The sequence below is a fragment of the Amycolatopsis sp. NPDC059657 genome (assembly GCF_042734395.1).
In the GTDB taxonomy this organism is placed as follows: Bacteria; Actinomycetota; Actinomycetes; order Mycobacteriales; family Pseudonocardiaceae; genus Amycolatopsis.
This window is the reverse complement of record NZ_JBHWEB010000006.1, coordinates 113,365-164,726: the sequence shown is the minus strand read 5'-3', so window position 1 is coordinate 164,726 and position 51,362 is coordinate 113,365. Positions and strand designations below refer to the sequence as shown.

The 51,362-nt window shown below is 69.0% G+C and carries 38 protein-coding genes (1 of these 38 running past the window's edge); 16 read left to right on the top strand and 22 right to left on the bottom strand.

Translation table 11 applies throughout. The annotated features are described in order from the left end of the window. Nucleotides 1-64 precede the first annotated feature (64 nt). From ACFV15_RS05665 to ACFV15_RS05655, 3 genes are all read right to left on the bottom strand, one after another. Nucleotides 65-3,565 (bottom strand): M12 family metallo-peptidase, encoded by a 3,501-nt coding sequence (locus ACFV15_RS05665; RefSeq protein WP_378348955.1) that lies wholly within the window; start codon nt 3,563-3,565, stop codon nt 65-67. Nucleotides 3,566-3,806: 241 nt separating this feature from the next. Beyond that, complete coding sequence (locus tag ACFV15_RS05660) at nt 3,807-5,084, bottom strand: RNA polymerase sigma factor (protein WP_378348954.1); 1,278 nt, start codon at nt 5,082-5,084, stop codon at nt 3,807-3,809. A 15-nt stretch (nt 5,085-5,099) separates the two neighbouring features. Then, nucleotides 5,100-5,519, bottom strand: coding sequence for a YciI family protein (locus ACFV15_RS05655; RefSeq protein ID WP_378348953.1), 420 nt, complete (start codon nt 5,517-5,519; stop codon nt 5,100-5,102). 140 nt (nt 5,520-5,659) lie between these two features. Here ACFV15_RS05655 and ACFV15_RS05650 point away from each other — a divergent pair, with 140 nt between their 5' ends. The 4 genes from ACFV15_RS05650 to rimO are packed head-to-tail and all read left to right on the top strand — an operon-like array spanning nt 5,660 to nt 9,748. Further along, entirely contained in the window at nt 5,660-6,817 is a 1,158-nt protein-coding gene (locus tag ACFV15_RS05650) for an MFS transporter (RefSeq protein ID WP_378348952.1), read from the top strand. 10 nt (nt 6,818-6,827) lie between these two features. Continuing rightward, the gene (locus ACFV15_RS05645; RefSeq protein WP_378348951.1) at nt 6,828-8,009 is read left to right on the top strand and encodes an ATP-grasp domain-containing protein; all 1,182 of its coding nucleotides are present in this window, start codon (nt 6,828-6,830) and stop codon (nt 8,007-8,009) included. A gap of 60 nt (nt 8,010-8,069) precedes the next feature. Continuing rightward, nucleotides 8,070-8,360, top strand: coding sequence for a hypothetical protein (locus ACFV15_RS05640; protein WP_378348950.1), 291 nt, complete (start codon nt 8,070-8,072; stop codon nt 8,358-8,360). A gap of 8 nt (nt 8,361-8,368) precedes the next feature. Next, the gene (rimO, locus tag ACFV15_RS05635) at nt 8,369-9,748 is read left to right on the top strand and encodes a 30S ribosomal protein S12 methylthiotransferase RimO (RefSeq protein WP_378348949.1); all 1,380 of its coding nucleotides are present in this window, start codon (nt 8,369-8,371) and stop codon (nt 9,746-9,748) included. A gap of 581 nt (nt 9,749-10,329) precedes the next feature. Here rimO and ACFV15_RS05630 read toward each other — a convergent pair. The 3 genes from ACFV15_RS05630 to ACFV15_RS05620 form a co-directional block, all read right to left on the bottom strand. Beyond that, nucleotides 10,330-10,968, bottom strand: a complete 639-nt coding sequence (locus ACFV15_RS05630; protein WP_378348948.1) for an HD domain-containing protein — start codon at nt 10,966-10,968, stop codon at nt 10,330-10,332. Between the two features lie 102 nt (nt 10,969-11,070). Then, a complete protein-coding gene (locus tag ACFV15_RS05625; RefSeq protein WP_378348947.1) occupies nt 11,071-12,033 on the bottom strand; it encodes a GlxA family transcriptional regulator in 963 nt (320 codons plus the stop codon). A 71-nt stretch (nt 12,034-12,104) separates the two neighbouring features. Next, nucleotides 12,105-13,382, bottom strand: coding sequence for a CHAP domain-containing protein (locus ACFV15_RS05620; RefSeq protein ID WP_378348946.1), 1,278 nt, complete (start codon nt 13,380-13,382; stop codon nt 12,105-12,107). A gap of 127 nt (nt 13,383-13,509) precedes the next feature. On the opposite strand from ACFV15_RS05620, the gene ACFV15_RS05615 reads away from it, so the two are divergent. Further along, entirely contained in the window at nt 13,510-14,811 is a 1,302-nt protein-coding gene (locus tag ACFV15_RS05615; RefSeq protein WP_378348945.1) for a glycoside hydrolase family 16 protein, read from the top strand. Nucleotides 14,812-14,814: 3 nt separating this feature from the next. Here ACFV15_RS05615 and ACFV15_RS05610 read toward each other — a convergent pair whose 3' ends face one another. Next, on the bottom strand, nt 14,815-16,641 hold the full coding sequence (locus ACFV15_RS05610) for a serine/threonine-protein kinase (RefSeq protein WP_378348944.1): 1,827 nt from the start codon (nt 16,639-16,641) through the stop codon (nt 14,815-14,817). Next, nucleotides 16,638-17,432, bottom strand: coding sequence for an FHA domain-containing protein (locus tag ACFV15_RS05605; RefSeq protein WP_378348943.1), 795 nt, complete (start codon nt 17,430-17,432; stop codon nt 16,638-16,640). The genes ACFV15_RS05610 and ACFV15_RS05605 overlap by 4 nt, the downstream gene beginning before the upstream one ends. A gap of 115 nt (nt 17,433-17,547) precedes the next feature. Between ACFV15_RS05605 and ACFV15_RS05600 the strand changes: the two genes are divergently transcribed. Beyond that, nucleotides 17,548-20,397 carry a hypothetical protein gene (locus ACFV15_RS05600; RefSeq protein WP_378348942.1) on the top strand — a complete coding sequence of 950 codons (2,850 nt, stop codon included), beginning with the start codon at nt 17,548-17,550 and terminating at the stop codon, nt 20,395-20,397. A gap of 154 nt (nt 20,398-20,551) precedes the next feature. Here the strand turns inward: ACFV15_RS05600 and ACFV15_RS05595 are convergent, their stop codons facing one another. Continuing rightward, nucleotides 20,552-20,878, bottom strand: coding sequence for a hypothetical protein (locus ACFV15_RS05595; protein WP_378348941.1), 327 nt, complete (start codon nt 20,876-20,878; stop codon nt 20,552-20,554). A gap of 230 nt (nt 20,879-21,108) precedes the next feature. On the opposite strand from ACFV15_RS05595, the gene ACFV15_RS05590 reads away from it, so the two are divergent. From ACFV15_RS05590 to ACFV15_RS05580, 3 genes are all read left to right on the top strand, one after another. Next, nucleotides 21,109-21,450 carry an ArsR/SmtB family transcription factor gene (locus tag ACFV15_RS05590; protein ID WP_378348940.1) on the top strand — a complete coding sequence of 114 codons (342 nt, stop codon included), beginning with the start codon at nt 21,109-21,111 and terminating at the stop codon, nt 21,448-21,450. Continuing rightward, nucleotides 21,447-22,109 carry a cation transporter gene (locus tag ACFV15_RS05585; protein ID WP_378348939.1) on the top strand — a complete coding sequence of 221 codons (663 nt, stop codon included), beginning with the start codon at nt 21,447-21,449 and terminating at the stop codon, nt 22,107-22,109. Before ACFV15_RS05590 ends, ACFV15_RS05585 begins: the two co-directional genes overlap by 4 nt. A gap of 393 nt (nt 22,110-22,502) precedes the next feature. After that, nucleotides 22,503-23,654 carry a hypothetical protein gene (locus ACFV15_RS05580; protein WP_378348938.1) on the top strand — a complete coding sequence of 384 codons (1,152 nt, stop codon included), beginning with the start codon at nt 22,503-22,505 and terminating at the stop codon, nt 23,652-23,654. A gap of 25 nt (nt 23,655-23,679) precedes the next feature. On the opposite strand, the gene ACFV15_RS05575 is transcribed toward ACFV15_RS05580, so the two are convergent. The 3 genes from ACFV15_RS05575 to ACFV15_RS05565 are packed head-to-tail and all read right to left on the bottom strand — an operon-like array spanning nt 23,680 to nt 32,361. Beyond that, nucleotides 23,680-24,903: a hypothetical protein gene (locus tag ACFV15_RS05575; RefSeq protein ID WP_378348937.1), complete on the bottom strand. Its 1,224-nt coding sequence runs from the start codon at nt 24,901-24,903 to the stop codon at nt 23,680-23,682. Between the two features lie 17 nt (nt 24,904-24,920). Continuing rightward, nucleotides 24,921-28,910, bottom strand: a complete 3,990-nt coding sequence (locus ACFV15_RS05570) for a hypothetical protein (protein WP_378348936.1) — start codon at nt 28,908-28,910, stop codon at nt 24,921-24,923. Nucleotides 28,911-28,926: 16 nt separating this feature from the next. Beyond that, entirely contained in the window at nt 28,927-32,361 is a 3,435-nt protein-coding gene (locus ACFV15_RS05565; protein WP_378348935.1) for a hypothetical protein, read from the bottom strand. Nucleotides 32,362-32,615: 254 nt separating this feature from the next. Here ACFV15_RS05565 and ACFV15_RS05560 point away from each other — a divergent pair, with 254 nt between their 5' ends. After that, entirely contained in the window at nt 32,616-32,906 is a 291-nt protein-coding gene (locus tag ACFV15_RS05560; protein ID WP_378348934.1) for a ribosomal protein L7/L12, read from the top strand. A 3-nt stretch (nt 32,907-32,909) separates the two neighbouring features. Here ACFV15_RS05560 and ACFV15_RS05555 read toward each other — a convergent pair whose 3' ends face one another. Next, nucleotides 32,910-35,528, bottom strand: a complete 2,619-nt coding sequence (locus ACFV15_RS05555; protein WP_378348933.1) for an FtsK/SpoIIIE domain-containing protein — start codon at nt 35,526-35,528, stop codon at nt 32,910-32,912. Between the two features lie 246 nt (nt 35,529-35,774). On the opposite strand from ACFV15_RS05555, the gene ACFV15_RS05550 reads away from it, so the two are divergent. From ACFV15_RS05550 to ACFV15_RS05540, 3 genes are all read left to right on the top strand, one after another. Then, nucleotides 35,775-37,508, top strand: a complete 1,734-nt coding sequence (locus tag ACFV15_RS05550; RefSeq protein ID WP_378348932.1) for an alpha/beta fold hydrolase — start codon at nt 35,775-35,777, stop codon at nt 37,506-37,508. A gap of 61 nt (nt 37,509-37,569) precedes the next feature. Then, nucleotides 37,570-38,025, top strand: coding sequence for a MarR family winged helix-turn-helix transcriptional regulator (locus tag ACFV15_RS05545; RefSeq protein WP_378348931.1), 456 nt, complete (start codon nt 37,570-37,572; stop codon nt 38,023-38,025). Nucleotides 38,026-38,199: 174 nt separating this feature from the next. Further along, entirely contained in the window at nt 38,200-39,171 is a 972-nt protein-coding gene (locus tag ACFV15_RS05540) for a ferritin-like domain-containing protein (RefSeq protein WP_378348930.1), read from the top strand. A 6-nt stretch (nt 39,172-39,177) separates the two neighbouring features. Here ACFV15_RS05540 and ACFV15_RS05535 read toward each other — a convergent pair whose 3' ends face one another. Further along, a complete protein-coding gene (locus ACFV15_RS05535; RefSeq protein ID WP_378348929.1) occupies nt 39,178-40,014 on the bottom strand; it encodes an undecaprenyl-diphosphate phosphatase in 837 nt (278 codons plus the stop codon). Nucleotides 40,015-40,226: 212 nt separating this feature from the next. On the opposite strand from ACFV15_RS05535, the gene ACFV15_RS05530 reads away from it, so the two are divergent. Further along, a complete protein-coding gene (locus ACFV15_RS05530) occupies nt 40,227-40,748 on the top strand; it encodes a hypothetical protein (protein WP_378348928.1) in 522 nt (173 codons plus the stop codon). A gap of 1,053 nt (nt 40,749-41,801) precedes the next feature. Further along, on the top strand, nt 41,802-42,182 hold the full coding sequence (locus tag ACFV15_RS05525) for a hypothetical protein (protein WP_378348927.1): 381 nt from the start codon (nt 41,802-41,804) through the stop codon (nt 42,180-42,182). Nucleotides 42,183-42,474: 292 nt separating this feature from the next. Here the strand turns inward: ACFV15_RS05525 and ACFV15_RS05520 are convergent, their stop codons facing one another. Both ACFV15_RS05520 and ACFV15_RS05515 read right to left on the bottom strand, forming a co-directional pair. Then, complete coding sequence (locus ACFV15_RS05520) at nt 42,475-42,882, bottom strand: hypothetical protein (protein ID WP_378348926.1); 408 nt, start codon at nt 42,880-42,882, stop codon at nt 42,475-42,477. 104 nt (nt 42,883-42,986) lie between these two features. Continuing rightward, complete coding sequence (locus ACFV15_RS05515; RefSeq protein WP_378348925.1) at nt 42,987-43,145, bottom strand: winged helix-turn-helix transcriptional regulator; 159 nt, start codon at nt 43,143-43,145, stop codon at nt 42,987-42,989. Here ACFV15_RS05515 and ACFV15_RS05510 point away from each other — a divergent pair. Then, entirely contained in the window at nt 43,132-43,545 is a 414-nt protein-coding gene (locus tag ACFV15_RS05510; protein ID WP_378348924.1) for an alpha/beta fold hydrolase, read from the top strand. The two genes, ACFV15_RS05515 and ACFV15_RS05510, sit on opposite strands and share 14 nt — an antisense overlap. Here ACFV15_RS05510 and ACFV15_RS05505 read toward each other — a convergent pair. The 6 genes from ACFV15_RS05505 to ACFV15_RS05480 all read right to left on the bottom strand — a co-directional run. Next, entirely contained in the window at nt 43,479-43,913 is a 435-nt protein-coding gene (locus tag ACFV15_RS05505; protein WP_378348923.1) for an ATP-binding protein, read from the bottom strand. The genes ACFV15_RS05510 and ACFV15_RS05505 overlap by 67 nt on opposite strands. Before the next feature lie 171 nt (nt 43,914-44,084). Next, nucleotides 44,085-45,056 (bottom strand): cellulase family glycosylhydrolase, encoded by a 972-nt coding sequence (locus tag ACFV15_RS05500; protein WP_378348922.1) that lies wholly within the window; start codon nt 45,054-45,056, stop codon nt 44,085-44,087. Continuing rightward, on the bottom strand, nt 45,053-47,035 hold the full coding sequence (locus ACFV15_RS05495) for an RICIN domain-containing protein (protein ID WP_378348921.1): 1,983 nt from the start codon (nt 47,033-47,035) through the stop codon (nt 45,053-45,055). Before ACFV15_RS05495 ends, ACFV15_RS05500 begins: the two co-directional genes overlap by 4 nt. A gap of 21 nt (nt 47,036-47,056) precedes the next feature. Continuing rightward, nucleotides 47,057-48,814, bottom strand: coding sequence for a beta-galactosidase family protein (locus tag ACFV15_RS05490; RefSeq protein WP_378348920.1), 1,758 nt, complete (start codon nt 48,812-48,814; stop codon nt 47,057-47,059). Further along, nucleotides 48,807-50,327: an alpha-N-arabinofuranosidase gene (locus tag ACFV15_RS05485; protein WP_378348919.1), complete on the bottom strand. Its 1,521-nt coding sequence runs from the start codon at nt 50,325-50,327 to the stop codon at nt 48,807-48,809. Before ACFV15_RS05485 ends, ACFV15_RS05490 begins: the two co-directional genes overlap by 8 nt. Nucleotides 50,328-50,330: 3 nt before the next feature. Then, nucleotides 50,331-51,362, bottom strand: partial view of an ABC transporter substrate-binding protein gene (locus ACFV15_RS05480; RefSeq protein ID WP_378348918.1) — the 3' portion only. Its footprint extends 306 nt past the window's final position; only the last 1,032 of its 1,338 coding nucleotides appear in the window; its start codon lies beyond the right edge, outside the window; the stop codon is at nt 50,331-50,333.

Here is a 51,362-nt window from a genome sequence, read left to right as displayed (position 1 = left end):
TATCACACCCCCGGGCCTTGGTGTCCCCTGTTGCACCCCGCGGGCACCCCGCGGAAACACCTCTTTAGACGACCAACACCGCTCCGCCGGTCAGCGCGACGGACGCGGTCGCAGCGCCGGTCCACTCGGACGAGAAGAGCAGCTTTTCCCCGTCATAGAGCGAAACCGCAGCCGAACCATGCGAACCCAGGAAACCGCCGGAGGCGGTGACCCGCAGGGTCAGCCCTGAGCCGACGACACGCGAACCTTCCTTCAGCGTCGCCTTGGCACGCAGGTCGAGCGAGCTCGACTGCAGCGATGCCTTGGCACCGAAAGAATCGAACGCGGAAGCGAGCACCTGGTACCGCTTGCCACCGGAGTGGAAGGTGACCGTGCCCAGACCGCTCGTCTTGGCGTCGGCGTGCGCCAGCACCAGTGACAGGTCGATCTTGGACCCGGCCGCCGCCGGGTACGTGCCCGCCGACTTCGAGGCGCGCAGGCTGCCCGCGACGATCGCCGCGCTGGTCTGCGAACGCTCCAGGTCGACCGACGCCGCGGCCGTGCCCGCGTAGTTGCCACCGACAGTGACCGTCACCGGCTGCGAGCCCAGCGGAAGCTGCGCCGAGCAGCTGCCCGACCCGGACGTGGCGTCGGTGCCGAGCAGCGCCAGCGGAGCCGAGCACAGCGCCTGGCCGCCCGCCGAGAAGGTGACCGTCCCGGTGCGGACATCGCCGGGGCTGGCGTCGGTGTTGTCCTGCACGGTCGCGCGGAACAGCACCGAGCTGCCGTACACCAGCGCGTCGCCGGTGTACGTGGCGACGGCGTCCTCCGGCTTCACCTGCAGCGTGAACGAGGACTTGCCGACCAGCCCGGAATCATCCTTCACAGCAACGGAAACCGGGTAGGCGCCCGGCGCCGCCGTGACGGTGCCCGAGATGGCCCACGCTCCGGCTCCGTTGTCCACAAGGGACAGCCCGGCAGGCAGGCCTGTCGCGGTCGCGGTGAGGCCGGTGGCGGGGCTGTCCGGGTCGGAAGCCGTGACCGGCAGCGAAACCGCGTCGCTGTATTGCACCGACGAGTCGGCGGGCACCGTCACCCGAGGCGAGGCCTGGATGGTGAAGTCGGCGTCGCTCAGGTCGAAGAAGACGTTGCCGACCGCCTCGATCTTGATGCGTGCCTTCGTGGTGGCCACGTCCGGGACGGTCAGCGTCTCGCCGCCGTCGTTCGGCGTGCTCTCGGCGAGCACGTGCGGGAAGGTCAAGCCGCCGTCGGTCGACAGCGAGATCTTCACGTTGGCCGCGTCGACCGGCGCCACGTTGGTGCCCGCGACGTCCCAGGTGATCGGCTGCGCCGAACCGCCGAGGTACGTGACGCCGGTGGCCTGCGAGGTCACCAGGAACGGACCGGCGGTCGACGCCAGCTTCAGCGCCGTGTCGGCGGTGCCGATGCCGCCGCCACCCGGGCGGTAGTCCCGCGCGGTCAGGCGGAAGTGCAGCGTCCGGTCCCCGGTGAACCCGACCCAGTCCGCGGTCGGCAGGAACTCGGAGTAGCAGTCCACCAGCGTGGCGGGCACCGCGGCGGGCGGTCCCGGAGCGGCCGGGCAGGCACCGGTCTTGGCGTTGGTGTTGCCCGCGGCGATCTGCGCGTAGTCGGGGAAGACACGGGTGGTCTCGCCGTTCACCGCGTTCTCGCCAGGCGAGTAGTACTTCAGCGTGTCCTCGGCGGTCACGATCGCCGCGGTGCCGAACTGGCGGAACAGCGGACCGGCCGTCTTGGTGTTGTTCACCAAGGCCGTGCCCACCGCGGCGCCGCGGTCGTTCTGCTCCCACATGTACTTGACCGTGTCGCCGTCGGCGTCGGTCGCGCCGCCGTTCAGCGCGAACGGGGTGCGGACCGGGATCGTGTACGACGGCGAGACGGTGACGACCGGCGCGTGGTTCGCGGTGTCCTCGACCTTGAATCCGGTGTTCTCCTGCGGTCCGCCGTCGACGGTCTCCCCGGCGAACCCGGAGGTGCCGGTGCCGGCGACGGTCAGCGAGGCGACGTCCACCCCGGCGAGCGCGCCGCCGAAGGTGACCTGGAAACCGGTGTCGTTGAGCACGCCGCCGCCGAAACCGGAGACGCTGACGGTCGCACCGGCGGGCCAGCCCTGGGTGCCCTCGATAGCGGCCTTGATCCCGGCCGCCGTGTAGTTCGTGCCACGCACGATCGGCGCCGAGGTCTGCCCGCCGTAGGAGAGCGTGAACGAGTCGGTGCCGTCGAACGCGGTCAGCGAGACGTTCTGCACTTCGCTGATCACCGGCCTGGTGGTAGACGTGAACGTCGAGATCTCGGTGTAGCTGCGCTGCGACCAGTACGGGTCGCTGTGCGGCTGCAGGTTGTCCTGCTGGCAGATCCCGGCGTACGCCATGATCGACGAACCACTGCCAGGCTCGTACGAGTTGGCCGCGCTGCGGTTGCCGCCCGAGCAGTTCACCTGGGTGCCGTTGAACGTGTGGTTGCCCGCGAACTGGTGACCGACCTCGTGCGCCACGTAGTCCACGGCGTAGAAGTCACCGACCGGGGTCGGCAGGCCCGTGCAGCCACGCGCCTTGCCGCTGCCACCGACCACGCCGAGCCCGGCGACACCGCCGCCGTTCACGCCGAGCCCGATGTGCCCGACGTCGTACGCGCCCGCGCCGACCAGCTGTCCCAGCACGATCTGGTTCCGGTTCAGCAGACTGCCCGTGCAGCCCGCGATCTGCGCGGTCGTGTAGCAGGCCGCCGCGCCGCACGGACCGTTCGGCCCGGTGGCCTGTTCGGTCGTGTTCAGGTTGGTCTTGTCGGTGTCGTTGATGAGCAGCAGCCGGATGGCCGTCTCGTCCTCGTAGATCTGCGCGACCCGGTTGACCAGCGTGACCTTGGCGGCGGTCACGTTCTCCGCGCCGAAGTAGGTGGCGTACGACGGGTCGGTCACCAGCGCCAGCCGGTAGGTGCGCAGCTTGACGATCGGACCGGCGTCGGCGGGCAGGATGTCCTGGACGAGTTCTTCGACCTCGTCGTGTTCGACGAGCGGCCCGGCCGGGTTGGCGAGATCGTGGCCGTAGTAGCTCGCGTACAGGCTCTGGTCGCGCTTGTAGTACGGGTCGACGAACCAGGAACCCTTGGCCGAGCGCACCGAGGCGTGGAACCCCAGCGGCGTCAGGTCGGCGCGGACGGTCGCGGTCGGGTCGTCGATGCCCTTACCCGAGTAGGTCTTGATCTCCGGGTGCTTGGCGGCGAGGCCGCTCTCCATCACCGGCGCGTCCACCAGCGAGAACCGCTGGACCGTGCCCTCCGGCGTCGGCAGCAGCACCTCTTCGGCGGCCTGAGGAGCGACTCGCTGCAGCTCCGAGGCCATCATCGGCCGGTCGAGGGTGAACCCGGCGAACCGTTCGGTCCTGATCTCGGGTTCCTTGGCCTGCTTGGCCGACCGCGCGGCGGCGCCCGGCTCGACCTTGGTCCACGGACTGGCCGGACCGGCCGGAGCCGCGGAGCCCGCGGTGGGCATCAACGCGACCACGAGGCCGGCGACCGCCAGCGCGGCGATGGTTCTGCCACGCGACAACGAGGATCTTCCCAACGTCACAATCTCCTCACACAACGCCCAGCGATGGGCAGCGGGATCTCCCTGAACCCGGTACTCCCCACGGAACCGGGTGAAGTTCCCATCCTCGCCACAAACCGGGCGCACCAGAACAGACGAAAGTAGGCCGGGTACCCCTGCTTTCGCCCAGCTCAAGGCTCGTGAGTGGTACGGCCGGTTCTAACCGGCCGTACCACTCACGACCCTTGAGCTGCTGAAACGATCAGCCGAGATCGTCGAGCTTGCGGTGCAGCACGGCGCGTTCCCGCTCGTTGCCGCAGAGCCGGATGGCGGCTTCGAGCTCTGCGCGGGCCTCGTCGACACGGCCAAGGCGGGTCAGCAGCTCGCCCCGCACGGTCGGCAGTAGATGCGTGTTCGGCAACGCCTCGGCGGCCACGAGCTTGTCCACCAACGGCAACGCGGCCTCGGGCCCGCTCGCCATCGAAACCGCCACCGCCCTGTTCAGCTCGACCACGGGCGACGGCACGAGCTTCCCCAACGCCTCGTACAGGAGCACCACGCGCTCCCAGTTCGTCTCGTCCACCGAAGGCGCGATGGCGTGGCACTCGGCGATCGCGGCCTGCAAGCCATGCGCGCCAAGGCCCCGGCCCGCCTTCTCGGCGCGGGCAAGCGCCGCACGGCCACGCAGGATCGCGGCGCGATCCCAGCGGCTACGGTCCTGCTGATCGAGCAGAACCGGCTCCCCATCAGGGCCGGTACGGGCCGGAAACCGCGCGGCGGTCAGTTCGAGCAGCGCGAGCAGGCCGTGTACCTCGGGTTCGTCCGGGACCAAACGAGCGAGCACCCGCGCGAGCCGCTGTGCCTCCCCGGCGAGGTCGAAGCGGATCAGGTCGTCGCCGGAACTGGCCGACGAACCTTCCGTGAAGATCACATAGATCGCGCTGAGCACCGACCCGAGCCGCTCGGCGCGCTGCTCGGCCGACGGGACCTCGAACGCCACCCCTGCCGCGCCGAGTGCCTTTTTCGCGCGGGTGATCCTCGCCTGCACGGTCGCGGTCGGCACGAGGAACGCCTTCGCGATCTCGTCGCTGGTCAGACCGCCGACCACGCGCAAGGTCAGCGCCACCCTGGCCTCGCGGGACAGCACGGGGTGACACGAAATGAACATCAGCGCGAGGACGTCGTCGTCGATCTGGTCCGGGTCCCAGCGGACGTCGTCGGCCGGATCGTCGGGCACGCTGGTCATGAGGGCACCGCCCTCGCCCAGGTCATGGGCGAGGGCGGTGTACCGCTCATCGAGAGCGGAGCGCCTGCGGAACGCGTCGATCGCGCGGCGCTTGCCGACGGTGAGCAGCCAGGCCGCCGGTTTGCGTGGCACGCCTTCGCGTGGCCAGGTCACGAGTGCTTCGGCCAGCGCCTCCTGGGCGATGTCCTCCGCCAGCGCGAAATCGCCGGTGTAGCGCGCGAGCGCGCCGACGATCCGCGCCGACTCGATCCGCCAGATGGCGGCGACGGCCTCACGGCCGGTCGGATCGGCCACCGCGTCCTCCCCAGTTCAGAGCTGGCCGGTGGCCTCTCGCCACGCCCGCTCCTTCCGAATCCATTCGTTGTCCTGCGGGAACTCGTCGATCGAGGTGATCCGCCTGATCTCCGCCTTGCTTCCCGCACCCGCCATCGGGGCCCGCTTCGCCCACTCGACGGCCTCCTCCTTCGACGACACGTTGATCACCCAGAAGCCGCCGAAGAGTTCCTTGGTCTCACCGTACGGGCCGTCGGTGACCACCGGCGTCTCACCCGAGTAGTCGACGACGACCGTGTTGGCGGGGTCCTCGAACCCCTCGGCCGAGACCAGCACACCGGCCCTGATCATCTCGTCGTTGAACTTCCCCATCGCGTTCATGATCTCGGTGAAGTCGACGTTCTGGAACTCTTTGAACGTCTCGTCCGTGGCCCGCATGATCAGCATGTACTTCATGGTCGTGTCTCCCTGATGTGTCCGGACCCCGTTCTGCCGGGACCCTCTCACCCCAAGGTCGAACGGGCAACGCCACGGATCGACACCCCCGCGAAATTTTTCCGAACGGGCCTATCATCGGCGGCTCTGGGGGTTACGGGATGCATCGTTTCATCGCTTCGACCAGGGTGGTCACCAGCTTCGGCTACTTCTTGACCATCCCCTTGCTCGGCTCGATCGCACTGCAGGCAGGCGCCATGACACCTGCCGAGGTCGGGCTGCTGATCGCCGTCCACACGCTGTGCCGCCGCACGTTCGCCGTGCCGGTCGGGCTGCTCTGCGACCGCTGGGCGCCGGAGCGGGTGCTGGTCGCCGGGCTGCTGCTGGAGGCCGCCGGTTACCTGGTGCTGACCTCGTCGATGTCGTTCCCATTGTGGCTGGTCGCGCTGACCGTCGACGGCATCGGCGGGCTCGCCTACAACGCGGGCAGCAAGGTCGTGCTCGCCGACGCGGCGACCGCGTCGGCCTTCGCCGGGTTCTACGTCGCCACGAACGTCGGCGCCTTCCTCGGTCCGCTGGTCGCCGCCGGGCTTTCCGCCGCGGGAGCGCCGCGGGCGGTGTTCGCGATCTCGGCGGTGCTCTACGTCGCCAGCGCGGTGGCCGCGGTCGTGCGGTTCCGCCGGGTGAGACGACCGTCCACGAAGGTCACGTCGCTCTGGCGGCAGGCACTCGCCCCGCTGGCCGACCGGGGCTTCGCCGGGTACTGCCTGCTGACCGTCCCGCTGTGGTTCGGCATGTCGCTGCTCGTCGCCGCACTGCCGCTGGAAGCCGCGAGCCGTGGCCTCGGTTATCTCGAGGTCGGTTTGATCAACGCGCTCAACGCGCTCGCGGTGGTGCTGCTCGGCAAGCGCGTCGGCCGCCGGACCGACGGGCACACACTCCCCCAGCGCGCGGGCACGCTCGCCTGCTCCGCGCTTCTCATGGCTGTTGGTTGCGCGCTGTGTATCGGCTCGGCGTATTGGTCGTTATACACCGCGATGGTGCTGCTCACCGGCGGTGAGCTCGCGCTGTTCGCGGCCGCCGAGGTGATCGCCGTGCAGCTCGCGCCCGCCGGGTCGACCGGGGTATACCTTGGCTACATGACCACCGCGTGGGCCATCGGCGGCGCGGCGGCGGGCTTGTTCGCCGGTGCGTCGCTCGACGGTTCGGCGGCAGGCCGACTGGGGTTCTGGCTGACGGCGTCGATCGTCCTTTGCGCCGACGCGGCCGGGTATGTGCTGCTGCGGCGCCGGATCGCGCCGCGTCAGCTCGTGGCTTGAGGGGGCGGTAGTGCATCTGCTGATGGTCGGCGCCTGGCCGGAGCTGGCGAACCGGCTCGTCGGGCTTCCGGCGCGGGTTTCGTTGCTGCAGCCGGTCCCTGACGGCCGCGAGGCCGACTGGGTCTACCGGTATGTGCACGTCGACTACACCGATGTCGCGGCGGCCGCCGACGCGGCGGCCCGGATCCACGCCGTCGATCCGGTCGACGTCGTGGTCGGCGTGCGGCATTACGCCTTGCCCGCGCTGGCGGCGATCGCGACGGCGCTCGGCGTGCGGTCCGTGCCGGGACCGGTGAGTTCGCTCGCCGTCGACAAGGCCGGTGTACGCGAGCTGCTCGCCGCGACCGCGACACGGCCGGTCCGATTCCAGCTCTGCGCGAGCGAAAGCTCCGTACTGGACTTCGCGCGGGAACTCGGCTTTCAGGCCGTGGTCAAACCGCCGATCGGCGTGGCGAAGGCGGGTGTGCACGTCATCGACGGCCCGGCCGACGTTCCGGCGGCTTGGCGGCACGCCTCGGCCGCGGCGCGCGGGCCGGTGCTCGTCGAGGAACGGCTGCGCGGCCCCGAATTCAGCGTCGAGGTGCGCTCGGTGGACGGTCACCACGAGGTCGTCGCGGTGACCGAAAAGGACTGCTCCGGACCGCCGCATTTCATCGAACTCGGTCACACGGTCCCGGCCAGGATCGACACGAGCACGCTCGAAACCGAGGCAATCCGCGCCGTTGACGCGATCGGTCACCGGACCGGGCCGTCGCACGTCGAGTTCGTCCTCACCGGCGACGGCCCGGCGGTCACCGAGATCAACCGGCGCATGGGCGGCGACCGGATCTTCGAACTGCTCGTGCTCGCGACCGGCCGCGACCCCATGCGCGAGACGTTGCTCGACGCGCTCGGCGAACCACACGAGCATCGGGAAATCCCCAGGCGTGGCGCGGCGATCCGGTTTCTCGCCGCGCCGTTCACCGGACCGGCGCCCGCGCTACCCGACGATCTCGTTCTCCCGCCCGAGATCGTCCGCGTGCACTATTCTCCGCAGCCCGGCGCGACGATCGGCCCGCCGACGACGAACGACGAGCGGATCGGGTACGTCCTCGCGGTCGCCGACAACGCGGAAAAAGCCGCGCACGCAGCGGAAATCGCACGTTCCGAACTGCTCGACCGGCTTGTCAAGGTGGCGGATCCGCCACCTTGACCCCTGCGAGTGACCGCTGCCACAGTCAGACTAAACCGGTCTAGATCTGGGGAGTGAATCATGACGACGATCCAGCAGCTCACCGAAGAACGCCGCAGCAGCAAGGAAACCGCCATCTGCACCGGCGTGTTCCAGGTCGGCGAGCGGACCGTGGCACGGGTCCGCCTCACCACCGGCTCCGAGGTCACCGTCTACCTGCCGCTCGGCTCCGAGGTTCCCGAGATCTCCGCCGAGGTCGAGATCGAACCGCAGCGCACCACCGGCGACCACCACCCGGCCAGGACCGCGTTCGCCTGCGGTGACCACCACCCGGCGAAAGTCGATATCGCGGCGAAGGTCACCGCGGCCTGACCCGCCCGATGACGGCCAAACGCACGGTTTCACTGGTCACGCTGGGCTGCGGGCGCAACGAGGTCGACTCCGAAGAACTGGCGGGCAGGCTGGACGCCGCGGGCTGGCAGCTCGCGCCCGCGGGGTCCGAGGCCGACGTCGTGGTCGTGAACACCTGCGGTTTCATCGAAGCCGCGAAGAAGGAGTCGATCGACACGGTGCTCGCGGCCTCCGGCTCGGGCGCGAAGGTGGTCGCGGTCGGCTGCATGGCCGAGCGCTACGGCGCCGAACTCGCCGCCGCGCTGCCGGAAGCCAACGCGGTGCTCTCGTTCGACGACTATCCCGAAATCGGTGAGCGGCTCGAAGATGTCCTCAAAGGACACACACGGACCGCCCACACGCCAAGGGATCGCCGTTCGCTCCTGCCGATCACCCCGGTCAAGCGCCAAGCCGCGCAGACGGCGCACGTCCCCGGCCACGGCGGCGAGACCAAGGGCCCGGCGAGCGGACCGCGGGTGCTCCGGCACCGGCTCGGCGGCGGCCCGATCGCCCCGGTGAAGCTGGCTTCGGGATGCGACCGGCGCTGCACTTTCTGCGCCATCCCGGCGTTCCGCGGCGCGTTCACCTCACGTCAGCCGGACGACATCGTCGCGGAAACCGAGTGGCTCGCCGGGCACGGCGTCCGCGAGGTGATCCTCGTCAGCGAGAACACCACGTCCTACGGCAAGGACCTCGGCGACCTCGGCGCGCTCGAGAAGCTGCTCCCCCGGCTGGCGGGCGTCGTCGACCGGATCAGGGTCAGCTACCTCCAGCCGGCGGAACTCCGGCCGCCCCTGATCGAAGCACTGGCCGGAACACCTGGTGTGGCACCGTATTTCGACCTCTCGTTCCAGCACGCCAGCGGAACGGTACTCCGCCGGATGCGCCGGTTCGGTGATCGTGAACGGTTCCTCGACCTGCTGTCCCGGATCCGCGATCTGGCGCCGGAGGCGGGCATCCGCTCCAACTTCATCGTCGGCTTCCCCGGCGAGACCGACGAGGAGTTCGCGGAACTCGAGCGCTTCGTCAGCGAGGCGCGTCTTGACGCGATCGGCGTCTTCGGCTACTCGGACGAAGAAGGCACCGAAGCGGCCGGTTTCGCGGGCAAACTCGACGCGTCGGTCATCTCCGAACGCTCGACCAGGCTCGCACTCCTCGCCGACGAGATCTCGTCCCAGCGCGCCGAAGACCGCCACGGCTCACTCGTCGAGGTGATCGTCGGCCAGGACGGCGCCGGCTGGGCGGCGCACCAGGCCCCGGACGTCGACGGAACGGTGACCATCACCGGCCCGAAGCACGCCATGGGCGACCTGGTGACGGCGAAAGTCGTGAGCTCCCAAGGCGTCGACCTCACGGCCGACCCGATCTAGTCGTGAGCGTTGCCGACGGCCACTTGGGTGCCTCGTCGAGGCGGTTTCGAGTGAGGGCCTCCTTCACCAAGTTCGGGTTGGTGAGGGAGGCCCTCACTCGCCGGGGCTTGGTGTGCACGGTCGAACGCACGAACGCCACGTTTGCAACGCTGGGCGACATGAGTCCTTTGCGGACATTCGCTCGGATGATCCGCGCCATCCGAGAAGGTTGATCTTTGCGAAACCCGAGTTCGGGCCACTGGATAGCCTGAACTCGGGTTTCGCGTCGGTTATCGGGTGGGCGTGAAGCGAGGGGACCTTTCGGTGCGTAGTACGCACTCGGGGGCACCCTCGCTTCACGATGGGGTCTGGCGGGTTCCGCGAGTGGTAGTTCTGCCTCTGTTGAGGGGAAAGCCGAACATGGCGTACTCCCAGGGCAGCTGAGTGAGGGCCTCCCTCACCCAAGCCGTGGAGTGCACGAGCACGCCACATTTGCCCTTCCCCTCAATAACCAGAGCAGAGTTACCACTCGCCCATACTGAACGAGGGGTTCCCCGCTCCGCTCGATGCAGCAGAGGAACCCCTCTCCCGCAACCGCCACGTTATTCGGGCCAGGGGTTGGACTTGATGATGTCGACGAAATTCGTGCGGGTGAAGGTCGGGTCGAAGTGGGCCAGTACGTCGTCGTTCATCGTGCCGAAGGTCGTGTCGGGGCGGTGTGCCATGCCGTCGTGGAACGCGCGGAGTATCCGGTTCTTGAAGTCGGGGCGCGGGTGGGCCGCGACGACCTCCGCGCGCCGGTCTTCGGGGATTTCGCCGAGGTCGAGGCCGAGCACGTCGGTTTCCACACCCAGCGTCACCACGGCCACCTCGGGTGCCAGGTGGTGAGGGATCTCCGGGGTCGTGTGGAGCGCGACGGCGAGCCAGACGTTGCGAGCGTCCACTTCGGACCGGCCGTGCTCGAGCAGGAAATCGCGTGCCGCCTCCGCGCCGTCGAGCTCGAAACGGCGCTCTTTGGAGCCGTACTCGGCCGTGAGACCGAGGTCGTGGAACAGGCCGCCCACGTAAGCCAGTTCCGGGTCGACGGCCAAGCCGCGCGCCGCCGCTTTCAAGGATCCCCATAGGAAAACCCGGCGTGAATGGTGGAACAGCGTGTCGTCGGCGACTCGCCGGACCAGCGCTGTCGCCGCACGCGCGAGTTCCGTGTCGGGTATCGCGACTCCCGCGATGATTTCGGGCACCACAAGCCTCCGTTACGGTCAAGATGGATCACTTCCAGTCTTGACGAACGCCGCGGGTGCGCCCACCGCGAAAACCGACGAGCTGCCCACAGATGCGGACACTCACCTCGCGTCGGTGGTCTTGAAGCGGGCCCGGTAGTCGCTGGGTGACGTGCCGAACCGCGCCACGAAGACGCGTCGCATGGTTTCCGAGCTGCCGAACCCGGCCGAGCGTGCCGTCTCCGCCACCCCGTGGCCCGCGTCGAGCAGTGCCTTCGCGTGATCCAGCCGCACCTGCTCCACATACCTCGCGGGGGTGGTGTCCAGCTCGCCGGCGAACATTCTCGCGAGGTGGCGTGCGCTGACCCCCGCGCGGGACGCCATCGTGCGCGCGCTGTGATCGAGCGCGGGCTGCGCCGAGACCAGGTCGACGATGGAACGCAGCGTCGGCGTCCGCGGCGCCCGTAGCCGCAGCGGCGCGGAGAACTGCGACTGCCCGCCTGGGCGTTGCATGAACATCACCAGGCCGCGCGCCACCGTCCGCGCGAGTTCGGCGCCGTGGTCCTGTTCGACGAGTGCGAGCGCGAGGTCCATTCCCGCCGAGACTCCCGCGGAGGTGAAGACGTCGCCGTCCCGCACGAAAAGCGCGTCCGGCTGCACCTCGATGTCCGGATAGGACCGTGCGAGCAGTGACGCGTGCCGCCAGTGCGTGGTGGCGCGGCGACCGGTCAGCACCCCGGCCGCCGCGAGCGCGAACGAACCGGTGCAGATCGACACCAGCCTGCGGGCACGGGGCCGCAGCTCGCCGATCGCGGCGATCAGTTCGGCGGGCAACGGATGAGTGGCCAGCCTGTCCCCGCCCGCGACGATCACCGTGTCCGGATCGGGGAAGTCGCCCGGCGTGCCGTCGACCGGCAGCCGGATGCCCACCGACGTCGTCACGGGCTCCCCGCTGGGCGACAGGTACCCGATCGAGTACCCGGCGCCGGACAGGTTGGCCTCCGCGAACACCTCGGCGGGCCCGGTCACGTCGAGCATCTTCACCCCGTCGAACACGACGAAGACGACGCTCCGGCCGGCTGCCATGCGTCAAGGATGGCAGAAATCGTGGAATGGGCCCGGTGGCGCCCCGGCCAGGCGCCACCGGGTGTCGAGCGTCAGGGCGTGCGCGGATCCCCGTACCCGAACGCCGAGTCGGCGACGCCACCGCTGTTGGAATTACGCAGGTAGAAGTACGCGTTCGACGGCCGGTAGATGCCGATGGTCGACGGTCCGCGGCCGTTCCAATGACCGGAAACGGGCACGACCGCCTCGTTGGGATTGCCGTAGCCGAAGGTCACGTCGGCGACCCCGCTGGTGTTGCTGTCACGCAGGTAGAAGTTCGCGTTGCCGAGGTTGTAGAGCCCGACGGTCGTCCTGCCGTCGCCGTTCCAGTCGCCGGTCACCGGCACCCACGAGGGTGACGGATCCCCGAAGCCGACGTCGACGGTGACCGTGCTGTTCGGGTCGGTGCTCGCGCGCTCGTAGAACATCGAGGTCGCCGGGTTGTAGACACCGACGCTCGTGCGGCCGGTTCCGGTCCAGTCGCCGGTGATGGGGATCCAGCCGGGATCGCCGTAGACGAACGTCGTGGTCGTCGCGTTGGCGGGATCGGTCGACGAGCGCAGATAGAACGTCGCTGTCGCGGGGTTGTAGACGCCGACACTGGTCCGGCCAGTGCCGTTCCAGTCGCCGACGATCGGGATCCAGCCGTGGTCACCGTAACCGAACGTCACGTCGGCGACGCCGCCGGAGTTGCTGTTGCGCAGGTAGAAGGTATTGCCGCGGTGGATTCCGACGGTGGTGGTGCCATTGCCGTCCCAGTCGCCGGTGAACTCTTCGATGTGGACCCGCACCGGCGGCGGCCCGCCGCCGACGACGCCGAACGGCCGGACGATGATGATCGGCCCGTTCCAGTTGCCGGGAGCGTGCCAGTCGACGAACCGCACGCTGCCCGCGCCGCCGCCTTCATTCCCGCCGACGGTCTGCACGTAGCCATCGCCGCGGACCCCGGTGACGATGTTGACGTGCGCGGCCCAGCCGGCGCCGTCGTACTGGTACACGATCGCGTCACCGACGTGCGGCTGGTTGGTGATCGTGCCGCGTGCCCGCCCATAGCTGACGAAACTGGCCGCCGCCGCGGTGATCCCGTTCGCGTCGACCCCGGCCTGCCGCCAGACCCAGCCGGCGAAGTCGGCGCACCACTCCCCCGAGTGACACGGCCAGGGATTGCCACCGCATCCCTTGCCTAGCTGGGCACGGGCGACGTTCGCGATGTCCGCACCCGTGGCGGCCTGCGCGGGCAGGGCTGCCACGGTCAGCGATCCCGCGATCATCGTCAGCGCGCCTGCCACCGCCAGCCCGATTCTGGCCAATCGTCTTGAGGTGCCATTCATTCGAATTCCTCCTGACAAACCACATCCCGGTCGCCGGAGAACGTAGGCACGGGCTCTGGGGAACCCTCCCCATGAGTGCCTGTTCGACTGTCGAAGACCCTGCTCATCCTTGAAGAAGTGGAGCACGATGAGGATCACAGCCAGAGTCTCGGCGGCGGGAGCGTCCATCGCCGCGCTGGTCTTCGTGGCCGGTGTGCTGAACGCGCCGGGCCAAGCGAGTGGCGCGGCGGCCGATCCGGCCAACGCGTGTTCGAACCCGGTGCTGGCGGAGAACATGGCGGGCTGGGGCCACCTGGACGGTGGCGCGACCTCCCGGCGCGCCGAGATATCCGGTCACCCCGTGGCGAAATGGGCGTTCAGCCCTCGCGGCCTGCGGTTCTTCATGCCGGAGTTGCGGGTCGCGCCCGGCCAGACCTGGACGGTCAGCGCCGACGACAAGCTGGTGTCCGGCTCCCCCACCAACGGCTCGGCTCGCATGGTCGTCGAGTGGTACAACGCCGCGAACCGGTACATCGGCGAGTCACCGGGACCGGTGGTCACCGTGCCGCTGACGAAGCACGGCGACTGGACGTGGACCCGGATCGCGGCGACCGTCACGGTGCCGCCCAACGCGAAGTCGGCGCATGTGCTGCAGGTGCTCAACTTCGGCCAGGCGAACGTCATCCCGGTCTACGCCACCGCGTGCGACTACCGCCTCGGCGGCACGTCCACCACGCCGACCACGCCACCGTCGAGTGATCAGGCCGCGGTGCGCTACCACTGGGGAACGCCGAACCCCGCCGAGTCGGACGAGTTCAACGGCACCTCGGTCGACCTGGCCAAATGGGGCCTGTTCGGCGCGAGCCCCGGCGACGCGACCGGCTGTTCGCCCGGTTTCGACGGCCACGGGCGACGCTGCGGGAGCCAGACCACCGAAGGCGGCGGCCGGCTCTCGGTGACCGGCACCGCGGACGGCGTGACCGGCGGCCTCTACAGCAACCACGGCGGGTTCAAGTACGGCAGGGTCGAAGTACGGGAACGTGCGCTTCCCTTGGCGGACAACGGCGGCGCGCCCTATCACGCCGTTCCGTTGCTGTTCCCCGTTTCCGCGGACTACAGCCAGGCGGAGATCGACTTCGCCGAACGTGACGTGGCGGATCCGGCGGTGGAACTGTTCGTGCACCACGACGGCACCCAGGACCAGTGCTCGCTCACGATCGACTCGACCGAGTTCCACAACTACGCGATCGACTGGGCACCGCACTCGGTCACCTGGTACGTCGACGGCGAGCGGATCTGCACGGTGAACGCGTCGATCGACTACTTCGACACCTCCAACGGCGGCGCCCAGATGGACATGTTCCCGGAGACCGGGACGCTGATGCGCCCGGCCCGTGAAGACGTCGACTGGATCCGGATGTATCCCACCGCGGACACCCAGTACAGCTAGGTCCTATCTCGGCGGGAACCACGCGGTGGCGAGCTGGGCGGCGAGTTCACAGCGCCGCTCAGCGGGTTCGGTGCCGGTCACGTGGACGTACACGACCTCGTTCCACCCGTCACCGAACTCTCTGACGTAGACGAAATTCATGTAGACCTTGACGCCGCAGGACTTTCCGTCATCGTCTTCGGTGTCCTGGACGGTCGCGTGCCCCGCGACCGCCTTCATGGTGGCATCACCCGCTTTGAACGCGGTGCGGCGGAGAAAAACCAGCCGCAGCAAGGATGAATCGACCTTACTGCGCCACTCGCAGGACCAGTGAGCGAATCCGGGAGTGGAGCGGGCGATGTCGAATCCGGCCGGCATGGTGAGCGCCGAAGGATTCTGCAGCTTGCACGCGTCCGTCGTGATGAGCGAGAGCGGGTCGTCGGCCTTGCCGCGCACCGGAACCGGGCCCTTGTCCAGCGTCCGGGTCACGGAGCCGGTCACCGCGTCGGCCATCCCGCAGAGATCGGCGAACTTCGTGCCTGCTTTGGGGAACGCGTGGATCCTGATCTCGTATCCGCCCGGCAACAGCACACTCCGGACGCAGGTGCGCTCACCGGCTTTGCTCCGCACGACGCTGTACCTGCCATGGTTCTCCGCCTGAGGCCGGACACTCTCGCTCATCTCCGCGTACAGGAACTGGACCTGCACGTCGACCTCGTCGCCGCCGTCCCATTTCGTGATCACGTCGCATTGATTGAAGCTGTCGACGTCGCTCACCAGGTTGATCGAGCCGGGTCTTTTCCCGGCTTTCGTGAGCAGGTCCCAGATCGGCTCGCTGTCGATCATCGGGCACGGGTCGACCAGCCGCGGATCACCGATGAGCGGCCCGTCCTGGCTGGTCGTCAAAGGAGGACCCGACGAGAAGACCAGCCAGGCCGTGGTCGCCACGACCACCACCAGCACCCCGCCGGCGACGAGCCCGCGGCGCACTGTCCGGCGTGACCGGTAGGCCCGGCGGGTCGGCGTCATCCCGGCGACCTCGGCCAGCAGCCGATGCGCCTCCGCCGCCGTCGGCCGTTTCGCGGGGTCGACCTCGAGCAACCGGGCGAGCACCGGCCCCAGCGGCCCGCTCGGCACCGCGATCTGGCCTGCCGCGGCCCGGCGCAGCCGCACGAAGGCGTTGTCGTCCTTCCCGCCGACCGGCGATTTTCCTTCGACCGCAGTGAAAAGCGCGGCACCCAGCGAGAAGACGTCCGACGCCATGGTCGGATCAGCTCCGTTGGCGACCTCCGGTGCCACGTAACCGGGTGTGCCCGCGATCAGCGCGGACCCGGTGATCGTCTCCGCACCGGCCAGGAACCGCGAGATGCCGAAGTCGGCGAGCTTCGCCTCGTCCTCGTTCGGCATCAGGATGTTCGCGGGCTTGATGTCGCGGTGCAGGATGCCCTTGGCGTGCACGGCCGCGAGCGCGTCGGCGATCTGCGCGCCCAGTTTCGCGGCGAGCAGCGGCGGCAGGACACCGCGGTCCGCCATGCTGCGGGCGGCGACGTACTCCAGCACCAGCCAGCATTCGTGGTCGGCGTCGACCACGTCGTGCAGCGTCACCACGTTGCGGTGGTTCAGCTGGGCGAGCAACCGCGCTTCCCTGCGCAGCTGCCGCACCCGCTCGGCGTACTCGTCCATGTCACCCGAAACGGACCGCTTGAGCGCCACCGATCTGCCCAGCTGCTCATCGGTGGCCAGCCACACCACACCGTTCGAGCCCGACCCGATCTCCTCCTCCAACCGATACCGGTCACCGACGACTTCGCCCGCTCGCACATTGCCCTCCACCGCGGTGTTCCAGGTCATCCGTCGCAGATCAGCGAACTCAGGTCGGGCGGCACCAGCGTCCCGCTTTCGAGCAGTTCGCGAATCAGGTTGTGGTTCACCATGTTGCCCACCGGCTCACCGACCTCTTCCTTGGTGAGACCGGCGATTCCGGCCCGGCTCAGCCGTTTCCGGACGGCGCCGACGAGATGCTCGACCTTCTTCTGCGTCCAGCAGGCCTCCGGCCACATGTCACTCAAATGCTGTGCGGCCTGCCGCCACGACAACGGGCTCGGGCAGGGTTCATGGAGCAGATAGCGCTGACTCAGCACTACCAGCGCCAGCCGTTCGGCGGACGTCAGCGCCCACGTACCGGGCGGCTGCGTCGTGCAGGTGTGCTCGGCACGCGGCGGCTCGTCGGAGCGCACGTGCACCTCGACCAGATGCTCCCGTCCGCCGGAACCACGCACGAAGACCGGGGTGTAGCCAGCCGCCAGCGGGAACGACTCATCCTGCTTGAACAGCAGCCGTGAACCGGGAAGCCGCAACGGCACTCGCCCCAGCGAGCTGATCCACCAGCAGCTCCCGTGATAGGTCAGCACCCCCTGCCGCCTGCTGATCCGCCGATCGTCCTCGCCGACGCAGACGTGCACCTCAGGCCGGTTGCGGCCGAACAGGACCGAGCGGCCCTCCTTCGGGCCGACGGCGATGCCCCCGCTCACCGTCAGCACATGCAGCACGCCCCGGACATCGCCGTCCCGCACCCCACGGGCCAGGCTCTGGTGGGTGGCAGGCAGCAACCGGTCCTCCGGCGCCACGACGCCCTTTCGCATGCCTACCCCCGCGCTCCGCACCGGCAAGTCCGCCACAGCCTGCCAGCGAGTGCCCGGGACCCTTCCCGAACTCGACGGCCAAAACCGGTGGCGCGGGTGCGCGACAATGGTGGCGATGTCTAGTCGACTGGCGTTCGGGGTGACGGCCGGACCTGGGTTGAGCTGCTGGCTCCCCGCGTCCGGCAGCCGTGCCGTGCCCAAATCCGCCGACGACCGGTCCGGCGTGCCGGGCTCGCCCGTCGCCGTCGGCCCCGCTGACGCCGAACCCGATGCCGTACGGGAAGCGACGCGACGGCTTGGCCTGCTCGTGCGCGACGGGAGCGAGACGGCCGCGGGCGCGGGTGTCGATCTCGGGGGTGGGTTCACGTCGGCGCGGCTGGCGGGCGCGCCCGGGGATCGGCGTGACGCGGTGCTCGCCGCGCTGCGATTCCTCGGCGCAGAGGGGGCACCGCGCCTGGGTGACCGGGCGGCCGTGCTGGTGGCATTGTTCGGGCCGTCGGCGACCAAGCGCGTCGGCGCCGCCGCGCACATCGCGGTCGCCGAGCGGCGTTGGGCCGCGCTGCAGCTGGCCTCGGCTGCGTCGGATCTGCTCGGGCCGGAGCAGTTGGAGCGGGTACTCGAACTCCGTGCCCCGGACGGGCTCGACCCGTTCCCGCACGGCGCGGCGTCCACAGTGGCCGGTCATCTGGCGCGGGCGCTGGCGGGGTATCCACGGCCGCGGCGGCTGACACTCATCCTGAGCCTGTGGGACGACGTGTGCGGGCGGCTGGTCGAGCAGCGGCTCAGGGAACGCCGGGCCACGACCCAGACGCGGAGCGATCGGATCGAGAAGCTTCGCGCACGCCACCGTGCGCACTTCGACGAGGCGATCATGCAACGGCTGACCTGGTCGGTCGAGGGCGAGCCGACGCTGGTCGACGCGGCTCGCTGGCTGCCACCCAAGTGGTGGAGGGCGCACGAGATCGGCAGGCTGCTGCACGACGCCATCGCGGCCACCGCGCTGCTGCGGTTCGCCAAGACCCTCTACGACGAGGGCCTCGCGGCCGCCACGGAGAAGCATCGCGGCGAGTTGCTCGCGGCCGAAGCCTGTCTCACCGAGGAGGAGCGGGCCAAGGCCGCGCGCCGCGTCGATGGCGGCTACGGTCACCCGGCGCGGCCGGGATGCTATGTCCACCAAGTGGTTCAAGTGCTGAGTCCAAAGAGGACGATCACCGCGAAGACCGAGACCTATGTGAAGACCCGCACCGCCATGGCTCGCAACTACGGCGTGGTCGTGCTCGACGCCGTGTCCGTGCTGCTCGCCGAACACCCCGACGAGCCGCTGCACAACTGCTGGGACACCTGCCGTCCGTGGCGGGAACAGCAGCTGCCGAAGTGGCGTGCCGCTGCGGGGTTCTCGCGGCCACCGGAAGGCTGGGAACAGCCTCCGCTGAACGACGCGCACGCCGATGGCCCGAAGCGGACGCTGGCGCAGCGGATCGCCGCGAGCCAGTCCGATCCGGCGTCGGTGGAGACACCGCACGATCTGCTCTGGTTCGCCGACCTCGCCGACGCGCTGGCACCCTTCCACGGCACCGAGCACGCCACGGTGCGGCACGAGCGGCCCTCACCGGAGGTCGACTACAAGACGCCGCCTGCCGAGCCGGGAACCGACTCGGTGCCACTCGCGGCCGCCGGGGTCGCGCAGCTGGTCATGTTCGGCGCGACACCGCCGCCCCGCTGCGGCGGCTGGGCCGAACTGTCCGCCGGAGTCAGCGCGGACGCGGTGATCGCCGAGGCCAGCGTCGGCGCCTTCACACTCCCTTCCGAAGTGTCCACTATGGACAAGCAGGTCGTCGGCGGCACCGAACTGGCCGTGGAACTGGGCCGCGAGCCGAGGCAGCTGGCCGAATGGTCCGGCTACATGGGCAACTGCATCGGCGAGTCGTGGTACGCCGACCAGGCGCGGCGAGGCCACTGCGTGCTGATGGCGCTGCGCGATCCCGCCGACGGCCGCATCGTCGCCAACCTCGACATCCGGCGCCACACCGGCGGCTGGCACGTCTACGAGTTGCGCGCGCGGTTCAACGACGATGTCGCCGAGGGGCTGGAAGACCACATCAAGCAGTGGGTGGACGGCATCCCCGCGCCCGCGCCGCCCGCGGCCGAGCCACTGGTGCCCGTGCCGCCGGTGCGAAGCGGCGCGGCCCGCCGGCCCGCGGCGGAGCGCCTGTCCCCCGAACTCACCGCCGCGTTGACCACGGCGGTGACGCGGGAGCTGGCCTCGGCGCAGGCCGTGGCCGCGCGCCGCGCTTATGTCACGCTGGCGCGTGGCTTCGGACGGCCAGGGCACCCCGCCGACTTCGAACCGGACGCGGCGGTGATCGCGTTGAAACGCACGGGCCAGGCCGAGCACGCCGACCTGCTTCGCTCGGCCGTCGAGGCCGTGCCGGTGCTGTGGCGGGCGACGCGCGTCCGGCCGCTCGCCACCGCCGTGGGCAAGCTCGATCCAGGCCTGCGCACCTACGACCGGCTCGCGGCACTCACCTGCGGCTCGCCACTGCCGCGAACACTGCGCGCGCTCGTCCGCCGCCCGGAGATCGCTCCGGCCTACGCCATGGACACGGTGGCCCGCGCGGTCCGCGTGGCCATGGGCGAACTGATCGGCGACGCCACGCTGGCCCGGTCGGTCGCCCAGCGGCCCTCGACCGAACTGGTGTGCGCGCTGGCGATCGCGGCCACCTGCACGCCCGAGTTCACAACAGAGCAGGTCACCGAGCCGAAGAAGGTCACCATTCCAGGCTTTCCCGCCAGCGACCTGACCGACGAGCACGGGCCTTGGCAGCGCGCCCTGCCCGCGGCGGCCGAACTCGGCGCGCCCATCGAGCTGTTCTGGGAGCGCATCGCCGAGCACGGCCTGCTCGTCCCGGCAGCACTGCTGGGCAAGGGCGGCTGGCCCGCGCTTTGGCGCCGCGCACACCGCTGACTCAGCCGCACAGCGCCGAGTCGATCACCTGGGTCCTGGACGTCGTGCCTTCGGTCTGGACGAACGCCGCAACCCATGCCGCGCACACCGGGAATGGGGACCGTGGTGCGCATCCGCGCGAGAGTCGCGGGCGACATGAGCCCCACCTGATGCGTTACCGCACCTGAGCGAAGGCGCCGTAAGCCCCACTGCCATTTGTGCACGTGTTCCTGGATTCTTCCCACGGCCTCACCCAAGGCCCGAACTTATCGCCATCGTAATAGCAAAGGAGAACGACGCGATGGAAGGCGTTCGTATACGGCGGCGTGCACCTTGACCAGCCTTCGCCGTTGCCTTCGTCGGGATCCCATTCCACGTAGCCGGCGGTGCAGCTGTCGGCCGCGATGTCCTGGGTAGCGGATGCGGCCGGGGCGGCCGCGCAAAGGATGGTCACGCCGGCCGCCACCAAGGCGGAAAGCGAGCGGACCCGGCTCTTGGGCATTCGTCATTTCCTTCGGCTGTCAGACACAACGGCGAGATTCCACTGGAGTTTGCTGAGCCGGATCGCGCACGGCAACACCTTTCAGACAGGCTTGAAAGGTGTTGACAGCCCTTAGAGCCTGTCTATGACCAGCTTCGCCAGCGCCGGTGTCAGGAAATCGGCGGCACGCAGAATGCGTGCGACAGTTCACTGGTTGCTGTTACATCAGCGGTCGATGTACTGTTCCGGCTGTGCTGACGTGTGAAACCCGTGGTGCCGCCTTGGCCAGGCTCGGCCGTGCCCTCGCGGACCCGACCCGCTGCAAGATCCTGGTCGCGCTGCTCGACGGTGTGAGCTACCCCGGTCAGCTGGCCGAGCAGCTCGGCTTGAGCCGCTCGAATGTGTCCAACCACCTGGCCTGCTTGCGCGGCTGCGGCCTGGTCGTGGCCACCTACGAAGGCCGCCAGGTCCGCTACGCCCTCGCCGATTCCCATCTCGCCCGCGCGCTGCGGGAGCTCGTGCAGGTCGTGCTCGCGGTCGACACCGACGAACCCTGCCTCGACGCCGCCGCCGGCACCAGGACGCTCCGATGAGCGACCACATCGAACTCCCGCTGACGGTGAGCGACGGGTGCTGTGCGGCGCCCAGCGCCCCGTCCCCGGACCGGCGTGCGGTCCTCTCGCGCCGGGTGCGGCTGTTCGTCGCGGCGACCATCACCTACAACATCGTCGAAGCGATCGTCGCGCTCACCGCCGGCACGATCGCCTCGTCCACCGCACTGGTCGGCTTCGGCCTGGACTCGGTCATCGAAGTCGCTTCCGCGACCGCGGTCGCCTGGCAGTTCTCCGGTAAGGACCCCGAAGCCCGCGAACGAACAGCGCTGAAGGTCATCGCCGTGTCGTTCTTCGCGCTCGCGGCCTACGTCACCGTCGAATCCGTGCGGACCCTCTTCGGCACCGGCCAGGCCGAGCACTCGACGGTCGGGATCATCCTCGCCGCCGTCTCGCTCGTCGTGATGCCGTTCCTGTCCTACGCCCAGCGCCGCGCGGGCCGCGAACTCGGCTCCGCCAGCGCGGTCGCCGATTCCAAGCAGACGTTGCTCTGCACCTACCTGTCGGGAGTCCTGCTCGTCGGGCTGCTGCTCAACAGCCTCTTCGGCTGGTACTGGGCGGACCCGCTCGTCGCGCTCGTCATCGCCGCCGTCGCCGTCAAGGAAGGCCGCGAAGCCTGGCGCGGCGACCACTGCTGCTGAGCGCTCGCTGCTGCTCGCCTGGATCGTGCTGGCCGTCGCTCTCGTGGTCGTTCGGCCACGAGGCGACTTCAGGCTGACGCCCGGCTAACGGCTGACTTCTCCCACGCCCGTCAAACGGGAAGCTCTCGGCTAAGCTGGGGTACGAACCCGCCGCTCGGCCCACCCGACCAGCCCTGGCCTGCCCACCTCGCCAGGTCAAGGTGCCGGTCCTGGCGAAACTCCTGTCTCTGGCTCGCAGACGTCGATTGGCCTACGCCTCCGACGCGCCTGCCCAGCTCCGCCCGCACGTCACAGCCGGTTCTGGCCGGGTCCGACCCACCCCACAGGAGATTCTCCATCAGTGTCCCCGTCGTTCTGCCGCCCGCCGTCAGCGCCCCTCGTTCGCTCACCGATGTGTACGGTCCGGGCATCGCCCTCTGCGCGCGGCCGGAGCTGGCCGCCGCCGAACCGGTCAGCAGGCATCGCCACACCCGCGACGTGGTCTCCGCGCGGCCGATCGCCGTCGCCGCCGACCTGCCGGTGATCTGCAGTGCCGGTGGCACGGACCCGGATTTGCTGGCACACCTGCGTGACAGCGGCCTGCCGGTCGGTACCGACTTGCGCGAGTTCCGCAGCGAGACGCACTTCGCCGCACGCGTCACCGAAGCGATGTCCGACGGTCTGCTGCTGTCGATGGAGTACCCGCAGCCGAGCACGCTGTGCCCGGACGAGCGCTCGCTCAAAAGCGCGCAACTCGTCGGCTACTTGAACAACAAGGCCAGTATCACCACGCTGGTCGATCCGCGCTTCCAAGCGCACCGCAGCCTCGTGACCCGCGGGCAGCTCGCGGAGGCGGCACCCACGGAGAAGTCGTGGGTGCTCAAGGCCGCGACCAACGACGCGCACGGCGGCAGCCTCGATGTGTACCTGCACCAGGCCGACGAGCCGATCACGCTGCCTGCGTTCACCGATGTGCTCGACGAGTTCGTCGTCGAGGAGTATCTGCGGATCCTGCGCAACTGGGGCCTGCAGTTCTACGTGGCCGCGGACGCACGGGCTCGCCTGCTGGCGGTGACCGAACAACGCGTCGACGCGACCGGGGTCTACGCCGGCGGCGTGTTCGGCGCGGTCACCACGCCTCCCGCCGAGCTGCTCGCCGAATGCCTGGCGATCACCCAGCGCGCCGCCGATGTCGGTTACCGCGGGCTGTGCAGCCTGGACTGCGCCCAAACCCTGGACGGCCAGCAGGTCGTGCTCGACCTGAATTTCCGGATCACCAGCGGCTCGATCCCGTTGCTGGCGATCCAGTCCGTCCGCCCCGATGCCCTTGACCGCCCCGCCGAGTCCGTGAAGCTGACGGTCGCGGGCGCGCTCACCGACCTGCTCACCGAGCTACGCCCGGCGTTGGCCGCCGGTGGTCTGCTCATCGTGGCCGGTCATGACACCGGCCACACGGACAGTCCGGTCAGGCAAAGCACCTTGCAGCTGCTCGTCTTCGGGGACGACCCCGACGAGGTGACCGCCCGACGCTCTGCGCTGGAACAGAAAACCGCCCGCCTGCGGTAGTTTCGTCGAGATCGCACACAAAGGATCACAGGCCGCCGTGGGCCGTGCTGGTGGCCCAGACGGCACCGCCGGGGTACGTGGCGTCGTAGCCGAGCAGGCCGAGCAGTTTGCGGCAGATCGCGATCCCTTGCGCGTCGGTCGGTTCGGTGCAGTACGTGGTGCCGCCCGCGGTGAACGCGACCGGTTTGCCCGCGATCGGCTTTCCGGTCGCCGTGTCGGTGAGCGTGGCACGCGCGGCGCCGAGCAGCGGGGGCACCGCGGTGATCTTGCTGGGCCTCGCGACCGGCGGGCTGGTCCGCAGCGCGGCGCCGACGTCGACCGTGCCGGTGTCCGCGGCGGGCACGGCGGTCCAGACGTACTGCACCCCGGAATCCGGGTTGCCACGGTAGTTGCGGCAGGTCGAGGCCGGGCTGCTGACATCGCGCGCCGGGTCGGTGACGTAACCGCCGAACGGGGCGAAGATCGCGTCCGGCCAGCACAGGTACTTGACGCTGTCGGGCAGCGACGTCGCGGTGTCCACACCGGACAGTGCGACGGCGAGTGTGCTGGCCTTGTCCGCGACGATCAGGTCCCCGGCGCGGTCGGTCACGGTCTGTTCGACGCCCACCGTCGGATCGAAGGGGTCGTACGCGACGTCCCTGACGCGAGGCTGGCTGACCGCGCCGTCGTCCCCGGCGGGAGCCGTGTCCCACAGGTACTGGACGCGGAACCGGTGTTTGACGGTGTTCGTGTCGGTGATCTTCGTGTGCACCGACACCCGCGAGTTCGCCGCGGTGTCCCCGGTGACCGAGATATTCAGCCTGATCGAGAGCTTGTCCGTCGGACTCCAGCCGATCGTGGACGTGGCGCCGTCGACGTTCAGGTAGGAGTAGTGGTTGTCCAGCGAGACTTCGCCGCTGTGGGTCAGCATCTGCCCCTGGACGTAGTCGACCTTGTCGGTCTCGTCCCGCACCACCAGGTAGCTCGTGCCCGGCGTTCCCGCGCCGTACAGCACGTCGAGCCCGGCACCCGCCGGATGACGAGGCCCGGTGGCGACGGTGAACTGCCCGGCGCCGGGCTGCCCCGTCCCGCCTCGCTTCTGGTAGACCTGGAAGATCCCGTTGCCGAAGGCGCTCGCCGCCAACGCCTCCGCCGCGACCCCGGCTTTGAGATCAGGGACGGACGGCCGGTCCTTGGTGGCTTCCGCGACCTGGGGACTCAGCACCACCGCCACCACAACCACGGGCAGCAGCCGCTTCGCTCGCTTCATCAGTCAGTCTCCTCAGGTCAGATTTCGACGGCATCGGCGTAGACGAGCCTGGTTCCCCCGTGCGAGAACCGTTCCCGTTCCTCGACGATCAACCGCATCGGTGCGCTTCCCCGCGCTGCGGGCAGCGTTACCTTGCCGCTCCACGCTTCCCCGCTGCGCACAAGGTCCGTTGTGGACACTGTGCGCCAGCCGAGAGGACCCATCGGTTTCGGATCGGCGACCTGAACGGCCACGGTCACCACGGCCGATCGGCCGCCGCCTGCGGAGTACGTGGTGCCTGCCAGGGTGAGCGTCATCCCGGCCGGTTGCCCCGGTGTGCTCACCATGCTCAACGCGCGATCGGGGCTGAGCTGGGCGAATTGGGCGAGCACCACGGGGGAAAGCTCGACCCCGCTGAGCGAGTCCGCCTGGAACCGCGCGAACGCGAAGCGCACGAACGGGGTATAGGCGGCACCCTCGGTCACGGTGACATCGCAGTACCAGAGCCCGCGGCCCTCGTCGTAGCCCACTCGGTGCGGGGCGACGGCGACGGTCTGGGTCAGTTCGGAAAGCGTCTCGGACTCCGCAAGCCGGTAGCCGGGCTTGGCGTTCACAGCGAGCGGGAACTCCGCCATTCCCGGCGTGCCGGGGACGCGGGCCGAGGCGAACAGCGGATCTTGGGCGCGCAACGTGACGTACTGACGCAGACGCGGGTCCATCGTGCCCTTGCCGTCGAAGAGCACCACACCCAGTTGTTCTCCCTCGCCGGAGGAATACCACGGCCTGCGCAGGTAGACCCGGACGCCGTTGCCGCGGCGGGTGCTGGCGACCCGGCCGCCGTCGGTCCCTCGTTCCCAGCCGAAGGTCGGGACCAGGTAGGCGATATCGGGAGCCGAGGGCCGCGCCGACGACCGGAGATTGAGCACGATCGGCTGCTGCGCCTCGGTGTTGCCCCTGGTGATCGATCCAGGGACGAAGGACGCCGTCACCGTCGCGCCGTCCGCGATGGCCGATCCCTTCGCGGTGCGGGCCACCGTCCCGGCGGCGACGTCGGCCACGTAGTCGCCGCCGGTCTCGTCGTCCTTGCCCGTTCCCGGCTGGTAGGTCTTCCCGCTCTCCGGATCCGTGAGCGTCACAGAGCCGGCGCCGACAGCGCCGTCCGTCAGCTTCACCGGGGTCGTCCCCCGCAGTGTGACATCCTTGCGCTGCACGAAGAACTCGGTGAACCGCGAGGCCGCGACAGCGCTGTAGGTGATCGTGCGGTGCTTGGTGTCGTGGAACTCGTGCAGCTCGCCGAGCTCGAGTTTGTCACCCTCGTCGGAGCCGCCGTTCGCGGTCAGCCTGGCCACGTCCAGACTGCCGGTCAGCGTCCCCGGTTTCGGCTCCCCGAGCACGTCGGTCGGTTCGGTCCAGTCGGCGAACACCGCCAGCGAAGCGGTGCTCTGCCGGTCGATGCCCACCACGTCGATCAGCCGCGCGGTGGTCTGCCCCGGCTGCCGGACCAGTATCGGCTTGTCGAACGACGGCGGCCGGATCGGCTGCCTGCTGGCGTGCACCAGCCCCAGCTCCACACTCGGGGTGAGCTGCCACAGCTGGCCCTTGACCGCGAGTTTCCGCAGTTCCGCGACGGGGATGTCGCTGGACCGTCCACTGCGGACGAACCAGTCCCATACGCCCAGCTGGGCGAGTTCGGCGTCGGCGAGCCTGCTGGACACCCCGACCCGCGCGGTGCGTCCGGGCGGCATCAGTACCGTCAGTTCCCGCGCCGCCCTGTTGTAGTCCGGCCGTCCGGTGCCCGCCTTGAGCCGGATCCGGAACGGCACCCGGGCCGGCCACTCGAACAGGTCGTCGAAGTCCACGGTGAAGACCTCGTCCGGGCCGAGGCCGGGCAGCCCGGTGAAGGCCGCGCCACGCGAGAGCACGTCCGCCAGGTACGGGACATCGAGAAGGCGGTCGGGGTAATAGCCCTCACCACCCCAGCCGTCCGGATCGCTCTTCCCGGCGGCCGCGAGATCTCCGGCGTCACGGCGGACGATCTCGCGGTAGGCCAGCGTGTCGATGCCGCCGGGGTTGAGCACCGAGGGCGGCACGTCGTACCTGCCGTGCTGTTCGGCCATCCGCTGCCCGGTCCGGCGGGGCACGACCTGGCGGCGGTTCTCCTCGCGCGCCGGGGCGTCGTAGTTGCCCCTGATCACCATCAGGTGCACCGACTCGGCCTCGGTGCGCGGAGCGGTCGGCAGCAGCAGTGGCGACGGCACCGGTTCGAACCGCAGATAGCGCATCAGCCGGGTGGCCGAGCTGAAATCGTTGGGCGGGAGCGTGTCGAGTCCGTGGCTGTTTCCGGCGATGTCCACCACGCGGGCGCGGAAACGATAGTCGCGGCCGTACCGGAGTTTCGGCAATCCGGAGGGCCGGAACGAGGTCGCCATCCGGATCGGCCCTGACGCGGCACTGTCCGGGCCCACCGTGACCGTCTGCCCGTTCGCGGTCTCCTCCGTGCTGCCGGGGCGGTTGGCGACCAGGCTGTACCCGCTCCAGCGGAACAGCGACTCGTGCAGGTACACCGTCGGATCGCCGTCAGGGCTTTGGGTGTGCGCGAGGGTGAGCACGCCCTCGTCGTCCGCGGTGAAGGTGAGCCCGTCGAAGGTGTAGGTGCCCGCCCTGCGGCACAGGCTGAACCATTTCTTGGCGGTGTCGTCCCAGACGTCGACGCGGATGCCGTGGGTCAGGTCTTCGGCGCTGAACGGGTTCGCGGCCAGTGACAGCGCGCCGGACGCGCGCTGGGCGTTCGTCTTGACCCGGTTGTACAGCTGCTCCGCCCTGTCCCGTTGCACCACCGAGAAACCGTTGCTGCGCAAGGCGGGCAAAGCGGCGGTCTCCCGCCCGGGGTCGGGCTGCAGGTTCACGCCCACTCCGCTGCCCGGCGCGTTGCTGTACTGGGCGTTCCGGTCCCGTTGCTGGTAGGTCTGGCTGAACGTGGTGAGCACACCCGCCGACGCGTCGGCGTCGACCTCGACGAGGTCGTAGCGGGTCGTGTCGTCGAGCCGCAGCAGGCCGCCGCGCTGGGTGTCACCGCTGGGCTTGGCCCGGAACTCCGACGCCGTGTGGATCGCCGACACCTGCGGGTAGACCGATTCGTAGGGTCCGTTACCGCCGGACCAGGTCACCTTCAGCCCGAGTACGACGTCCGGGCCCGGCGCCGGGATTCCGGCGGCCGCCGGGTCGACACTGAGGTCGACGATCAGGCCGAGCGCGCGCTGCAGCTTCGGGTACTGCGCGAACGAACTGAGCGCGACGTGGAAGTCCATGTCCTGTGCCGTGGCGAGATGAGTGCCGTGCGCGGTCAGTGAGCGCGCGCCCCCACCACGCGGGTTGCTGTTCGCGGAACGGCTGTGGAACACCTCGGCCAGCAGGAAGTCGACCTGGTCGGCGTCGAAGTAGTAGTGCCCGCCGGGAAGCTCGCCGCTGAGCGGGCCACCGGCGAAGAAACCGTCTTCCCGTAGCCGGATGTCGATCAGGGCCATCGCGCGCTTCTTATCCACAGTGGACAGGTGCAGCGAGTTGGCCGGGTGGTAGCCTCCGCCACCACCGCGGCGCCCCTCCCCTTGCGGGGCCCGTTCGTAGACCGTCGGCGGGCTGGTGGGATTCTCGGCCAGCGTGGTGATGTGCTCGATCGCGGCGATGTCCCTCGCCCGCGAGCTCGGCCACGACCTGATCACCGGCAGGTTCGCGGCGAGCGTGCTCGCCCGCGCGCGCAGGTCGGTCTTCACCGTGACCGGTGTGGTCGTGGAGAACAGCGCCTTCCACAGATCGAGGCGCGGCGCCGGACTGTCCACTGTGGCCGGTACCGCCGCGCCGCCGAAGGTCACCTCGAACCGGGGGCGCTCGGCCGGCCAGGTGAGCCACTCCGGGTAGGTGCCGAGTGTGCCGCCACCGAGCAGGCGCGGCGAGATCAGTACCGAAAGCCGGAGCTTTCCTCCCGCGTAACCGTTCGGCACCGGCGTCCAGGTGATGCGTGACACGGCCATGTCTCTCTCGTTCCCCTCAGGCCGCGAAGGCCGAGCAGTAGTCGTGCCAGTCGCTCTTGCTGACCAGATCCCCGAAATCACTGCGACGGGGCGTCTCGCCGGCGGCCAGCGCGAAGGTGCTGCCGGACTCGCCACCGGCGAAGGTCTTCTCGACCGACACCGTCACCGACTCGCTGATGAAGAACAGGTCGATGGACACGACCAGGCTGGCGTGCCCGGTGACCACCGACTGCTCGCCCTTTTTCTTCCATTCCAGGTCGAGGTGGAAATGGGCGGCGATGGTGATCAGGCCGAGCACGGACAGCCGCCCGTCCGCGTCCAGGTAGCCCCGCAGCGTGACGGTGTCGTCGCGTTTCTTGGGATCGGGGTCGTTCTCGTCCCCGCGCTCCAGCTTGAAGTAGATGCCCGCGTAGATGCTCAACCGGCCGCTCGCCACGAAGACGTCGAGCGCCAGGCACCCGCCGAACTGCAGCGCCGCCTCGACGACCTCCAGCCGCGGCCTGCTGGAGACCTCCAGCGCGAAGAACCCGCCGCCGCCGAGCCCGTAGATGGTGAGCTCGAACGGCGCGCTCTCGCTGGCGAAACCGAACTTCGCCCGCACCGGCTTGCCGTCGAACGGCAGCACCAGAGCCATGTTGAGCCGGATCCCGGTGAGCATGAACGCGCCGAGTTCGATACCCGGCAGGCCCAGGCTGACGCCGACCCCGACATGGTCGGTGGACAGGTCGATGATCGGCTTGCTCTTCGGGGCCGCGAGCTTCGGGTTCGACGGCGGGGGCGGCGGAGCCGACCCGCCGTCCTTCTTCTTGTCCGAACCGAACGGCTTGGTCAGCCACCGTTGCAGCACGTTGACGAACTCGAACGGGCCCGCGAAGGCGACACCGTCGATATCCGGATCGGGGCTGATCTTGTCGACCGGCTGGTACTTGAACTCGAACTTGGTGAACTTCAGCACCAGGAAGTCGATCTTCTCCGACGGCAGCGCGATCCAGAAGTCGGACACCGTGGCGGTGGTGGTGCTTTCGGTCTTCCTCGTCAGGTAGTCCACCTTGTTGACCACGAGCACGTCGAGCTTGCTGATGGTCTCCTCGCCGGACTGCACCGGCTTCTTGTCCTTGTTCAGCACCACGAACGGGCCGAAGGACTTGAGCGGTGTCCCCCACTTCATGCTCACCTTGAGCCCCGTGGGGTTCATCGAGGTGTCCTGCTCCTTGGGGTTGCCCTTCTTCGGCGGGTACTGAGTCTCCTTGATCAGCTTGACGGCATTGCCCAGCGAACCGTCCGGGATGATCTGCGCCAGGTAGATGCCGCCGAACAACGCGGCCTGGGTCAGGCCGCTGGCCAGATCGCTCTTGGGGAAGTAGTCGCCGTAGGAGACCTTGCCTTCCTGCTGCGTCTTCTCGATGACGTCGTAGCTGCCGCTGAACGGGCCGTGCGTGTTCGACCAGGCACCGATCACCAGGTTCGGCGACAGCACGCCACCGGAGGTCTCGCTGCTCTCCACCGCGCGCGCCACCGGCTGGTACTTCTTCGGATCCGGCTTGTCCTTGGCCAGTTCGGCGACGCCGGGCAGGGTCTTCTGGACCCGCGCGAAGATCTGCGCCTGGTTGCCCGACGCGGCGGCCCTGTTCGCGGTGCCGACCCCCGAACCGAGGTAGATCTTGTCCGGCACCAGGAAGAACGGCTGGCCCGTCCCGATGATCGCGTCCACCGCGGGCGCGGTGATCTGCGCGGCCAGCAGCCTCGGGTAGAACAACGGCGAGTTCACGTCGGCGTACAGCTTCGCGGGATCCGGTTGCTGGCCCGGCTTCAGTGGTGGCAGCACCCCGGGAACGGGACCTTCGACACCCCAGAACATCCGCTGCGTCGGGAAGGTGGCCGTGCCCGGCTTCTCCTCGGGCGCGTAGGCGACTTCCTGGCCTGCCAGTTCGACACGCCGCCGCGGATCCGGCGTCGCCGACACCAGTTCGTCATAGGTGCCGTACCTGGCGAAGATCTTGGTGAACAGATCGTTGCTCTGGTCGGGATCGACCGAAACCGCGTACGGGACGAACGCCATCGGCGTGGTGAAGTCGACCAGCCGCCCGGTGACGTCGAGTGCGCTGACCGAGAACACGACATCGCTGTGGCCGCCGGTGGTGGGCGCGTTGATATCGCTGATCCAGAACGCCTCGCCGTGCCCGGCGACCAGCGCCTCGCGGGTTTCGGGCAGATCCGGCAGCACCGCCGTGGTGATGGTGATCCGGCTGAACGGGAAGGCCCTGCCGCCGAACCGCTGATGCGGGGCGGGGAAGGACTTCACCGGTTCGGAGATACGGATGAACTGCCGCTGCCGCAGATAGGTCATGCCCTGCGCGTCGTCGATGAGCCGCTTGGTCTCGGTGATCAGCCGCGCGCGATGCCCGAACGGGAACAGGAACCCGTACTGCTCGACCACCACCTTGTTGTCGCGCCCCTGCCAGGAATGGTGCTCCCAGCCCGCGACATCGAGCTGGAGCTCGACATTCGCCGAAGCCGCCCACTTCCCGTCGAAGTCCAGTGTCGCACCGGTGGCGCTCAACGCGAGCAGATCCGCCCGCACCGGTGCGCGGACGTCCACGGCGGCGTTGCTGGTGAGATCGACCAGCTGGTCGGGGATGTACCGCCAGGTCGCGGGCGGCTGTCCCGGCTCGGTCGGTTTCGCCGACGGCACCAGGGTCTTGAACAGACCGGCCTCGGTCGCGGTCGGCGTGTCGGCGTGCACCGCCCGGATCGTGGGCGCGGACGGCGGCTGGGCGAACCCGATCACCTCGCTCGGCTTGCCATCGGTGCCACGCTGGGACAGCCGGGTGTGCCACAGCTCGGTGCGGCCCCCGTGCTCGACGGGCTCGATGGCGTGCGCCCAGGTCGCGGACCGTTCAGGGGTCAGGTGCAGCCAGTCGACCAGGAGCAGGTCGGTGCGCAGCTCATCCGGCACCCCCTTGCCCTCGACGACCTGCATGATCCACTGCCACCACCCGAGCAGCCCCCGCTCGCTGTACGGAAGGGACTTGACCGTCTCCGGCACGAGGAACGCGATCCGGCTGGGCCCGACGGCCTTGCCCGCGACCGCCCCCGGCGCCGAGGGCGTCGCACCCTCGTAGAAGGTTTGCTCGCTGATGTGCTGCGCCTCGAACCGCACCACGACGTAGCTGTAGGCCGACTCGTCGATCTGCCGCAGCTGCGGCTCGTCACCCGAGAAATCCGGGCGGAGATTGTAGAAGTCGAAGTCGAGCACCAGCATGTCCTGCGGCCGGACCAGATGCAGGGTCGACGCCGGAGTCGCACTCGCGGTCAGAAAGGACAGCGGGGCGGTCGCGGAGCGCAGCCCGGCGAGCACGAGCGCGCCGCCGCCCGCCAGCAGCACCCCACGCCGCGAGACCTGACGTGTCCACTTCTTCCCTGACTCCACGCTCATGGACCCCTCGCTCATGCCGTTGATCGAATCGGGACAAGCCCCAGCACCGCCGGCGGACACGGTGAAACCGCTTCAAGCCGGCTGGCTCACCTGGCGGACCCTGCCAGTGAATTTCCGCCGCAACAATGCCGCGCGGCGAGGGCTACGCGCTCGGTGCCGAGACTCAGCACCATCGCTCACCGATCACAGCCCACTGGACTGCCCGATCGGGCTTTCTCCCGCCGGGCGCGACCGCTTTCCGCGGATCTCCGGCCACTACCATCTCCGGCATGGACTACGGAACACTTTCGCTCGCGCTCGTCGTGCTCGTCGCCGTCGGCTGGGTCGGCTCGGCCGGGATCCAGCGGCAGGTCGCGAGGGTCGAACGGCGGCTTGCCAGCACGGAGCGGAAGCTGGACCTGATCATGGAGCAGCTCGGGGTCAGCGAAGCTGAAGCCGACATGCCGGAAGTGCTGGCCTTCCTCAGCAAAGGACAGAAGATCCAGGCGATCAAGGCGTACCGGGCGCGCACCGGCGCCGGTCTCAAGGAGGCCAAGGAAGCCGTCGAGCGCCTCGGCTGACGTCTAGCCCGACCAGGGCAGGCGGACCCTGATCGCCCACGGCACGAGTTCGCCGTGTCCGGCGCGTGGCAGCGCGGGAAGATCACCAGGGGCGCTTTCCGGCAGCGGGGCGTTGTCGAGAACCAGATGCGGCTGGCCGAGTGCGGCGATCTCGGGCGTGGCGCTCCGGTCCGGGATGCGCGCGACGATGAAGGTCAAGCCGATGTCCGCCGCGTGCGGGATCGCCTCGGCCAACGCGGCGAGTGGGTCGTGCGCGGGCGCGAAGAGGTCGTGGTCGTCGATCACCACGAACAGGCGCGGGCCGGTCCAGCCGGGGTTGCCCACGCGTTTCCGGAGTGCGCCGAGTACGTCCGAGATCATCTGGGGTGGTGGCTCGACGCCGGTCGACGCGGCGAGCACCTGGTCCGGCGGGAGCACACCGGCGATCGAGTCGTCGCGGATCAGCAGCACCAAGGCGTCTTCCACGGAGAAGCGCCGCGCGATGCCGCGCAGGACGGTACGCAGCACGGTCGACCGGCCGGTGCCGGATGCGCCGAGCACGACCAGGTGGTGGCCGGGTGTGAACGGCAAGCCGACGACGCGCTCGGCTTGTGCTTCGAGGCCTAGCGGCAGCCGGTCGGTCTCGTCGTCGAGTATGCGCAGCTCGTCGTAGGTGAAGACGCCCACCGGCGGGGTCAGCGGCTGGGCGCGCACGGCCGGGCCGCGGACCCGGAAGCGGGCTTCGCGGATGTCCTCTTTGGACAGCCGGGCGACCTGGAACTCGGTTCCGTCGTGGAGGTAGGCATAGAAGAAGTGAGCGCCCTGGTTGGTGATGAGGCGGCGCACCGCGGGCACGCCCAGCGTCCACGCGTCGCCTTGCGCGTCGGGGAAGCCGCTCAGGCTGATCCGGGCCGGGATGCGGCGATGGAGGTCGCTGAACCCGTCGCGACCGTCGGGGTGGGGCGGGCGGCGGTCGGTGAGCAGCAGTGACATCTTGAGCCGCTCGCCGAGTGCGGCCAGGCGGCGCAGGCTGTCGGCCAGCACCGGCACGGCGGCCGTATCGGACCACGCTTGGTCCGCGAACACGACCAGGTGTGGCACAGCGGCGAGCATGCCGGTCTCCCTGACCGCGAGACGGCGCCTGAGCTCATCGTCGAGCAGCGCGGCGAACCGCCGGATGGCCGCCACATCGCGGGTGGCGATGTACTCGGCGGTGTTCGGGAGCGTCGCGAGATCGGCGAGTACGGCCGCGTCGGACTCCATGACCAGGAACTGCACCGTCGCCGGGGAGTGCCGGGCGGCCAGGTTGACCGCCACGATGCGGAGCAGTGTGCTCTTGCCGCAGCCGACGTGGCCGCCGATCCAGGCGTGCCGCCCGGCATCGAGGTAGACGGGTTCGTCGTCCGCGAACCCGATCCTGACGGTGAGCGGTTGCTCTCGAGTGGCGTTGCCGGGCAACGAGAACGCGTCGAACTCGGGGCGCCCGGCATCGAAAGCGATCTGCACCACCCCGCCGCGGTGCGTGCCGTCGAAGCGGGCGCGGCCGAGCGGCGATGGCTCCGGCGGGTGCCATGGGCCGTGGCCGGGTGTGGCCGAAAGCCACGGATCGGGGTGCGGACTCAGCCCGATCCGCAGGACGCCGTCCTGCCGTCGGTCACCCGAGCGCACCGATTCGAGGATGTGCAGCCCGATCGCGGCGCCGTGCGGGATCAGGTCGGCGATCGGCCCCAGTGGATCCACCTCGTGCCGGTCGCAGTCGTCGACCACGACGAACAGTTTCGGTCCCCGCCACAGGTCTCGCGAGCCGAGGCGCCTGAGCAGCTCGGCCCGGAGTGCGCCGACCTGAGCGGAGCCGTCGATGACCAGTGCTTCGCCTGGCCCGTAATGGTTCCTGATGCCTCGGATGATCGTCCACAGTGTCGTCGTCTTGCCGCAGCCCGATCCGCCCACCACCCGCACGTGCGGATCGACGGCGAGATCGAGCCGCATCGTGGCGAGCGATCCGTCGGCGAGCACGCCGAGCGGGATCCCTTCGCTCGCGCCCGGGTCCTGGGCGAGCATTCGGTCGTAAGTCAGCGATTCCGGCCGGAACAGCGGCCGGATCGGGTGAATGTAGTAGAAGAACGTCCGCCCGAACCGCGCGAACTCCTCACGCGAGGTGAGCAACGGGGTGCCGCCGCTCACCGTGGTCAACGGCAGCCCGCTCAGCCCGGTGGGATCGGCGGCGCTGAGCACCAGGTGGATCCCGAGCGGCTCGCGGCCGATGGTCGCCAGCACGCCGAGCAGCTCCGGGTGCTCGGCGACGAGCCGGTCGGCGTCGTCGAACACGAGCACCAGCGCCGGTTCCCGGCTGAAGTCGGTCAGGTGACGCCGTCGCCAGATCTCGTCGTCGAGCGCGCGGGCGAGCAGCGCGCGCCGGTCCGAGGCGTCGGCCACCAGATGCGGCAAGGTGTCGCCGAGGAAGTCGTCGGCGACCGCGAACTGCACGAAGTAGGGCGAGAACCGGTGCGCCAGCCCGGCGACGATCGTCCGCAGCAGCGACGACTTCCCGGCGCCGGTGACGAGCACGTGCGGCGTGACCTTGAGGTCGAGCTCGTGCGCGTGGCCGATCTCCACCCGCAGGAACCACTCAGGCGGAGGCACTGGCCAGCGTGTGTCGTGGTCAAGTGGCCGCGGCACATTACCAGGATAGATGTCGTTGCGGGAGTCGGTTCGGTCCTGCTCGTACATTCGTCCACAGTAGAGCTTCCTATGCCTGAGCTGTCCGCGTTTCTCCGAGAAGGCCGGGGCTTGAAGTCCTCAAGGTGATCGCGAGCGGGCGGGAATATCCGGCAGGTTAGTCACGTATCATGACTATCATGATTCTTGACTAACCTGAGGAGCTTGCCGATGTCCGTCATCGAGATGACGACCTTCACCGTGAAGCCGGAACGCACGCGGGCCATGCTGGACGCCCGCGAGGGCATGGTCGAGGCGTTCCGGGCCGACCGGCGCGGGTTCCTCGCCGCGCGCCTGGTCCGCCTCGACGAGCGCACCTGGCTCGACTTCGTCGAATGGACCGATGACGCGGCCTGGGACGAGTCGAAGTCGAAGGGTGCGAACCTGCCCGCGATCGGGGCGTTCTTCGCCACGATCGACGGGCTGGTCGGCGCCGAGCGCGGGGTGCGCTACGACGACCCGGCGGGCAGGCGGGTCCGCACCGTCGCTTACGGCACGGAGCCTTCGCAGGTCGGTGAGCTGTACCTGCCCGATGGCGACGGCCCGTTTCCGGTCGTGACCGTCGTGCACGGCGGCTACTGGGCCGCGATGTGGGATCGCCGCCAGATCACCGATGTCGTCGACGACCTGGTCGCGGGCGGGTACGCGGTGTGGAACGTCGAGTACCGCCGGATCGGCGAGCCGGGTGGGGGCTGGCCTGGCACCTTCCTCGACATCGCCGCCGCCGTCGACGCGCTCGGCGGGATGGATCCGGCGCTCGACACCGGCCGCGTCGTGGTGCTCGGTCACTCCGCCGGCGGGCACCTGGCGACCTGGGCCGCGCACCGCGCGGCTCTCCCGTCCGAGGCACCCGGCGCCAGGCCCAAGATCACTCCGGTCGGTGTCGTCTCACTCGGCGCGCCGCTCGACCTGCGTGCCGCCGACGCCATCGGCTTCGGCAAGCTGCTCGCCGACGCGGACGCCGAGCCGCCGAAGGACGCGCCGGAGGCGGCACGCCCCGACGTGTGGCCCGCGGTGGCCGAAATGGTGAGCGAAGGGATCACGAAACTGCTGGTGGGTGCCCACTTCGACTGGACGTCACCGCTCGAACTGCCGAGCGCGGGGGTGCCGGTGCTCGTTGTACACGGCACAGCCGACGAAGCCGTGCCTGCCGAATGGAGCCGCCGCTATGCCGAGAAGACCGAAGGCGCTCGCCACCTGGAGGTCGACGGTGGCACCCACTTCGACGTGGTCCATCCGCACCACCCCGTCTGGCCCGCCGTCACGGGCTGGATCGCCGAGGTGATCGGGCGGCTCGACCACGAGGCGATCCTGGAACAGGCGTGGAACGCGCCGGGCACCACCACCGTGGAACTGCCGCCGGTGCGCGTGAACGAGGTGCTGCGCGACCGCTACGACGTGCGGCCGCCGTTCGCGTACACCGGTGCCTTGCTCTGGGACATGGAGACGCGCAAGGCCGCGGCGCCGGACAAGTACATCCCGTCGGCCGTGAAACCGGGCAGCGCCGAGAAATTCCCGAGCACGTGGCATGGCAGGTTCGAGGACTTCACCAGGGTTTCCGAGCAACGGCTATGGGCCGAACCCGAGCGCTACGCGACGATCATCGAGCACGTCCGGCTCGACCACGAGAACCGGCGCGCCTTCTTCGTCGGGGCCGAGCGTTTCGAGGCACCCGACGGCCGGGTGTTCACCTCGGGCGCCGGGCAGCCGATCTTCCACGTCGAGCATTCCGTGACCGGCCCGGAGGACGATCCGCGCAACGTCTGGCGCGTGGCGCACCTGACCTCCGAACGGGATCCCGCACTGGCCGCGGCCTTCGACCGGCTGGCGAACGACCGCTACCTCCGCGATTTCATCGAGATCCATCTTCGTGACGACCTCGGGCGCGAACTCGTCCGCCGCTGACCCGCGGCGGGTGCCCGCTACAGTGACGGCGGAACCGCCGACGACCGCGAGGGGAGCTGCGATGGTCACCCGAGCGGAGCGCAACGCGACCGACCCCGACCTGGGGGTTCTGTCCGGGCGGCTCCTGTTCGCGGTACAGCGCGAACTTTTCGCGACACTCGCCGAGCGGGGCTTCGACGATCTCAAGCCACGGCACGGCGCCGTGCTCGCCTACCTGGATCCCGAAGGCGTGCGCGCGACCGACCTGTCCCGCCTTTCGGGGCAGCACAAGCAAATCGTCGGCACGCTCATCGACGAGCTGGAAGCACTCGGTTACGTCGAACGCACACCCGACCCGAGCGACCGCCGCGCGAAGCTGATCTGCCCCACCGAACGCGGCCTGGCCCAGATGCGCACGGCCGACGCCATCATGTCGGTCATCCAGGCCCGCCACGCGCAACGACTCGGCGACGAGGAGTACACGCGCTTCAAGCGCATGCTCGCCGACATCACCGAGCACCAGCGCGGCGATCACTAGCCGACGAGCGGGTCGTGAGTGGTACGGCCGGTTCTAACCGGTCATACCACTCACGACCCATCCTCGGCCCGCGCGGCTCCGAATGAGGGGTGTCCAAGAAGGGTTCACCCCATCGCCGGGGCGCCGGTGGCGGGTCACGTCCGCCGTCGTGTGCGGCGGGGAGGAGATCGCCCCGTGTTCGGTAAGCGCTATGTCTCGTCGATGATCAACCGCAGTGCCGAAAACCCGCAGGATCGCCGCCGTTTCCTCAAGGCGGCCGGTATCACCGGGCTCGGCGTGGTCGGAGCGGGGGCGGTGACCGGAATCGTCGCCGGGCCGTCGTCGGCCACCGCCACCGGCCCTGCCGAAGGGGTCAGCGACGGCGCGGTGCTGAACTTCGCGCTCAATCTCGAATATCTCGAGGCCGAGTTCTACCTGCACGCCGTCACCGGCAAAGGCCTGGCCGACCCCATGACCACCGGCACCGGGGTCCGCGGCGGCGTCGTCGGCGGGCGCGCGGTGCGGTTCAAAACGAAAGCCGCCCGCCAGTTCGCCCAGGAGATCGCCTCCGACGAGAAGGCGCACGTCCTCTTCCTGCGCTCGGCACTCGGCTCGGCCGCGGTCAGCCGCCCCGCGATCGACCTGCAGTCCAGCTTCACCGCCGCCGCGCAGGCCGCGGGCCTGGTCAAACGCGGCCAGAGCTTCGACGCCTTCGCCTGCGAGGAGAACTTCCTGCTCGCCGCCTATCTCTTCGAAGACGTCGGCGTGACCGCCTACAAAGGCGCCGCGCCGCTGATCACCAACAAGACCTACCTCGAGGCCGCCGCCGGCATCCTGGCCGTCGAGGCCTACCACGCCGCCAACATCCGCAGCGCGATCTTCCAGCACACCGACTGGATACCCGGGCTCGGCGACCTCAAGGACGCCAGCGTCAAACTGTCCAACGCCCGCGACAGCCTCGACGGCCCCACCGACCTCGACCAGGGCGTCATCGACCACTACGGCCAGGCCAACATCGTGCCGACCGACGCCAACGGCATCGCCTTCAGCCGCTCCCCCGGCCAGGTGCTCAACATCGTCTACCTGACCCCGAAAGCGGCCACCTCCGGCGGTTTCTTCCCCAAGGGCGTCAACGGCGAAGTCAACACCAGCGCGGCCAGCGGCTGACCGCTGTCAGGCGTGGAGCGCGCCGGTGCCGAGCAGCACGAGCAGCACGGCCCCGGCGATCACGCGGTAGACGACGAAAGCCGTGAACGTGTGCCGTGCGACGAACTTCAGCAGCCACGCGATCGACGCATAGGCGACGGCAAACGAGACGACCGTGCCGACCAGCAACGGAATCGGGTCCAGACCAGGTCCGAGCGCGTCCTTCAGCTCGTACAGCCCGGCACCGGTCAGCGCCGGTATCGACAGGAAGAACGACAACCTCGTCGCGGCGACCCGATCGAGCCCGCGCAGCAGCCCCGTCGAAATCGTCGCCCCCGACCGGGAAAAGCCCGGGAACAGCAAAGCCAGGATCTGTGAGCCGCCGACCAGCATCGCGTCGGGCAGCGCGGCGTCGGCTTCGCCGCGCTTGCCGGTGCCGAACCGGTCGGCGGCCCACATGACCGCACTGCCCGCGATCAACGACACGGCAACGACCCACAACGACGCGAGAGGGCCTTTCACGAGCGACTGGAACAGCAGGCCCGCCACGACAATGGGCACCGTGGCCGCGATCACCCACCACGCGAACTTGTAGTCACGCTCGCGCCTGGCCTCCGCGGAGACCAGCCCCCGCCCCCACGCGGCGGCGAACCGGGCGATGTCACGGAAGAAATAGACGAGCACGGCCGCGATCGCCCCCACCTGGATCACCGCGGTGAACCCGACGACCGCCTGGTCACCGACGGGAATGCCGAGCAAGCCCTCGGTGATCTTCAAATGCCCGGTCGACGAAACCGGCAGGAACTCGGTCAGGCCTTCCACAATCCCCAGTACCACGGACTGGCCGATATCGATGACACTCAAGACTTCATCCTCCGCAAAAAGCGCATGCCAGATTCCCTGACCGGGTGCGACGTTAACACCGGCATCGACCCGAACAGCCGAGTGTCGATAAGAGTTTCGTAAGAAATGAGTTGTTCTGCCAGTGGTAATGCGCGCCTTTACATTTCGATGACCGTGACGCCCATGCCCGCAGTAGAGTGGCGTGTGGCGGATCATCGTGGTGGGGGTGCATCATGCGGACGATTGTCGGAGTCGCCACGGTCATCGCCGTCTGCGCGACAGCAGGCTGCACCGAGCGATCAACGCCCCCGGCGCCCGTGAGCCCGCAACCCGCCGCAATCATGCTGGTCTGTTCCGACCCGATAGCCACCGTGCCCTCGCCGCCCAGCGACGTTCTCGATGTGGCCGGCCTGGACCTCACGTCGACAGTGCAGGCCAACGACAGCGGTGGTGCGGGCCCGCACCGTCTCTTCGCCAAGACCGCACTGTTCGTCCACGCCGGGCATGAGGCGGACCTGTCCGTGCCCGCGCCTTGGTCGGCCCGCGTCTCGATCACCTGGGGCAATCACGCGTCCGAGTGGACGACCAGCCTCCGGATTCCCGCCTGCCCGGTGCCGCCCTCAAGCCCGGACGCATGGCTGGTCTTTCCCGGTGGCTTCTCGATCGCTGAACCTGCCTGTGTGCCTCTCGAGGTTCGATCGGGAAGTGAGGTCAAGACCGTCCACGTCTCGGTCGGCTCTCCTTGCCCTGCTTGAGTATTCCCATCGCCCTCTCGTCGCATGGGAAGATGCGGCAGCCAGAACCGAATACGTGTTCGTCGCGCACACCGACGAGGACAACTCGGTTTCGCGGCACTTCACAGATCGGCTCCCGCCAGCGCCAAGCGGGTATTCCTGGAACTGCATCGAGCCCACGCCAACCGCCATCCACTCGCCGCCACCAGAAGGCGCCCTGAGCCGCGAGCGTCCGACGGCACACACGGGCCCGGCAACACTGGGACCACGCCCACCTCGCGGCGTGAGCGGACGTTTCAGGGGTCTGTCAAACGAACGGTGTAACTCGGGTTGAAGGGGAACTACTTGCGTCCGGCGGCTAGTCTGCCGCCCAAACTGCCGGTTGCGGGACAAGGTGGCACAGATTTGTCGTTGCTCGGCGGGTCTGCCATGGGATGATGAATGGATCATCCCATCTTTGCGCGTAGTTCGGCGGCCTTGCCGCTATTGAGCAGCTCGTAGAGCGACGACGCGTGTTCGCTTGACCAGCGACTCTAGCAATGGGGACAGCGCTTCTGTATCACTGTGACTCCGGAGGCCGCGGACTCGAATACGCTGTTTTGGGCGCATATGTCACGAAGTTGCCTGCGGCCTCCGGGAGGGTCTTGCTCTGGTCCACCATCCGGCGGGCGGCTTCGCGATCGCTTCCTGTCCAGTTCGTTTCCGGAATACCGAGAACCGCCGCGCTCATCGCAATGCCGATGGGATGGCGATCCGGCTCTTCTTTGGCAGGTATTCCACGACGACGGTGTCGAGCAGGCGATGGGAGAACCCGGCGGACGGCCGCTGGCCGTCGATCCTGCCACCACCGCGTCTCCGGCGGTCCGCTCACCCGATGCGGCCGACCGGCAAATCCACTTCTGCCGGTCGAACTTCGTTGCATGGCATATAGCGGCCACATACGCTGTTGCTGTTTCAACGGTACCGAGCATGAGACTTCACATTCGCGACTCGGTACAACAAATGCACTGAATGACAGTAGGCGTCTTGCGGCGCCCACCTAGATGGCCGCTTGAGAAAAACAGGAGAGTTCGCATGAGCAAGGGAATAATTTCTCGCACAATGGTCGCCGCGGGAGTCTCCGCCTGCGCGCTGCTGGCGGGTACCGTCGGCACCTCGGTCGCGCAACCCGCGAGCGAGCAGGAAACGTGTACGGCTCATGCGGCAGGGGACGCGTACGCAGTGATCTGCCATGACTACCTCAAACCGGAGAGCCAGGGACGCTTCTCCGGGGAGGTCCGGGTGAAGTACCTCGCACCCGGCTCTCTTCCGCAGATCGAGGTGGAAGGACGTGTGTACGACCTGCCGGCCAATGGCAAGCGGCAGACCTACCTCGCCACGACGGTCAGGAACAGGGTCTGCACGACTACGCTGTCGCGGTGCTCCGCCTGGACAGCGGTGCCCCGGCCCAGCTGAAGAGGAGAAGTCCGGTCGCGGTCGTCCGGCGAGGTCGGGGCCGGCGGCGTGGTGATCGAGCATCGTTCGATAACCGGGCGCGACGATCAAATCTTCCGCCCCAGCGACGAAGTGGTTCCGCTCTTCTGGCAGTTCATGATCGAAGAATTTGGCATCGAACCGGCCCGACCTGCGCGCAGGCATGACCCTGCGAGACAAGCTCGGCCAGATGTCCGCTCATCGGCATGCGAGGACGTCATTGGCGGCTGGACCGCAGGGTCCAGCCGCCGCTGAGGTAGAGACAGTTGGGCTTTCAGGCGGGTTGTTGTTTCCGGCTGTTTCGCCAACGGGCGGCCTGTCGGTAGTACTGGTTCGACGGAGTCAGGTAGACCAGGACGGCACCTGCCACGAAGAGGGCTGTGCCGATCAGGACGTAGGTCGCGGCCTGGCTCGCTCTCTCGTCGTCCACGTACTTGACGGCGCCCGGCAGCCACTGGATGGTCAGGAAAGCCAGTACGGCTACCGATGTTGCGCGGGCCCAATTGAAGCGGATCGCCAGCAGGGAGATCAGCAGGGCAACTGAGGGAAGGCTCGTGTGCGAACTCCCCGCGCCGCCGAGGTTCGTCACGGTCATCCCGAACAGCAAGGCCGCCAGTGGCAGAGCAACCAGTGCGGCGATCAGCACTGGAGGACGGTTCGGACGCTGTACCGGCTCAGTCATGCGATCAATATTCCGTGCTCGGCCGGGGACCGGTCCCGGCCGAAGACGGCACGGCGACCGTATTGAGCTTGTTCGCGACCGCCCGCCTGTCACGAGCAAAGTCTTCAGTCCATGCCGTCGGGGTCGGCTTGCGCGTTGGCGCGGTCGATCTCGGCCATGTGCTGCTCGGCCCAGACCCGAAGCGCCGCCAGCGGGGTCTCGAGTGACAGGCCCAGCTCCGTGAGCCGGTAGTGCACCCGCGGCCGGGGCGTGCCGCCGGACATCCGCACCGCGTTCCTCGACGCCTACGCCGGACCGGACGCCCTGCGCTGCGCCTTCTCCTACTACCGCGCGCTGCCCACCACCGCCCGCAGGCTCAACGGCACCTTGCTCGACCGGCGGCTCACCATGCCCACGCTGGCGATCGGCGCCCACCCGGTCGGCACCGCGCTCGAACAGCAACTACGCCCCATCACCGACGACCTCACCGGGCACGTCATTCCGGACTGCGGCCACATCATCCCGCTGGACCGGCCCCGGGAACTGCTCCGTCTCGTGACGCCCTTCCTCGCCGCCGACCAACCCACCGGATCACGTGGTCACGTACCCCGGCCGCATCAGCAGTCTTCCGGCCCGCAGCCGCCGTCACAGGAAATGTGCGCCCACAACGTTTTCCCGTCATGATGCGGGCCGTGGTGCACACCCCAGCGCACGGCGACGCGATCCACGAGCCTGATGCCCAGTGCGTCCGAGTGCCCGGAGAGGGTGCGGGTGACCAGCGGATGGTCGGCGCTGAAGTCGCCGACCTCGATCCGGACCGCACACGGCCGCACCCCGCGCCACAGCTGGATGTGCCGAGGGCCGCCACCGTGCAGGTAGGCGTTGGCGACCAGCTCGCTGGCGATCAGCAGCACGTCCGCGCGATGCACGCCACCGAGGTCGGCCAGGCACGTCGCGGCCCAGGTCCGGACCGCGGCCAGCGTTCTCGGTGACGTGCCGCGCAGATCCAGCACCCACGTCCCGGGCCGGGGGGCCGCCAGCGGACTGGTCAAGGCAGCACCTCCCGCGAACACGCCCTTGCCAGCGGCCTCCAGCTCACCGGAACAAGGTCGTCCCCGCTGAAGGCTCACAATCGGCACCTACCCCGGCACGGCCGATTCGAAACAACTCCCAGCAGGGTCGTGAGCGTCGCGGGCGGTTCTGACCGCCCGCAACGCTCACCGCTACAGGCCCCAGCCCCACCGCAGCTGGGCCACGCCCGAGGGGTTGTTCACCGCCAGGCCGCTCCCGCTCTGCCGGGTGATCGAATAGCTGTCACCGTCACGCAGCCCGGGCCAGTACACGACGCCCATCTTCCGCTCCCTCGCCAGGTCCGTGGTGGCGGCGAAGTAGGCGGTGAAGACGTTCCCGTCCTGGGTCGCCCCGTTGGTGTAGTTCAGCCCGGTGGTCATCGGGGCACCCGCCTCGTCGATGATCGTGCGCGACGAGTACGAGCCGAGGCGCGAGACGAGGTTGGCCCGCCACGCGGCGCGGGTGGTGTCCGAGGCCCAGAATCCGTAGAAGTGCAGCGAAAGCAGTGTGCCGTTCAACGCGCTCGCCGCACCGACCCCGGTGACGTTGTCGTTGTAACCGGTTCCGCTGATGAGCACGCGGCCACGGGGGATGCTCGAATGCCGTGACAGCCAGCCTGAGCAGAGCGACACCCAGGCGTTGAGGCTGTAGCCGAACGGCTCGTTCATGGGTTCGAAGTAGACGCCACCGTTGCCGCCGTAGTCGGCGGTGACGCGGTCCCACATGGTGTTCCAGGCGGCCGTGTCGTCGACGAAGCCGTCCTTGTTCGCTTCCCAGTAGCCGAAAATCACCTTCATGCCGTGTGCCAGCGCCGAATCAGCGGTGGCCTTGTAACGGGCCCACCAGTCCGAGTTGACGCTCTGCGGGTTGATCGGCAGCCGGACCGTGTTGGCGCCCAGCTGCTGCTGGAAGGCCGCGAGGATACCGTCCGATTTGGTCTTGATCGTGGCATAACTGTCGCCGGCGGCGAGGCCGGTCGGGACGACCCAGCCGTCCACGTAGTTGTCGCGGGCGTCGGCCCAGTTGACGCCGCGGAACGCGTTGGTGTCGGCGGAGGCCTGCTGAGCGACCATCAGCAATGGCGCGGCGAGTATCGCCGCCAGCAGAATGCGAACGCGCTTCATGCGGCCACCTGCCAACGCTGGTTGGCGCCGTTGGTCGGCCCATAGAGGCCGATCGGGGCGCCGTCTTCGCGGGATTCGCCGGTGACGTCGAGCAGTTGGCCGGTGGCGGCGTTGACGAAGGTCCAGGTGCCGTCGCCGGTGCTCGACAGGATCCAGCGTGACGCCGCGCCTCCCGTTCCCGGTGCGGTGAGCTTCACCGCGCCGTTCTCCGTGGTGAGCATCTGGCCGGTGCCCGCGTTGGTGATGGTGAACTGGTCGCGGCTTCCGTAGCGGCCGGTGCGGTCGCTGAACGTCCAGCGCTGGTTCGCCGAGGCGTTCGTGGTGCGCTGGATGAGCGATCCGTTCTCCGCGGTCAACGATTTGCCGCTCTGCACCCCGGAAAGCGAGAACGGCTTGCCGGAGCCGATGCCCGTGCCGCTCGCGACGGAACTCACGCCGTTGACCACGAAGCTGGTCACCGAGCGGGCCGGGACTCGCAGGGTCGCCCGCTGCTGGGACACCTTCACCGGCGCGCCGGTCCGCAACGCTCCGTTGACGTCGGTGACGACCGGGGTCACGGTCGCGCCGCCGCGGATGTGCCCGAAGCCGGACAGGTCGAGCGTGACGTCGCGCGCGGCGGTGCCGGTGTTGGTGTGCACGACGGTCGCCAGGTTCTCGCCGCGCATGGCGACGGTGCTGGACCGGTCGTTCACGCCGATGAGGCGGTCACCCGGCTTGATGTAGTGGGTGAAGTTGCGCATCGTGTTGAACTTGGTGTTCGTCCTGATCGGACAGTCGGCGTTCGGCGCGCAGTCGAACGGGATCTGGATCTCACCCCAGTTCATGCCTTCGGGACGTTCGCCGCCCGGCTTCATCGCGTTGTAGTCCTCGATCGGCTGCCAGCCGATCCAGGCGCTCGGCTCCAGTTCGCGCAGGTCGCCGGTGATCTGGCCGGCGAGGCCGAGGCCGGGGTCCATGCTGGTGAAGTCCTGGCCGTCCTTCCAGCTGCCGCCGACCTCGCTCATCCACAACGGCTTCGCGGCGCCCTTCGCCAGGTCACGCGGGATCGGGCGGTTGCCGGTGCCGTAGGTGTGCACGTTGAGCCGCGTGGCCTTGGCGCGGGCGTCGGCCGACCAGCCGTTCCAGTCGGCGGCGAATTTGTCCGGGTTGGTCTCGTCCGGCGCGGAGACGGTCGCGCGCAGCCCTGCCGCGGACAGCGCACCGGCCATCGCCGGGATCAGCTGCGACTGCACCGACGGCCCGATGTGCGCGCCTTCCTGCCTGCCGCCGGTCGGGTTGCCGTCGGCGCCGAGCGTGGTCTTCCAGTAGTCGGTGTTGGGCTCGTTCAGCGCGTTCACCGAGTCGAAGGTGATGTGGTGCGCGCGTTCGAGCGTCTTGGTGACCTTGGCCAGGTAAGCCGTGAAGTCACCGATCTTCTCGGTGCGCAACTGCTCGTCGGTCGCGTTGAAACCACCCGAGACGTACCCGGACACGGTCTGGAAGTACGGCGGGGAGTTGCTGAACGCCTCCCATTTGGTGACGCGTTTCTTGATCCGGTCGACCCACCAGCGCTGGTTCGGGTCCGCCGCCGGGTCGAACTCGGCCGGGTCGCCTGGCGTCCACCACTCCTTGTCCGTCCGTGTGGTGCCCGCCGGCGCCTTCCACCAGCCGGGGATCGCGCCGCCCGGTCGCAGGTAGGCGGGAACGTCGGGGGCGTTGCCGCCGCCGATGTTGAACCGGGCGATATTGAAGTTCAGCCCGTCGGGGCCGAAGACCATGTCGGCGAGCTTCGTGCGAATCGCGTCGGGATAGCCGCCGGTCGCCTCCGCCATCCAGGCGAGGCTCGCGCCCCAGCCTTCGAACGGCTGCCCCCGATAGGTCGGATCGGGGCGGACGGTGACCGAATCGGCGGCGGTGGCCGTCGCGGCGGTCAGGCCCGCGACGGTCATGGGTACACAAAGGACGGTGAGCAGACGGCGGAACGTGGTTCTGCGGTTCATCGGTGAACTGCCCTTCGTTCGTCAGGCTTCGGTATGTCCCAAAAGGGGGCGAGGCACGAACCGGGCCCCGGGTTCGAGCATGATGTCCAGTTCGAGCACGGCGATCTCGTTGACACCGGCACGCACCACCGGGCGCGGCACGTAGAGCGTCCTTTGTGGACCTCGTCGCCAGTAGCGGCCCAGCGCGAATCCGTTGATCCACACCATGCCCTTGCCCCAGCCCGCCGTGTCGAGGAAGAGGTCGGCCGGCTCGTCGAGTTCGAACTCGCCGCGCACCACCGCGGGCCCGGCCACCGGTCCGCCAAGGACTTCCGTGGCACCGGAACGCAGCTCCGGCACCGCGTCAAGGTCGATCGGGAGCACCTCCCAGCCCAGCAGCGGTTCGCCGTGCAGGAACGCGCCGCCGATGACGCCCTTGGCCTCCCCGATCCGGGGCCCGTAGTTGACCCTCCCCTGGTCCTCCACCAGCACGACCAGCTCGCCGCGCGCCCGAGGCAGCCGGACGGCGCGGTCCTGGTGCTCCCGCAGCAGCGTGCCCACGTGCTCCCCGTCGAAGAACACGGTGGCGCGGTCACGGATCTCGCCGAAGGTCAGCACACCCGGCTCGCCGCCCTCGATCTCCTTGGACAGCAACGCCAACCGCGGCGTCGGTGTCAGCTCGTCGAACGTCGGCGGCCGCTCATGGGTTCGCCAGGTGCCCCATCGCTCCGGCGACTCGAGCAGCCGGACCGGGTCGCGCAGCGTGGCCACCGGCGTCGGCGCCGCGCGTGCCGGTGGCGGGACGCTGTCGGGGACCTTGGCGTAGCGGGCGATCACCTCGCGGAACGCGTGGTACTTCGGCGTCGGATCACCCGCCTCGTCGAGCGGCGCGTCGTAGTCGTACGACGTGATCAGTGCCTGGTAGACGCCCTTGTCGTTGGCGCCGTTGGTCAAGCCGAAGTTGGTGCCGCCGTGGAACATGTAGAGGTTGACCGAGGCGCCCGCGGCGAGCAGCGCGTCGAGGTCGGCCGCCGACTGCTCGACCGTCGTGGTGTGGTGGTGCGCGCCCCAGTGGTCGAACCAGCCGTCCCAGAACTCGCTGCACATGAGCGGCCCGGTCGGCTGGTGCGCACGCAGCGTCGCGAGCCGTTCGGTGCTCTTCGAGCCGAAAGACGCGGTGCGGTGCAGCACCCCGTCGATGCTCCCGGCCTCGAGCATGCCCGGCAGCGGCTGGTCGACCGTGGTGAGCGGGACGGTGATCCCGGCGGCGCGGGTGTACTGGGTCAGCGAGGCCAGGTAGAGCTTGTCGTCGCCGAAGGCGCCGTACTCGTTCTCCACCTGGACGAGCAGCACCGGTCCCCCGCGATCGACCTGGTGCGGCACAACGACTTCGTACACCTTCTCCAAATAGGACCGCACGGCGGCGAGGTACCGTGGCTCGTTCTGACGGACGCGCAGCTCGGGGTCCCGCAGCAACCAGGTGGGCAGGCCGCCGTTGTCCCATTCCGCGCAGATGTACGGCCCAGGCCGCACGATGGCGTGCATACCGGCCTCGGCGATCAGCCGGAGAAACCGATCGAGGTCGAGGCCACCGGTGAGGTCGAACTCGCCGGGCTCCGGGGCGTGGGCGTTCCACGCGATGTAGGTCTCGATGGTGTTGAGACCCATCCGGCGCGCCTTGTCGATCCGGTCGGCCCAGAGATCGGGATGCACCCGGAAGTAGTGCAGCGCGCCGGAGATGATCTGCAGCGGGCGGCCGTCGAGCAGGAAATCGTGCTCGCCGATGACGAATTCAGGCATCGCGCACCACCGGGGTCAGCCGCAGCACGGTCCAGGACAGGGGCGGGAGGATGGCAGTGATGACGGTTCCTTCCGGCTCGTGGGTGACGGCCGCGTCCCGCAGCGGGACGGGCCGGACGGGTTGCTCTTCGGCCGAGTTCGTGGTGTGCCTGGTCTGACCGCTGCGGGGCGCCACGGTCCAGGAGCCGCAGAGATTCAGCCGGGCGCCATGAATACGCAGGCTGAGGTCGGTCGCCGAGGTAGCGGCCCGGTTGGTGAGGAAGACCGAGCAGTAGCCGGTCTCGTCGATGGTCGCCGCGGCGTCGACGATCCCGACCCGGCCGTGCCGCGCGGTCTCGAGTGTGTCGCCGCCGACGGTCAGCCTCAGGCTGACGCCGCTCGCGAACGTGGAGACGAGCTGGAACGGATGGAACGTCGTCTGCCGCCACGCCGGACCGCCGGGTTCGGTCCGGATGGGCGCGATGACGTTCACCAGCTGCGCCAGGTTGGCCATGGTGACGCGGTCGACGTTGCGCAGCAACGAGCCGAGCAACGAGCCGACGACCACCGCGTCGGTGATGGTGTAGGTGTCTTCGATGATCTTGGGGTGGTGCCGCCAGCCGCCCGCGGTCAGCCGTGGCTGTTCCACCTCGTTCCAGTGCCGCTGGTCCCAGACGTTCCACTCGTCGACGCTGATGCCGATCTTCCCGGCACCGACCTCGTCGATGATGTCCGCGACAGCGCGGATGTGGGCGTCGAGCCCTGCCCCGCTGGCGAGGTAGCTGTCGACGTCCCCGTCGTGCTCCTGGTAGTAGGCGTGCAGCGAGATGTGGTCCACCAGCCCGGCGGTGTGTTTCAGTACCGTGCGCTCCCACTCGCCGAAGGTCGGCATCTCCGGGCCGGAGCTGCCCGCGACGATCAGTTCGATGCCGGGGTCGATCATCCGCATGACCCGCGCGGTCTCGGCGGCGAGGCGGCCGTACTCGCCGGCGGTCTTGTGGCCGACCTGCCACGGGCCGTCCATCTCGTTGCCGAGGCACCACAACCGGAAGCCGAACGGGCGGTCGGCGCCGGTCGCGCGCCGCCGCTCGCTCAGCGCCGTCCCGCCGGGATGGTTGCAGTACTCCAGCACCTCGGCGGCTTCTTGGATCCCGCGCGTGCCCAGATTCACCGCGTACATCACTTCGACGTCCGCGGCCGCGGCCCACGCGGCGAACTCGTGCAGCCCGAACCGGTTCGACTCGAGGCTGTGCCACGCCGGGTCCAGCCGGACGGGACGCTCGGCACCGACCCCGTCCTCCCACCGGTACGCGGAGACGAAGTTCCCGCCCGGATACCGGACCACGGTCGGCCCGAGCTCCCGTACCAGGTCGAGCACGTCGCCGCGAAAGCCACGGCTGTCCGATGTGGAGTGACCGGGTTCGTGGATCCCGGTGTGCACGGCCCTGCCCATGTGCTCGACGAACGAGCCGAACAGGCGTCGCGGGACGGGGCCGATGGCGTGGGAGACATCGGCCTCGATCTGGCTTCGCATGGCTCAGCCCGCGCTGACCGTGAAGCCCTGCTGGTTGCCGTAGTCGACGAGCGCCTTCTGCCAGGCGTCCAGCCCTGGGTCGAGCGCCGTGCCACTCACATAGGCCTTGCCGACGGTGTCGCTGAAGATACTGTTGGCATAGGTCTGGTACGGCAGGTAGTTCCAGCCTTTCGCGACGGTCTTCGACGCCTCCGCGAGCACCTGGTTGATCTTCTGCCCGCCGAAGTACGGCACGGCCTCGTCCAGGAACGCCGGCGAGTTCAGATCGGCCGTGGTCGCCGGGAAGCCGCCGCTGGCGATGAACGGCTTGACCCCGTTGCCGTGGTTGAGCCAGCGCACGAACGCGGCGGCCAGCGCCGGATTGGCGCTCTGCTTGAGAACCGACTGCGTGCTGCCGCCGTTCTCCGCGGTGACCGGCTGCCCGTCATAGGTCGGCATCGGGGCGACCGCCCACTTCCCGGCACCACCGGGGACCGAGGACTTGAAGTTGCCCGGCATCCAGGCGCCGGTGACCAGCGACGCGATGGTGCCGTCGCCGAGTGCGCGGAACCAGTCGTCGGACCACTCCTTGATCGGGGCGAGCAGCTTGCCGGTGACCAGCTGGTTCCAGGTGGCCGTCCACTTCTTGGTGCCCGCGTCGGCGAGGTTGATCTTCACGTTCCGGCCGTCGGCGGTGAACGGGTGCCCGCCTGCCTGCCAGATCATGCTGGCCGCGAACCCGGCGTCACCGGTGTCGGAGGTGAGGTACTTCGCGGGGTCGGCCGCGTGCAGCTTCTTGGCCGCCGCCAGGTACTCGTCCCAGGTCTTCGGCACGGCGATGCCGTACTTGTCGAAGACCTCTTTGTTGTAGAACAAGGCCATCGGCCCGGAGTCCTGCGGCAGGCCGTACAGCCCGTTGTTGACCCGCACACTCGACCAGGTCGACGGCGAGAAGTCCTTCTCGAACGCGCCGAAGCCGTACTGGTCGAGGTTGGCCAGCGAGTCGGTCAACGCGAACTGCGGGAGCGCGTAGTACTCGATCTGCGCGACATCCGG

Excerpts from the sequence above, each read along its gene's own strand:
- ACFV15_RS05655 (WP_378348953.1), bottom strand. The coding sequence starts at position 5,519 with ATGAAGTACATGCTGATCATGCGGGCCACGGACGAGACGTTCAAAGAG.
- ACFV15_RS05650 (WP_378348952.1), top strand. The coding sequence starts at position 5,660 with ATGCATCGTTTCATCGCTTCGACCAGGGTGGTCACCAGCTTCGGCTAC.
- ACFV15_RS05640 (WP_378348950.1), top strand. The coding sequence starts at position 8,070 with ATGACGACGATCCAGCAGCTCACCGAAGAACGCCGCAGCAGCAAGGAA.
- rimO (WP_378348949.1), top strand. The coding sequence starts at position 8,369 with ATGACGGCCAAACGCACGGTTTCACTGGTCACGCTGGGCTGCGGGCGC.
- ACFV15_RS05625 (WP_378348947.1), bottom strand. The coding sequence starts at position 12,033 with ATGGCAGCCGGCCGGAGCGTCGTCTTCGTCGTGTTCGACGGGGTGAAG.
- ACFV15_RS05620 (WP_378348946.1), bottom strand. The coding sequence starts at position 13,382 with ATGAATGGCACCTCAAGACGATTGGCCAGAATCGGGCTGGCGGTGGCA.
- ACFV15_RS05615 (WP_378348945.1), top strand. The coding sequence starts at position 13,510 with ATGAGGATCACAGCCAGAGTCTCGGCGGCGGGAGCGTCCATCGCCGCG.
- ACFV15_RS05610 (WP_378348944.1), bottom strand. The coding sequence starts at position 16,641 with ATGACCTGGAACACCGCGGTGGAGGGCAATGTGCGAGCGGGCGAAGTC.
- ACFV15_RS05605 (WP_378348943.1), bottom strand. The coding sequence starts at position 17,432 with ATGCGAAAGGGCGTCGTGGCGCCGGAGGACCGGTTGCTGCCTGCCACC.
- ACFV15_RS05600 (WP_378348942.1), top strand. The coding sequence starts at position 17,548 with ATGTCTAGTCGACTGGCGTTCGGGGTGACGGCCGGACCTGGGTTGAGC.
- ACFV15_RS05595 (WP_378348941.1), bottom strand. The coding sequence starts at position 20,878 with ATGCCCAAGAGCCGGGTCCGCTCGCTTTCCGCCTTGGTGGCGGCCGGC.
- ACFV15_RS05585 (WP_378348939.1), top strand. The coding sequence starts at position 21,447 with ATGAGCGACCACATCGAACTCCCGCTGACGGTGAGCGACGGGTGCTGT.
- ACFV15_RS05575 (WP_378348937.1), bottom strand. The coding sequence starts at position 24,903 with ATGAAGCGAGCGAAGCGGCTGCTGCCCGTGGTTGTGGTGGCGGTGGTG.
- ACFV15_RS05570 (WP_378348936.1), bottom strand. The coding sequence starts at position 28,910 with ATGGCCGTGTCACGCATCACCTGGACGCCGGTGCCGAACGGTTACGCG.
- ACFV15_RS05565 (WP_378348935.1), bottom strand. The coding sequence starts at position 32,361 with ATGAGCGAGGGGTCCATGAGCGTGGAGTCAGGGAAGAAGTGGACACGT.
- ACFV15_RS05560 (WP_378348934.1), top strand. The coding sequence starts at position 32,616 with ATGGACTACGGAACACTTTCGCTCGCGCTCGTCGTGCTCGTCGCCGTC.
- ACFV15_RS05550 (WP_378348932.1), top strand. The coding sequence starts at position 35,775 with ATGTCCGTCATCGAGATGACGACCTTCACCGTGAAGCCGGAACGCACG.
- ACFV15_RS05545 (WP_378348931.1), top strand. The coding sequence starts at position 37,570 with ATGGTCACCCGAGCGGAGCGCAACGCGACCGACCCCGACCTGGGGGTT.
- ACFV15_RS05530 (WP_378348928.1), top strand. The coding sequence starts at position 40,227 with ATGCGGACGATTGTCGGAGTCGCCACGGTCATCGCCGTCTGCGCGACA.
- ACFV15_RS05525 (WP_378348927.1), top strand. The coding sequence starts at position 41,802 with ATGAGCAAGGGAATAATTTCTCGCACAATGGTCGCCGCGGGAGTCTCC.
- ACFV15_RS05520 (WP_378348926.1), bottom strand. The coding sequence starts at position 42,882 with ATGACTGAGCCGGTACAGCGTCCGAACCGTCCTCCAGTGCTGATCGCC.
- ACFV15_RS05515 (WP_378348925.1), bottom strand. The coding sequence starts at position 43,145 with ATGTCCGGCGGCACGCCCCGGCCGCGGGTGCACTACCGGCTCACGGAG.
- ACFV15_RS05500 (WP_378348922.1), bottom strand. The coding sequence starts at position 45,056 with ATGAAGCGCGTTCGCATTCTGCTGGCGGCGATACTCGCCGCGCCATTG.
- ACFV15_RS05495 (WP_378348921.1), bottom strand. The coding sequence starts at position 47,035 with ATGAACCGCAGAACCACGTTCCGCCGTCTGCTCACCGTCCTTTGTGTA.
- ACFV15_RS05490 (WP_378348920.1), bottom strand. The coding sequence starts at position 48,814 with ATGCCTGAATTCGTCATCGGCGAGCACGATTTCCTGCTCGACGGCCGC.
- ACFV15_RS05485 (WP_378348919.1), bottom strand. The coding sequence starts at position 50,327 with ATGCGAAGCCAGATCGAGGCCGATGTCTCCCACGCCATCGGCCCCGTC.